Source organism: Corynebacterium sp. HMSC071B10, from assembly GCF_001814825.1.
Lineage (GTDB): Bacteria > Actinomycetota > Actinomycetes > Mycobacteriales > Mycobacteriaceae > Corynebacterium.
The window spans coordinates 85,762-140,675 of the sequence record NZ_KV817997.1 but is presented as its reverse complement, the minus strand read 5'-3'; the positions used below and the strand labels follow the sequence as shown (position 1 = coordinate 140,675).

Sequence of the window (54,914 nt, the reverse complement as noted above, 5' to 3'; positions counted from 1 at the left end):
CGCGGTCGAGGTGCTCCATGTGCTCGACCATCAGCTGCGAGGCGACCTCGCCCGCAGCGTGGCCGCCCATGCCATCAGCCAGCACGAGCAGGTGCGGGCCCGCGTACGCCGAGTCCTCGTTATTGCCGCGGACCAGGCCGCGGTCGGAGACGGCGACAAAGTTTAGGCGCAAACTCATGGCATCAACCTCACAATCGTGCGTCCCATCTTTATATCCGTGCCCACAGACACCCTTTCCGGCTGGTCAATGCGCATGCCGTTGACAAACGTGCCGTTGCGCGAATCCATGTCCTCGATGAACCATTCGCTGCCGCGGCGGAACAGCCGCGCGTGCGTCGAGGAGGCGAAATCATCGCCGAGCTGGAAATCATTGTCGCCGGCCCGACCAATAGTTAAGTCCTCCAAGCTGGCAATTTCCATGTGGGAGCCTTTGAGCGGGCCCTCAACTACCGCAAGCTCGCGTGCCTTCTCGCGACGCACCGGTGCCGCGCTGGTCGTCTGCCTGCGCACCGTGCCCGCCGCCTTGACCACGTCCTTGCGCTGCACCCACAACACCAGCAGGATGAACACCCACACCAGGGCAAGCAGGCCGAAGCGCGCGCTGAGAATGACAGCGGAATCCATGAGGCTCCTTTACGTGACTAGGCGGCTTAAGGCCGGAAGAACTCGGTGCGCGGGTGCGCGTCGATCTGCGCCTCTGCGACGTCCGCGGGCTGCGGGGCGGCTGCCTCTGCAGCCTGCGCCAGCGGCTCGACGATGCGGACTTCGATGTGGGAGTGGCCGAGGGTGATCACGTCGCCGTCGGCAAGCATCCAGTTCTCCACGGGCTCCTCATTGACGGTGGTGCCATTGGTGGACTGCAGATCCACCAGCACAGCCACCTCGCCGTCCCAGGTGATCTCCGCGTGCTGGCGGGACACGCCCGTGTCCGGCAGGCGGAAGTCCGCGTCATTGGAACGGCCCAAAATATTCGAACCCTCATGCACCAAGTAGGTGCGCGAAGACCCGTCCTGCAGCAGCAGGCTTACCGTGGGCGTGCCACCCGCCGGCTGTGCTGCGTTCGGCTCATTCATGTGATCCTCCTGATCCTTTCGATCCTTCGGCACCCGGGCCTGGCGGCGCTTCTTCGGCTCCGCCACAATCGCGTCGAAGCCACTGACCACGTCAGGCTCCTGGTCGATATACGACGACACGCGCAACTGGCCTGTCCGCAACCCGGATTCCTCAGCGATACGCACCACGGGCGGCCCATCCAGGAACCACCCCAGGTTGCGCACGTACCGCATGAGCTGCTCGGCGAGGTCCGCGGGCAAGTCACGATGCTGCGACAGGTTCTCCAAATCCTTCGAAGACACACCCACCGCAAACACGTTTGGCGAGACGTACTCATCCATATCAGTGACCACCACGGAGTCTTGCGCCTCCTGCTTCACCAACTCTTCAATCTCCGCCGGCACAACCTTGCCGCCGAACAGCGCCGCCATGGAATTATCCAGGCCACGCTGCATCGACGAGTCCAGCTTTGCCAGCCGATCCATCACGCCCATGCTGCCCGCACCTCCTTCCCAGCTGCTCAATTGCTTCTCACTGATGTCCTTTAACCAAGCAAGTATAAATGCGCCGGGGCCACGCGCCTAGTTCAAAACGCGAAAACGCGGGCTGACGTGGCGATTTGGTAGTTCGTTGGAGTGTGGTGTTATATTAATCAAGTCGCCCGCCCGGGTGGCGGAATTGGCAGACGCGCTGGCTTCAGGTGCCAGTGATCGCAAGATCGTGGGGGTTCAAGTCCCCCCCCGGGCACAAACCGGAAAGGCCCCGCGAGAGCGGGGCCTTTTTGCTTGTCGACGTCTGCGTGGGGCTAAGGGGCAAAAAAGGGGATGCGGACGTTTTGTGGGTGTTAGACAGGACCACTACCTGCTCAATGGCATCATCGGCAGCCCAGCTCCGCGGCGTGCGTTGTATTTATGGGCAATAGCATTGGGCGCCACAGGTGCGATGGGGAAAATCAACCTTTCGTCTAATTGTGATTAGGCAAGGCTTGCCTTACTCTTTTTGAAAATCTTTCATTTTCCAAGGAGTAGAAAAATGACAACCATGTTGCCGACCGCTGGTGAGCAGCTCTCCACCTCCCTTAAAAACCAGACCGCAGAGGCCCACACCAGCGCAGAAAATTCCCAATTCATGGCTGACCTCAGTCGCGGCAGGCTAGACCGCAACGCAGTGGCTCAACTGACCGCGCAATACTTCCACATCTATTCAGCCCTTGAAGCTGCTGTTCGTCGGGCTGGCGAGCACCCCGCCGTGGCGCTCATCGCAGACAAGCGCCTTGAGCGTGTAGAGGCGATCACGCAGGACCTCACCTCCATGCTGGGCAAGAGCTGGCACGAGGTGGAACCACTCGCCGCCACCGCCCACTACGTCGCAGAGCTAGAGGGGCTCGGCCCTGACAACGGCCCGGAGGTGGTTGCTCACCACTACGTTCGCTACCTTGGCGACATCGCCGGTGGCCAGGTGCTCGCGCGCGTGTTTCGCGAAGCGTACGAGCTACCAGGAGAGGCGCTCCACTTCTATGACTTCTCCGCCATTGGCAAGATTCCCCCATACCGCGCACAGTACAAGGCAGCTCTTGACGCAATGCAGCTCGGTGAAGAGGAGCGTGCGCGCCTCGTCAATACCGCGAAGCGCGCGTTCGACCTAAACCAGGCCGTGTTCCAGGACCTCGCCAAAGCGCGTCAGCTAGCGTAACTGGTGGGTCTGGCGGGGTGATCTACATACGCGATTGCCCCCCAGATGCACCCCGCGGACACCAGTGCCGTCACGATTCCGCTAGTAAGCGTGTAGTTTGCCGGCACCAAGAACAAAGTCAGGGCCGCCAGCAACGTGATGAGAGCCCACACCACACCAAGCACTAGTCCGGCTCGCCTTCCCGCTTGTGCCTCCGCGTAGCCGCGAGACGGAAGCGCCGCGAGCCCATACAGCACAGTGACCATGACTACGGCAGCTGGGAATGCCACCCATACATTGCCGGTCGCGCCACCGAATGCGATAACTCCAGTTATGAGCGCGAGCAGGGCCTTTTCCCAGCTCGCAAAGCGCGGCTGATGCTGACCCTTTCCCTCCGGCAAGGATTCATCTTGCACGACCGGAATGAAGTCCGTCGCAGGCTCGTACGTTGCTTCCACCAATAGACCCCTTCATTAGGTAACGCTATCCTTACTTAGCTAAGGTTAGCCTATCCAGTATCTACCTTGAACTAAACCTGCCGAGGTCATATGAACTTCCGAAACATTTGCGCCGCCGTAGTTGCCTCTAGCTTCTTCACCTTTTCCGCAGTCACCTGCAGCCCTGCCTTTCTGCCTCCTCCGCTGGCCCATGCTCAATCCGTTGCTACACACAGAACGGTTACCGCAGGCACAATGAATTGGGGTGTACGCGAATCATTCCGGAAATACGTTGAAACAGGCGTAGCAAAAGGTTCAATCTCTACTAGCGGCGGTGCGACGAACAGCGGCTCTGGGTTCACCTTCCCACTAGAGTCCGCAGCGATCAGCTCATCGGCTTCCGGGCAGATCAATTTCTCCGGTGAGGTGCACTTCTACGGACACAACGGTGCTCTTGACATGCGACTACGCAACCCCATCATTGTTGTCAACGGCACGCAGGCGGAGCTGCGCGTAGATTACGCCTCCCGCAAGTACGAGGGGATGGATAAAACCGGCGCGACCCGCGAAGGTAAGCAGGAAGTGCTGGCTGCCATCGCGCTGAGCCAAGCTCCCGACTTCGCCGCATCGCAAACCACCATCGCCGGAACGGTGTCGCTGACCTCGAGCGGAGCCGAAATCTTCGGCGGTTTCTACGAGGCTGGGGAGACACTCGACCCAATCAACATTGAGCTTTCGCTTGACAACGCCAACGGCACCGCCCCCGCCCCTCAATACTCTCTGGGCGCGCCCTCAGGCGGGCAGACTGGGACATCCGCTGGAGGTGGGACGGGTGCCACCCGCTCACAAGCGACCTCCGGCCCCGCGAGCTTGCTCGGCGACATCAACGACACGCTCATTGAGGTCAATGGCCTTCTAGTCAACACCGATAACGTCCTCAAAAATGGAGAGTCCCTATACGACCGAGTTAACCCGGCAGCACAAGCACTGCCAGCCCAGCAAGCGCCACAGACGGCTCCGTCACCACAGGCTCAGCAGGTGCCACAAGCTTCACAGTCTGGACAGGTGCAACAACAAGCTCAACAGGCTGGGCAGGCAAGCAAAACCGGACAGTCTGGGCAAGCTAAACAAGCATCGCAAACGCAACAGGCGGGACAGGCCGAGTTGGCAGCCGGGGGCGCATGTAGTGCGTCAACGTCAAAGGGAGTTATGAGCGCTGAGGCGACGTGGGGGGTGCGGCAGTCATTCCGTACCTACATCCGTGGCAACATTGCAAAAGGTGCTTGGGAGCTGACTGGGGTTGGGGACAACGGCACGGCCTTCACCTTCAATGGAAACGCGGGGGCGGTGGATCCGTCGACGCGCTCTGGCACCATCCTGCTCCCCGGCAGCATCCGCTTCACTGGCCACAATGGTGTACTGAACACGCGTTTTTCTAACCTAGAGATCCAGTTCAGCGGCAATACCGGACAGCTTATTGTGAATGCTTCCTCAAATAACACGGATGGTAAACGGAATGACTACGGCCGCATTGCCATTGCCAATCTCAATTTCACCGACCTGAATGTTTCTGAATCAGCGGCATCGGGTACAGCTACAGCAACCCTGACTGATGTCGGCGCAGAAGCCTTCGGCCAGTTCTACCCAGCAGGCGACCCACTGGACCCAGTGAGCTTCACGGCTCAACTCGGCGGCTCTAGCAACTGTGCTGAGGGCCAAGGGGACAGCAGCTCCGCAGCTGCAACCGGCAAGGGCGGCACCTCCAACAGTGCCGAAAAGCTCCGCGGTGGCGGCGGCACCACGGCCAACACTGCAGCTGGGGCTAGCGTGCTTGATGAGGTCGAAGATGCCGAAACCGCTGTCTCAGCCGAGCAACCGCAGGGCGGACAATTTCAAATCAAAAGCGGAGCTAGCGCAGGTGCTGGTAGCGACAACGGCTGGGATGATGCTGCGCTGGCCAAACTTCTCTTGCTTGCCGCTTCCGTGATCGGGGCTGGCGGAGCACTCACCAGGTTCGTCATCACCGTTTAGGAGCATGTTCATGAACTTCACTAAGAAATTCGCCGCACGAGCATTGGCCGCTGGGCTAGCTATCACATTGCCGCTAAGCGGTTGTGCTGCGTGGGACAACCCAGTGCAGATGGAAACGCAGCAACTCGTGAATTCCCTCGAAGCTGCCGGCGACCCACACGAGGCCCAAGGCGTTGCCATGGTGTCCGAGATTTCTGAAGTAGAGCCAGTAGACGCGCCTCGCCAGAATGCTCTTCCGGTGGAGCTAACAGACGCAGACGGCTACGACGTCTCCGTCATCGACACTTCCCGGATTCTGGCCCTAGATATTTACGGCACGTACACGAAGACGCTGCGCGGGGTTGGTCTTGGGGACAATATTGTGGGGAGGACCGTGAGTTCGGCGGAGGCGTCGTTAAGCCATCTGCCCGTGGTGACCGAAAATGGTCACTCCCTCAATGTTGAAGCAATCCTGAACTTGCGACCAACCCTGGTCATCGTGGATCATTCCGTTGGTCCGAGTGAGGCAATCGACCAGATTCGTGCGGCCGGGGTAACCACAGTCGTGATGGAGCCGAATCGGTCGATGGCGTCCATGAGCGAAGACATCATCAACGTCGCGACGGTAGTTGGTGAGCCTGAGGCTGGCCGCCTTTTGGCGGAGCGCAGCCAGCGTGAGGTCGACGAGGCCCTGTCCGCTATCGCTGCGGTGAAGCCGGATGTTCCGCTGCGTATGTCTTTCCTGTATGCCCGCGGAACAGGCGGGGTGTTTTACCTGCTTGGTGGCGAAGACGGCACCCAAGACTTGATTGAGGCCCTCGGCGGCGTGGATGTGAACACGGAGCACGGTATCGGCACCTCTTCCCCCGCTAGCCCTGAGGCTCTTGCAGAGGTCAACCCGGAGGTGTTCGTGATGATGAACAGCGGATTGCAATCCACCGGCGATGTCGAAGGCCTTCTCCAACGTCCGGGGGTTGCGCAGACAACAGCAGGCAAAAACAAGCGGGTACTTTCGCTACCTGATGGTGACTCGCTCGCCTTCGGCCCTCAGACCGGTGAAATGCTGCTGCGCGCCGCCCATGCCCTGTACGGGGAGGGCGAGTGAGTTCCAAGCTCTCGGCCTTCCAGGCCCGACGCCGTGGTCGCGTCATCCTCTTCATTGCCACTTCGACGCTATTGGTAGCCACCACAGTAGCCTCCATCTTGGTCGGCCAGTTCGAGCTCGCGCCAAGTGAGCTGTGGCCGATCATCACCGCGGGCCCGATGTCTGCCACCTCCCTCGATGCATCCGTGGTATGGCAGGTTCGCTTACCCCGCCTAGTGCTTGGCCTGTTTGTCGGCGCTGCCTTAGGCGTCGGCGGTGCACTCATGCAAGCGGTGTTCGCCAACCCGCTCGCCGAGCCAAGCGTGATTGGTGTCAGCTCTGGTGCAGGAGTCGGCGCGGCGGCAGCAATCGTGTTCAGCGCAAGCACTTTTGGCACGATGACAGTACCGATTTTCGCGTTTGTCTCTGGGACTTTGGCGACCGCGGTTGTATACCGACTCTCCCGCTCTGGAGGAAAGGTCCGCGTATTGAACCTGATCCTGGTCGGTATTGCTGCAAACGCCATCTGTGGAGCGACGATTGCACTGCTGACGTTCATGGCTCCGACGACTGCCCGCGAGCAAATCATCTTCTGGCAGATGGGCACTCTGGCTGGGGCAAGCTGGGCCCAAACCGGCACGGTTGTAGCAATAGTCGTCGCCACACTGATGCTGGCGGTCTTGCTTGGCCGCAAGCTGGATATCCTTGCACTTGGAGACCAAGCCGCGAGTCACGTGGGCATCAACGTTCCGCGACTGCGAATGACGGCGATTGTGCTGTCCACTCTGCTCACCGCCGCTGCAGTATCCTTTGCAGGTCTGATCGGGTTCGTCGGTCTTGTAGTTCCGCATATTGTGCGCACTGCCGTCGGCCCTTCGAATGCTGTGCTGTTACCTGCTTCTGCGCTCGGCGGCGCGCTGCTGATTGGCGCTGGAGATATCTTCGCCCGCACCGTCATCCCCTTCGCGGATCTGCCGATTGGCATCTTTACAGCACTTATCGGCGGGCCCACCTTCTTCTTCCTGCTTCGGCAGATGTTGCGAAAGAATCACGATCTATGAGTGTCCACGCGCACGGCGTGACCGTAATAAAACAGGGTCGCACCATTCTTAACGACGTATCCATGCATGCTCGGTCAGGCGAAGTCACAGGCCTAATCGGCCCGAACGGTGCCGGTAAGTCCACGCTTTTGGCAGCACTCTCCGGAGACATTTCCGTGGCCTCAGGGCGCGTGGAGGTGGGTGGCAACGACGTCGCAAGCACCCCGGCTCAAGAGTTGGCTCGTACCCGGGCAGTGATGCTGCAGGACGTTGGAGTGGCGTTTTCTTTCCTTGTCAGAGACATCGTCGAAATGGGGCGTCACCCCTGGGGAACCAGCGACAAGGATGCTGAGATTGTAGATGCCGCGCTGACAACCACCGGCATGACGCATCTCCAGGATCGAGAAGTCGTGACGCTTTCCGGTGGTGAGCGTGCGCGCGTAGCCTTCGCACGCGTGCTCGCACAGCAAACACCAGTGGTGTTTCTTGATGAGCCAACAGCGGCCATGGATGTGCGCTTCCAGGAACAGACGATGGGCATAGTCCGCGGTCTTGCAGCCCAAGGCGTCGCCGTCGTTGTGGTGCTGCACGACCTGCAGCTTGCAGCACGCTATTGCGACAGGGTGGTGTGCCTGAAGTCAGGTGAGGTAGCCGCTACAGGTCCTGTCGAGGAGGTCTACTCAAACGACGTACTCAGCGGCGTCTACGACTGGCCGATTTCGGTCTCGAGTATGGACGGACGCGTGTTTGTTACACCAGCCGAGGCCTCTAGCCCGGTGCCTCCCAGATAAGCGCAATACTCCCCTAATCACCCCCACAGCTTGCAAAGGGTAGCCTAACCTGATTAAGGTAAGGCAAACCTAATTGGTTGTCTTCGTTCTGAATTTCGAAAGGAATTAGGATGTCCCGTACCTCCTCTCTGGCGCTCGTCACCGCTGCCGCCGTCACCTCCACCGCACTTTTCGCCCCCGCCGCTTCCGCCGCCGAGACCCCGGAACTTCTGTCCGGCAACGTAACCTGGAACATCAAGGAATCCTTCCTGCGCTACGTACAGAATCCTTTTGTTGGAAGCACCATCACTGCTTCCGATGGAGCCGAGAAGGTCGAGGCAGAAGGCAAGGTTGTTGATTTCAAACTGCCGGTCAACGCAGCAGACTCTGCCTTCAACGACAAGGGTGAGGGCACCATCGATCTGGACGGTGCAATCCGCATCGAAGGCCACAAGGGTGCCATGGACATCCAAATGTCCGACTTCAAGATCGTGATCAATGGCAACAAGGGCCATTTGCAGGCAGACTACGTACGCAAGGGCGCTAAGCCGGATACCGATATGGATGATGCCAAGAATGACGACAAGCCGATCGTTGAGTTCGACGTCAAGGAGTCGCTTGTTCCCACGGCTGGGGGAAAGAAGGAGATTATCTTCACCCCAACCGCAATGACTGAGTCCGGCGTAGACATCTTCGGCTCGAGCTATAAGCTAGGTGTGCCGATGGAGGACAGCAAGGTCGGTGTCTCCCTTGACTTTAAGAACGCTGAAACGCCAGCTAACCCAAACCCCTCTGACCAGAACGGCTCCACCTCTCCGGCTGCTATCGGCGGCATTGTGGTGGCTGTCCTCGCCGTCCTCGGCGGCCTGGCGTTTGCAACGACCCTGCCCCAAATCCAGGCTATGCTTGGCCAGTTCCTTCCGCACTAATGCAACGCTTAATTGCAACTAGCGCCGCAATCTCCGTTGCACTGACGCTTGGCACTCCGGCATCGGCCACAGCCGAGAAACATCCCACGCCAGGGGCGAGCTCCATAGCTACCATGTCATCAACGGAGAAAGGTTCACCGGCAGCGAATGCAACTCACACGGTTGCGTTTGTGATTTCTACAATCGGCCTAGTACTGGCACTTGCAGCACTGACGCAAGGAGTGGCAAACATCCTCCGCCTTACAACGCCGCCAGCAAACCTGATTCAGCGCTGAGCCCCAATAAGCCGCCCGTCTCGGACGACACAGATTTTGCGGTCGCTCATCTGTCTACCGAGGCGGGAATCTTGATATACCTAAACGGGGGGTTGTGGGGCCAGCCCCGTGAAAAATTCCATGTATGACCATTTGGCGACCTGGGGGAACGTGGAAACGCCCTTCTTCCCGATGCGTACATTTTCACGGCCCGCGGCAACACGAGGGCCTCGTTGCTCGCGCGGTGCCGTTCTATTTGGAGGCACCCCGGTCACATCTCCGGCATCTCCCACGCAGTCACCACTTGCACCTGCCTGTTGGTTACCGCATCCGGCACGTGCTTGAGTATCCAGTTGCGTGCGGTGGCCATACGCTTGCCGCCGGTATGTAATGCCCGTCCGATCAGCCGCGACTGGCGAGCAACCTGTTGACTGCGGCGGTGCCGGTGCGTGTCGTAGGCAGAAAAGTCCGTGCTGCCTGCGCGCAGCAGCCGGGCGAGGACTGCGGCGTCTTCCAAACCCTGGCAAGCACCCTGTCCGAGGTTTGGCGTCATGGCGTGCGCCGCATCCCCGATCAGCACGACCTTCTCGTTGTAGTAGCTCGGGAGTGGTTTCGCGAGCTCGTGGATGGGCAGGTACTGGATTGACTCCTCCGGGGTAGCGCGCAGCAGTTCAGGGATTGGGTTGTGCCACTGCTCGAAGGTTGCGTGTAGTTGGTGCAGCGCCTGGGTGCCAGGTTGGGCTTCTGGGCCGGAGGTGACGGCGAACCAGTAGGTGTGGCCGTCGTGAAGCGGGACTGCCCCGAAGCGGGCGCGAGTGCCCCAGGTCTCGAACCCGGCGTCGAGCGGTACCCCTTCGGTGATCGCGCGCCACGTGTTGTAGCCGGCGTAGGTCATGCCGGGGTCGGCGAAGCAGCTGGCGCGCACTGCGCTGCGGATCCCGTCCGCGCCCACCACGACGTCGAAGCGCGCTTGCGTGCCGTCGGCGAAGGTGACCGCGCCGGTGCTGGCGTCGACGCCCACAGCCGCAGCGGAGGTGTGTACGCACGAGCTTGGGATGTCTGCGAGGAGGAGCGAGTGGAGCGTGGTGCGATCGAGCGCGAGCGAGGTGCCCGTGATCTCCGGGGAAATGCGGGTGAGCCAATCGCCACGTGGGCTGCGGATTCCGCCCTGAAACGGGGTTTGGCGTTGCTGCAGTGCGCGGAAGTTCGCACCTATTCCTAAGGCGTCGAGGGCGGCGAGCCCGTTCGGCGCGAGCGTGATGCCGGTGCCGCCGCTGCGGATTTGCGGGTGCTCTTCGTAAATCTGCACGTCCATGCCGCTGCGGTGCAGCGCTGCCCCCAGCGCGAGGCCGGAGATGCCAGCGCCGATGATGCCTATCCTCATAGGCTACGAGCCTAGTGGCGGTGGACGCGGAGTCTGCGGCCGCAGACTTTTCGCGCGGGAAGTGGGTTCTCATGGATGTTGGGCGCGGATGATCAGCACAGGCTCTCGATACGAAGAAGTACGCCTATCGTGGATGCAGATAATTACGTCTACAGCGAGGATGATTAGGAGACGTGAGCCTGTCGTGCCCGGCGTGTTCGTCAAATGTGCCGCGGTGGGCTCGGGCGAGAAAATTTGATTGTGCGTTCACGCCGTCTGCCAGGCTGTTTGTTGTGGTCTCTAGTGAGGTTGCCTATAGCTCATCCGAATACTTGGAATGATGGGTTTTCGTGTCTGAAGCCAGGAACCATCGTGTCAGTGAACAATTTCCTACTCTGTCTCCGGGCAGGGCAGGGAATCTCGATTCAAACGCACTCGTTTTGTCGCTCACCCCCCGAATAAGTGTGTTCCAGTTTGTGTCATGCGAAGAGTGGACCTTTGGAATACTCTGATCCTTGTCTTGAAAAGCTTGGAGTTTTTGCTGGAACCCCTTGCTGAGATTTCGATGGGATCGAGAGGACAAGTACATGAATACATCAGGAAATGAGCGCCGAGGCCTCCGGCGGAAACTGGTTGCCGCGCTGAGCACCGTGGCGCTTGCGGTAGCGGGGGGGGGGAGTTGCGCCTCACGCGCACGCCTACGTTGTGAAGGATGATTCCTTCCTCAACGGCAACCCCGACAATAAGAATCAAGAGCTACAGCCGAAGGTGTCGGTCAACGTTACTCCGACCGACAAAGAGGTGGAGCCTGGGGAAACGGTGGAGCTTGAGTTCACCGGTTCCTTCGAGGCTCCTTTCCCACCTAGTGGTAACCATCTGGGGCCGGGCGAGTCTGACGTCAAAGGGGCGACAATCGCCCTGCAGTTTTCTGACCAGCTTGAAGCGGAACCGCAGATTAACCCGTCGGCGTTTGTTTGGAAGAGCGGCGAGAAGCGGAACGCTGAGGTGAAGCCCGCAGGCGGAGGCTACATCGTAGACCTTGGTTACATCAGCGCGAATGACTCCTTCACTTACAAGGTGCCGGTCAAGGTTTCTGAAGACATTGAGCCAGGCACAGAGTTCTCTCCTGCGACGATTGAGGCTACGGCGCGTATCGCGCCCGAGAACCAATTCCCAGACCGGAATGATGCCCGTTTTATCGCCGACCCGAATGACCGCTGCACACTCATTTCGAAGTCCTCTTACGTGTCTCAGAACGGCAAATATGGTGGGTGGCTGAGCGACCTTTGGCTTGGGACTCGCTCCCCGAATGCGGAGCTCGGCGAGGCTGAGTTGAAATTCATCGTGGATGGCCAAGACGTTACTTCCCAGATTATGGAGCGCGCTCAGCTTCATACTCCGGACTCACCCGAGCACCAAGACATGCCGCAAATTGTTGAGGCGCGTGACGCGGGACTGCCGGGCCGCGACTGGCGTCAGGTGTACGACTGGGGTTTGAAACCAAGCGACGCCGTCGTTCCCAAGGATTGGCCCGGTGAGATCTTCCTGCCCAGCGGTACTATTGTCGAGGTCACCCAGCCGGTGAAGGATACTTCTCCGCAATGCGCGGCGGGTGCAGACCCGGTTGTTACTCACGACGTCTATATCGGCCAGGTAGTCACTGACCAGGTGGCTTTGGTCGAAAAAAGCAACACGCTTCGCGTGGTGGAGCCGGATGAAAAGCCGACCCCTCAGCCGGAACCGACAACGTCGACGTCGACGGAAACCACTACGGAGACCACCACCGAAACGACCACTACCACCGAGACTTCGACGACCACGGTGACTCCGACGGAGACTGCTTCCACGGTTACGACGACGCTGACAAAGACCGCCCCGGCGGTTACGACTACGCCGACTGAAACGGCTCCGGCGGTCACCACTACGTCGACGGAGACGGAGTCGGAAACGACCACGACCACCGCGACCTCCACTGAGACTGAAACCGCGACAGAAACCACGACCGCCACTGTCACCGAGACCGAGGGCTGCGATTGCGAGCCGACCACGGTGACGGAGACGACCACGGTCAAGGAGCCAGTTCCTACCACCGAGCAGGTCACCACCACGGAGAAGGCACCGAAGCGCGGCACCATTGGTGATCGCGTTTGGTTGGACGAGAACGGTGACGGCAAGGAGGATCCGGGCGAGAAGACCGGTGTCCCTGGCGTCACGGTGGTCATTACTGATAAGGACGGCAACGAGGTCACTCGTACTGTTTCGGACGAGGACGGCCACTGGAAGGTTGACGTTGATCCGGGTGAGTACACCGTCACTTACAAGCCGGGCAATCACGTTGCTAGCGACGAGCGCCTCATTGAGCGCACCGTGAAGATTGAGCCGGGCGAAGAGAACTTCGACATTGATCTCGGCGTGCTGCCGGGCGGTGCCATCGGCGACCGCGTCTGGAACGATGAGAACGGCGATGGCGTGCAGGACGAGGACGAGAAGGGCGTGCCAAACGTCATTGTTGAGGTCTCCCGCGAGGGCGAGCCGACCCGTACTACCTACACGGATGAGCAGGGTAACTGGCGTATCGACGGCCTGACCCCGGGCGTGGACTACGAGGTCCGCTTTATCAAGCCGGAGGGCTGGGAAGTCACCGGCAAGGTGCTGGGTGCGACTGACGGGGAGGGCCTGGTTGCAAAAGCAACCCTGAGGCCCAAGGAGTACAACGACACCTATGACCTGGGTCTGAAGACCGTGAAGCCGGATTGCGACTGCGAGCCGGAAACCCCGGGAACCATCGGCGACCGCGTGTGGCTCGATGTGAACGGTGACGGCAAGGAGGATCCGGGCGAGGAGACCGGCATCCCGGGCGTCACGGTGGTCATTACTGACAAGGATGGCAACGAGGTCACCCGCACCGTGACGGACGAGGACGGCAACTGGAAGGTCGACGTCACTCCGGGCGAGTACACCGTGGAGTACCTGCCGGGTGGGCACACCCCGTCGGATCCGAGCCAGGTCAAGCGCACCGTCACGATCGAGAAGGGCGAGAAGCGTCTCGACGTTGACCTGGGCGTGCTGCCGAAGGGCACCGTTGGCGATCGCGTCTGGAACGACAAGAACGGCGACGGCGTCCAGGACGAGGACGAGAAGGGTCTTTCCGACGTCACCGTGCAGGTCATTCGCGACGGCGAACCGACCCGCACCACCACGACTGATCAGGACGGCAACTGGTTCATCGAGGGGCTCGACCCGAACAAGGAGTACGAGGTCCGCTTTATCAAGCCGCAGGGCTGGGAAGTCACCGGCAAGGTGCCGGGCGCAACCGACGAGGAAGGCCTGATTTCCAAGGTCATCCTGAAGCCGGGCGAGCGCAACGATTCCTATGACCTTGGCCTGCGCAAGACGCGGACCATCGGCACGGATGACCCGACAGTGCCGCCGACCACTACGCCGGACTCGCCGGTCGCGCCGGGCGATGAGCCGGGCGATGTGCTGGGCCGCTGCGTGGCCAACGCAGTCGCCTCGCCGATCCTCTACCTGGTGCCGGTGGCGCTGCTCGCTGCGGTCGGCGGCCAGGTGGGCGCGCCGTACATGGACGTGATCAACCAGCAGGTTGCGCAGATCAACGCCGAGATCCAGGCGCAGTTCAGCCGCAACACCCCGGACTGGGGCACGGGCAACCGTGGCAACGACAATGACCAGTTCGGCGAGCTGCGCGCGCAGATCGACGCTGCAAACCGTCAGCTGCAGCAGCTTGCAGCCGACCCGAACGTTCGGCAGGTCGGCACCATCGCCGCCGCGATCCTGGGCGTGGCTGCCCTGGGTGGCGTGCTCTACGACTGGTGCTCGAACGAGAAGGGTGAGGCCTTTACTTCGCTGAAGGGCTCGTCTGCTGGCAAGCAGGACTAAACCCTTCCTCCCCAAACCGGCCCGGTGCGCAATGCACCGGGCCGATTTTGCGTGAAGCCGGTGCTTGCCCGGACCCGCCGCCTCGCCTAAGCTCACTTAAAGTCAGCATGACTATAAGTAAGGAGTGCCCATGTTCGGCTTGCAACGGCTCAACGTAGCCGAGCGCCAAAGGCTCGGGCCGATGGTGGCGGTGTCTACCGTCGCGTTTGCCCTGCACAACCCGACAACAGCGGCCACCGAACTCCACGCAGACAGCGGGCTGTGGATCCCGCTGGTCCGCCGCGTACGCGACCCCTTCCGTGGGGCGTGGGCGCTGCCCGGCGGGCCGACGCAGTGGAACCAGACGTTGGGCGAAACCGCGCGCGAGACGCTCGTTGCGGCTAGCGGTGCGACGCCGAACTATCTGGAGCAGCTCTACGCCTTCGGATCGGTGGAGCGCTCCGCAGACGCGCAGCGCATGGTCACCATCGCGTACTGGGCGCAGTTTCGGCCCCAGGACTTCGCAGGGGCCGAGCTTCCCGACGACCCCAACATCGCCTGGTGGAACACCCGCAAGCTGCCCGAGCTGGCCTTCGACCACGCGGAGATCATCCGCGCCGGGACCACGCGCCTGCAAAAGCGCGCGGAGCAAACCCTGATTGCCCACCGCTTCCTCGAGGAGTCCTTCACCCTCACGCAGTTGCGCCGGGTGCACGAGGCGATTGGGGGGAAGGGGCTGGATCCGGCGAATTTTCGTCGGCAAGCATTGGCGAGCGGAGAACTCGAGGCCACAGGCGCCACCGAAGCCGGCGCCAAACACCGGCCGGCGAAGTACTACAGATTCATGAGCGAGAAAGAGTAAGAACCATGCCTTCAGTTGCCGATTTGATCACGCGCAAGGCGGCCCAAGAGGCCACCTGCGACACGGAGCTGCCCGCCGAGCCGTGGCAGACCGCCCAGAACGCCTCCTACGGGCCGGGCGCTTCGCGCGACGACACGTTCTCGCCGCTACCCACCCCACAGGTGCCGCTGCCGGCGCGGTACACGCAGGCGAGCCCGGAGGAACTCGACGCGATGATCACCGCGGCGAAGGACGAGCTGGGTGACCGGGTGAAGATCCTGGGGCACTTTTACCAGCGCGATGAGATCGTGAAGTTCGCGGACTTTATCGGGGACTCCTTCAACCTCGCCCAGCAGGCGAAGGCGCACCCGGAGGCCGAGGCCTTCGTCTTCTGCGGGGTGCACTTCATGGCGGAGACCGCTGACATTCTCTCCGGCGCGGACCAGGCCGTGGTGCTGCCGAACCTCAACGCCGGGTGCTCGATGGCGGATATGGCGAACCTTACGCAGGTCGAGGCCTGTTTCGAGCAGCTGCGCGAGGCGCTGCCCGGCGAGGCGATCGTGCCGGTGACCTACATGAACTCGGCCGCCGACATCAAGGCGTTCTGCGGCCGTAACGACGGCGTGGTGTGTACGTCCTCGAACGCAGCGACGGTGCTCAAGGAGGCGTTCGAGCGCGCCGAGCGCGTCGTCTTCCTGCCGGACCAGCACCTAGGCCGCAACACGGCGCGCGCGATGGGCATTACGGATGCGCAAATGTGCATGTGGAACCCGAACGAGCCGCTTGGCGGCAACACCGCAGACGAGCTCGCGCAGGCGAAGGTGATCCTGTGGAACGGTTTCTGCTCCGTGCACCGCCGCTTCACCGTCGAGCAGATCGAGAAGGCGCGCGCGGAGTATCCGGGCGTGCACGTCGTGGTGCACCCGGAGTGCCCCGCGCCGGTTGTCGACGCCGCCGATTCCTCCGGTTCCACCGAAGTCATCCGCCGCGTGGTGGAGCAGTCCACGCCTGGCGACGTCATCGCCATCGGCACCGAGATCAACATGGTCAACCGGCTCGCGCAGCAGTACCCGGACCGCACGATCTTCTGCCTGGACCCGGTGGTGTGCCCGTGCTCGACGATGTACCGCATTCACCCGGCCTACCTGGCGTGGACGCTCGAGTCGCTGCTCGAGGGCCGGGTGGAAAACCAGATCGTGGTGCCGGAAGCCACCGCGGCCGACGCGCGCGTCGCGCTCGAGCGGATGCTGGCGGCGAAGCCATGCTGACCCCGGAGCTGATCACCACCGCCGTCCGCGCCGCCCTCAAAGAGGACATGCCGTGGGGTGATGCGACCGTCGAGGCCGCCATCCCAGCCGACGCCCGCCTACGCACCGCGCTCGTCGCTCGCGAGCCGGGCGTCTTCGCAGGCGGCGAGGTGGTGCGCGCGGCCTTCGCAATCACGGACCCGCGGATCACCGTCACCGAGCTCGCGCCCGAGGGTACGCACTTCGATGCCGGCCAGCGTCTCGCGCTCATCGAGGGCCCGGCCCGCGGCATCTTGAGCGCGGAGCGCGTCGCGCTGAACTTCGCGCAGCGGATGTCGGGCATCGCCACGCTGACCGCCCGCTACGTCGCCGCGGTCGAAGGCACCGGCGCCCGCATCGTGGATACGCGCAAAACCACCCCTGGCCTGCGCGCCTTTGAGAAGCACGCGGTACGCGCCGGCGGCGGCCACAACCACCGCTTCAGCCTCTCGGATGCGGTGATGGTCAAGGACAATCACCTCGCCGCGCTCGGCGCTTCTGATGCGCGCGGCATCACCGAGGCGCTGCGCACGATCCGCGCCCGCGTCAGCCACACCACGCACATCGAGGTCGAGGTCGACTCGCTCGCGCAGATCGAGCCGGTGCTCGCCGCGGGCGTCGACAGCATCATGCTGGATAATTTCTCGCCCGCCGAGCTGCGCGAGGCAGTCTCGCTTATCGACGCCCACGTGCCCACCGAAGCCAGCGGCAACGTCAACCTCGACACCGTCGCCGAAATCGCCGCCTGCGGGGTCGACGTGATCTCGGTGGGCAAGCTGACCCACAGCGCCCGCGCACTGGACCTGGGCCTCGACGAGGTAGCGGACTAGTGGACACCTACCTCGACGCCGCCGCCACCGCCCCGCTGCTGCCCGAAGCCCGCGCCGCGATGCTGCAGGTCTACGACACTGCCTGCGCCAACCCCTCGAGCGTGCACTCCGCCGGCGAGCGCGCCGCCGCAACGCTCGAGTCGGCCCGCGCCACGATCGCCGCGGCCTTCGGCGTACACCCGGCCGGCGTGGTGTTCACCTCCGGCGGCACCGAGGCCAACAACCTCGGCATCATCGGCCGCGCACTGGCCGCCCCGCGTGGTTGCCACATCATCACCTCAGCAATCGAGCACTCCTCGGTCCTGCAAAGCTGCGCCGCGCTTGAAAGGTTGCACGGGTTCGAGGTGGACTACGTGCCCGTCGATGCTTGCGGCAGGTTCACCCAAGCCGACCTGGATCGGCTCCTGCGCCCGGACACCACGCTCGTCGCGCTTGGCCTGGCCAACAGCGAGGTCGGCACCGTCGCAAACGTGCCCGAGGTCCCCGCGGAGGTCGCGCTGCACCTCGACGCCGTGCAAGCAGCCGCGAACCTGCCCGTCGACCTTGCCGCAGGCGGCTGGCCGGGCCCGCGCGCAACCTCCGTGGCGCTGGCGTCGCACAAGTTCGGCGGCCCGGCCGGGGTCGGCGCGCTGCTTTTGCCGCGCGACGTACCGCTCGAGCCCGTCATCTTTGGCGGCGGCCAAGAGGGCGGGCGCCGCGCCGGGACGCAGAATGTGGCGGGCATCGCCGGGTTCGCCGCGGCGGTGAAGGCGCAGCAGGCGCGCGCCGGGCAGCGTGCACTGGAGGTGATGGCGTCGCGGGATGCGTTGATCGTGGGCGTCGAAAAGCATGTGCCCGGCGCACGCCTGACAGGACACCGCACTGAGCGGCTGCCCAACCACGCGTCCTTCGTCGTCGAGGGCATCAGCGGCGAGGCACTGCTGGTCGCGCTCGACGTCGCGGGCTTCGCGGCAAGCTCCGGCTCGGCCTGCCGGGCAGGCGCTGCTGAACCCTCGCCCGTGCTCACCGCGCTCGGCTACTCGCCCGAACTCGCCCAGTCCGCGCTGCGCTTCAGCTTGCCCGCGCCACTTCCGCAAGCAACGATCGACGCGATCGTGCGGGTAATGTCGGAACAATGACTACTTACCCGCGACCTCTGCAAGCGGGCGACACCATCCGCGTGGTCGCCCCCTCCCGCTCCCTGGCCTATGTGGAGCAGGGCGAGGCCGGGCTTTATGTCAAGAGCCTCGCTAATCGACGCCTCGCCGACCTGGGCATCAGCGTCACCTTCGGCGAAAACGTGCGCGAGTCCGACATGTTCTGGTCCTCTTCGGCCGAGTCGCGCGCCGCAGACCTGCACGCGGCGTTTACGGACCCGGAGGTCGCGGGCATCATGAGTGTCATCGGCGGGTTTACCAGCAACGAGGTCCTGCCGCACCTCGACTTCGACCTGATTGCCGAGCACCCGAAGTTCATGTGCGGCAACTCCGACATCTCCGCGATCGCCAACGCGATTTACGCGCGCACCGGCATGGCCACCTACATCGGCCCGCACTGGTCCACGCTCGGCATGCGGGATCACTCCGAGCTCACCCGCGACTGCTTTGTCACCGCCGCGTTCGAGCAGGGGCCGATCGAGTGGCGGCCGGGCACCTGGTTTACCGACGACGACTGGTTCATCAACCAGGACGCCCGCGTCCGCGAGCCCGACGACGGCTGGTGGAGCATCCAGGAAGGCACCGCGCACGGCGTGGCGCTTGGCGCGAACCTGGGCACGCTCGGCCTGCTCGCCGGCACCGAGTTCATGCCCTCGCTCGAGCGCGCCATCCTATTCGCCGAGGTCACCGGCAAGTACAGCGTGATGGACTTCCGCCGCGAGCTGGTCTCCCTGCTGCAGATGCCCGACGGCGAGGGCATCGAGGGCGTAGTCATCGGCCGCTTCCAAACCGCCAGCCGGGTCAACCGCGCCATGTTGGAGGAGACGATCGCGTCGATCCCGGAGCTCGAGGGCAAACCCGTGGTGGCCAACGCCAGTTTCGGGCACACCAACCCGCTGCTGACCTTCCCAGTCGGCGGCGAGGTCGAGCTTTCCGTGCGCGACGAGGCTTCCATCCGCTTCCCCCGAGTTGAAAGTTAAACGGACGGTCATTACAGTTTCGGCGCGTGATGCACTCTGCAACCCAACGCTGGACCTTCTTTGCCGTAATCTCCTCCGGCCTGCTCATGATCGGGCTGGACAACTCGATCCTGTACACCGCCATGCCGGCGCTGAGCACCCAGCTGCACACGACGCCCGCGCAGTCGCTGTGGATCATTAACGCCTACCCGCTGGTGCTGTCGGGATTGCTGCTGGGCACCGGCACGCTTGGCGACAAACTCGGCCACCGCCTCATGTGGCTCGTCGGCCTGGTCATCTTCGGCGTGGCCTCGCTGGCCGCCGCCTTCGCGCCGGGTGCCTGGGAGCTGGTCGCCGCGCGCGGCCTGCTCGGCTTCGGCGCGGCGGTGATGATGCCCGCCACACTCGCACTCATCCGCCTGACCTTCCCCAACGAGCAGGAGCGCAACACGGCGATCGGCATCTGGGCGTCCGTCGCCGTTGTCGGTGCGGCGCTCGGTCCGCTAGTCGGCGGGGCGCTGCTCGAGCACTTCTGGTGGGGCTCGGTCTTCCTCATCAACGTGCCCGTCGTGGTGATCGCGCTGATCGCCACGCTGGTGCTTGCCCCGGAGAACGTGCCGAACCCGGCCAAGCGCTGGGACGTCATCTCCTCCGTCTACTCGCTGTTCGCGCTGTCTGGGCTGACCATGACGATCAAGGGCGTGGCGAATCCGGACGGCGCGCTCTGGGTACCGCTCGTCGCGGCTGCCGTGGCCGTTGCTGCGGGCTGGCTCTTCGTGCGCCGCCAGCACCGGCTTGACGACCCGCTGCTCACCTTCGACATCTTCCGCTCCCGCCTCTTTACCGGCGGCGTGATCGCCGCGGCCGGCGGCATGTTCGTGCTCGCGGGCGTGGAGCTGATGACGGCCCAGAAGCTGCAGCTGGTCAGCGGCTTCACGCCCCTGCACGCGGGCGCAGTCATTACCGCGATGGCCGTCGCGGCGATCCCTGCCTCCGTCCTCGGCGGCGCGAACCTGCACCGCATCGGCTTCCTCCCGCTCATCGCCGGAGGCTTCCTCGGCGCGACCGTCGGCACCGCGCTGCTGATTGCCGGCGACTCCGCCGAGGGGCTCGCCCTAGAGCTCCTCGCGCTGGTCATTCTCGGCTTCTCCGCCGGCTGCGTGATGAGCGTCAGCTCGATCGCGATTATCGGTGCCGCGCCCGCGCACCGCTCGGGCATGGCCGCGGGCGTCGAAGAGGTCTCCTACGAGTTCGGCACCCTGCTCACCGTCGCGATTACCGGCTCGCTGCTGCCGCTCTGGTTCGAGCGGTCTTTCCCGCGGGGCATGGAGGCGCTTTACGACGCCACGCCAGACCCCGCCGCCGCCACCGCCTACACCGACGCCTACCACGCCGTCCTACTCGTCCTCGCCGCCGCGGCGCTCGTCTTTTCCGCCACGACCGCGTTCTGCTTCCGCGACAACCCCAAGTCTGGAGAACTCCATGCCCCGCAAAAGTAAGCGCGACGACATCCTGCGCACCGCCTACGCCATCGTCGCCTCCGACCCGGGCGGCATCGAGGCCGTCACCTACGACCGGCTCGCCACTGAGACCGACCTGTCCAAGTCCGGCCTGCTCTACCACTTCCCGTCCCGCCACGCCCTGCTGGTCGGGCTGCACGAGTACACCGCGGCCGTGTGGGAGGACAAAGTCCGCGCCCACGCCGGCGGCAAGGACGCAGATGCGCTCACCCCGCGCGAGCGCTACCGGGCGATGCTGGTGACCATGAGCGAACACGAGCCGCTCGCCGAGCTCATGGTCACCCTCCACTCCCGCACGCACCCCGACTTCTCGCGCCCCTGGCTCGAGGTGGAGGACCGGTGGCTGCCGCGTTCCGACGACACGGCAACCGACCCGAACCTGCTCGCGGCCTCGGTGCTGGCCTCGGGGCTGTGGGTGCACGATCACATTTATGCGCGGCCGTTGGCGGAGGGGAACAGGGCGGTGGTCGTCGAGAAGCTGCTCGAGCTCATCGAATAAGCACGGGCTATATTGGGAATATGGCGAAGGATTGGAGCCCGCACAGCTGGCACAGGCGCGCGTCTAGGCCGGTGACCGTCTGGATGCTCGTGTTTATCGTGCTCGGGCTGACGCACGTTGTGTTCACCGAGCCCGGGTGGCTGCTCATCCACGTGTTCACGCTCGGGATTTTGACCAACTCGATCGTGGTGTGGTCGCAAAACCTCACCGAGCGTTTCCTGCAACAGCGGCTTCCCGACGCCGCCCGGCCCGCGCAGCTGCGCCGCACCTGGGCGCTCAACGCGGGCGTGGTGGCCGTGCTGGTCGGCCAGGTGCTCGTGACCTACTGGCTGACCTGGGTCGGCGCGACGCTCGTCGCGGGCGTCCTGGCCTGGCACGCGTGGCTGCTGTATGCGCAGGTGCGCCGCGCCGGGCGCGACAAGCGACACCGGGCCGTCGCGCTTGGCTACGTGGCGAGCGCGGCCTGCCTGCCCGTCGGCGCTGTCTTCGGCGCCGCCCTGTCCTACGGGCTGCCCGGCGAATGGCAGGAGCGCGTGCGGATGGCGCACCTGTTTGTCAACGTCGGCGGCTTCGTCGGCTTCGCCGCGCTCGCGTCGCTGACCGTGCTGTTCCCGGCGATGTGGCGCATCAACGGGATGCGAGACCGCGCGGGCACGTCGATCCCGCTCGCCGCCGCCGGTGTGATCGTGGCGAGCTGCGGCGCACTCGCGGGCGTGGACCTGCTCACCAGCGTCGGCGTGCTGGTGTACGTCGCCGCGTGGCTGTGGACGTTCCACGGCTTTCTGGTCAACGTCCTCGACGTGCTTCGCGACCCCCGCGACCGCGTCACCTACCCCGGCCTAAGCGCCTTCGCTGCGCTGATCTGGCTGCTTGTCGCGATGCTTTGGTACGCCGTGCGCCTCGCCATGCCGATCGACCTGCCGGACATCCCGACGCTCGCGCTCCTGCTCGGGTTCGCCGCCCAGCTACTGATCGGCACCATGAGCTACCTGCTGCCCACGACGATGGGCGGCGGCCCCCGCGCCGTGCGCGCCGGGCTGGCCGAACTCGCCCGCGGCTCGCTGTTTCGCGTGGTGCTTTTCAACGCCGCGCTCGTGGTCTGGATTGCCACCGAAAACTCCTGGCTGCGCGTGGCGATGAGCGCGTGCTGCTTCGGCGTCCTCGTTGCCTTCCTGCCGCTGATGGTGCGGGCCGTGCGCGCGCAAAAAGCCGAACTGCTCGCCGCAAAAGCCTAAACACTATTAGACGCAAAAACTCGCCCGCCGGTTCCGTGATCCGGGCAAAGTGGGAGACTTCTCACAAACCTCCATTTGCGCTGGTCAACCGGGTATTGTGGCGGGCATGAACGCACTCGCCTCACTTGCCCAGTTCGACCGGAGCGGTTTCGACTTTGTCGCCGCTGCGGCGGGCAAGTCTGCTCGCGAGGTGCAGGCCGAGGGCGTGCAGTACGACCGCGCGAAGCAGTTGGTCGCGGCGGCGCGGACGCTGTGCGCGGCGACTTCGCACTCGCGCTACCAGCAGCGCGCGCACGAGGGGGCGCGCGAAAACGGGCACCGGATCGAGACGCTGGCCTACATCGCGCGCACGGCGAACGCGATCGAGGACGCAACGAAGCGCTGGCACTACATCGACACGTTGTGCAACACGGCCGGGGACCTGTCGCGGATCCGGAAGCGGGCGGCGGCGCTGAAAGAGGAGTTGCAGCCGCCCGCCCCGCGCACCGCGTGCGCTCGCGTCAAGCACCATGGCGATGGCTTAGCGACGCTACGCGTCACCGGCCCCGCACTCGACGTCCAAGCCGCCTACGACGCGGCCAAAAACGACGTCACCACCTGGCTGACCCAGGACTGCCCGAAAGCCGACTACCTGGTCAAGCTCAGCGTGAACCTGGACCTGGGCGACTACGAGAAGATTCTCTCCGGCGAGGGCAAGGACGTCACGGTCCGCTTCGCCAACGGGGTCGTCATGTCCGGCGAAGAGTTCGTACGGATGAAGTTCTCGCAGTTCGGCCACATCATCCTGATCGGCGCGATGGACGGCCCCGTCAACGCCTACGACATGCGCCTGGCCACGGAGAAGCACCGCACGATGATGCTCGCCGACTCCGCCACCTGCACGTGGAAGGACTGCGACGTGCCGGCCTCGCGCTGCGATGCCCACCACATGACCGAGCACCGCCATGGCGGCGAAACGGTGGTGAGCAACCTCGGCTGGCTGTGCCGCTACCACAACTACCAGGCGGGGCGTGCCACCCGTGGGCGCACCGAGCGCCGCGGCGGGCAGATCGTCTACGTCTCGCCGTCGGGCCAGGTCACGCCCACTGGCGCCGACCACGTGGCCCGGGCTAGTTCGCGCGAACCAGGAACTGGCCGCGCTGGCCCTGCTCCGCCGCCGTCATCTGGTGGTTGACAAAGGTGTAGGTGCCCGGCTCGTCGAAGGTGAGCTCGACAAACCCGCCCTGTGCGGCGAACAGGTCGAGGGCTTGGGAGCCGGTGTCGTGGGCGTCGCGAAGCGAATAGGTGCCCTCTTTGTACACGGTGTCGAAGATTTCGCCGACGACGTGGAAGCTCAACGCGGTGTCGGGGCCTGCGTTCAGTAGCCAGACGCGGACAGTGTCGCCGACGCGCGCTTCGATGGGCCGCTCGATGTATTGCGCGGGGTGGTCGTTGAAGGCGGTTGCGGGCTCGGCACCGTAGATTTCGCGCGCGACGAGGAGGTATTCGCCGTCGACGGGCGAAAGCTCGGGCGGGTCGATGACGACGGCGCCGACCATGCCCATCCCGATGTGCTGGCTCATCGGCATGGTGCCGCAGTGGTACATCCAGATGCCGGAGCGCCGCGCGGTGAATTCGTAGGTGAGGTGCTCGCCCGGCTGGATGTCGCGCATGGGTTCGTCGGGACTGATTTCGCCTGCGTGGAAGTCGATGGAGTGGGTCATGTGCCCGCGGTTTTCGATGGTGATGCGGAAGCGGTCGCCGACCCGCCCGCGCAGCGTCGGCCCGGGCGCTTGGCCGTCGAAGGTCCAGGTGTCGCCGTCGTCTTCGATGGTCCAGGTGTGCTCGTGCAGCTCGCCGCTGGCTTCCGGCAGTGTCGCGTCGCGCCCTTCGCCGCTTATCGACGCCTCGTCGCCCCCACTCGTGACCACATCAAAAGTCATCCCCATCGCCTTGTGGCCGGCGATTGTGCACCAGCCCTGCGTGTCCTCGTCGAAGACGCCGAAGTCGTGGGTGACGGTTTCGCCGGGGTCGATGCGGCCGGTGTGGCCGTCGCCAAGCTTGAGGTCGTGCTGCTGGGTGTCGGAGTTGGTGATGGTGAGCACGACGTGGGTGCCGGGCGCGACGTTGATGGTGTCGGGGACGAACGACATGCCCTGGATGTCGATGTCGAAGACCGTGGCGTCCTCGCTGATCGGGGCCTGCGCGGTGTCGGTGGGGCTGAACGCGAGGGTGAGCCCCACCACGAGGGCGACGACGAGGGCGATCAGCCCCCAGGCGAGGGATTCGGTTCGGTTCATGGGAAAGCGACCTTTCTTGCGTGCAGGACCAGCCCGATCGCCAGTATGGCAAGGCCGATGGGCGGGTTGATCAGCGCGACGATGGCGCCGCCGTTGAGTACGCCGGCTTTGAAAAACCCTTGGTCGGGCTCGGTGGCGCGGCGCGTGAGGACTGGCAGGAGGTGGCCGAGCGCGCCCGCGACGATTTGCGCGAGCCCGGCGGCGAGGATGAAGACGAGGAGGTTTGTGGGGAAGCGCTCCGCGCCGAGGGCAAGCGTTGCAGCGTCGGCGTACATCGCGCCGAGCAGCCAGAGCACGCCGGCAGCGACGCTGAGCGCGGGCACCGACAGGTCCGTGTCAAACAGCGTGCCGGCCAGGACGGGTTGCAGCGCGTACGACCACGCAAGCGCGCACACTAGTAGCGCTGCCGTGGCAAGTGGCGTGCCGAGCAGCGCTGCCGCGGCTGGGAGGGCGACGCAGTGGGCGGCCAGCGCGTACGAGAGCCGCTTGCGGGCGATGGGGGAGGCGCGCCTTCTGGTCATGGTGGGCAGCAGGGTGATGACGGTGCCGGCGATGGTCGTCCACGCGAAGCCCCAGACAGCGAGGCGGGAGTGGGCGGCAATGTCGCGCTGGACGGCGGCGGCGACGGCGAGGGCAAAGAACGCGGCGGCGGCGACGTAGCAGTACGCGGTGGTGGCGAAGGGGCCGGGCAGGCTGCGGCGCAGCTTGCGGGCGATGGAGGCACCGTGCCAGAGCAGGGCGGAGGCGGCGGTGGCGGCGGCGAGGTTGGGGAGGGCGTCGAAAAGCAGCGCGACGAGTGCGAGGTTGACTGCGGCGAGGCGCGCGTAGACGGGCAAAGGGCGGGAGGCGGTGCGGGTGAGGGCGTCGGCGAAGTGGGTGGAGTAGGTGAGGATGGCGTTTGTGACGACGCCGAGCGTGAGGGGGTGGATGATGTTCCAGCGTGGGGCGTCGGCAAGCACGTTGATGAGGGCGGTGCTGGCCCAGAAGGCGATGCACCCGCCCGTCACACGACTCAGTTTTTCCACGATAATAATCGTACTAAAGTTGCATGTGGGCGGACAAGGGGATGCTCCAACTAGGAGTTTTACCGGTTCGCTTCCTATACTTAAGGCAAGCAGTTGTCCAAGAACTCCCAGCCGGAGGAGGGTGTGAAGAATGGTTCGCCGAAGAGCGCCACGCCCCGCTTCTCAGCTCACCGCTGCCGCCGCCGAATTGAGCGCGAAGCAGCGGGAAGTCTTTCACGCCCTGCAGGCGTTTCCCGACGGGGCGCAGGTCGCCGAGCTCTCACACAAGCTCGGCATGCACATCAACACCGTGCGCGGCCACTTGGATGAGCTGATCGCGCAGGAGCTGGTTTCGCGCAGGCAAGCGCACACGGTGGGGCGTGGCCGTCCCTCGCATATCTTCACCGCGCGGGTGCCGCGTGGCAGTGAGGTGGCGAGCGAGTACATCGAACTGGTCGAAATGCTCACCGGGATGCTTGCCGACGGGGACCTGGAGCAAGCCCGCGAGATCGGACAGCAGTGGGCAGCGAAATCCGCCGGGCGCGAGGCGGACGCGCCGGCGGATTTGGACGAGGGGACGGAAGCGCTCGTGCGCCTGTTGCGCGCGATGGGCTTCGACCCGCTCCCGCGCGAGGGCACCGCGGCTGATGGGGCCCGCGAGGTGGGCCTGCGCGCCTGCCCGTTCATCGGGCCGGACGGCACGCTCCCGGACCGGACGGTGTGCGCGCTCCACGCAGGCTACGTTGACGGGAAGGCGGGCGCACTCAAGGTCGAGCTCAAGCCCTTTGACCGGCTCAACGAGTGCGGGGCGCGCATCACCGACCCGCGCTAGTTGATCAGCCAGTCGTTCGGGCTGAACAGCTCGAAGTAGACGTTAGCGGGCGACTTTTCGGCCAGATCCTCGCGGATGGCCTGGAGGAAGTTTGCGCCGCCGCAGAGGTAGACATCAGCGCCGTCGACATCTGCCTCACTGATGGTGATGCGCTCGCCCTGACTGCGGAAGGCCGCGCGCACCTCGGCGTTGGGGAGTTTGTCCGCGAGCGTGCGGGTTTCCTCGCGCTGCGCCCAGGAGTCTGCGGACTCGTCGGCGTGCAGGTAGCACACCTTACGGTCCGAGTTGGTGCGGGCCAGGTGGCCCAAGATGCCCACCATCGGGGTGGAGCCGATGCCGCTGGAGATCAGCACGACCGGGTTGTCGCCGTCCTGGAGGACGAGGTCGCCGGCGGCGAGGGGGGCGTCGACGGTGTCGCCGACCTCGACGTGCTCGCGCAGGAAGGTGGAGACCTCGCCGTCGCTTTCCACGGCGATGCGGTAGGAGTTCGCGTCGCCTTCGATGATGGAGTACTGGCGGAGCTGGCGGGCGCCGTCGTCAAGCGTGACACCCACGGAGGTGTACTGACCGGGCCGCGGGGCGGTGAAATCGCCGGAAAGAGTGTAGGTGAACACCGTGTCGGTGAGCTGCTCCTTGGCGGTGACGGTCGCACGGCGGAAGACGTCGCCGTCGGTGACGCCGTCGGACTCATAGAGCTTGGCCTCATGCTTAATCAGCACGTCGGCCATGAGCCAGTAGACGGCGTCCCAGGCCTCGGCGACCTCGGGGGTGACCGCGTCGCCGAGGACCTCGGCGATCGCAGCCATGAGGTTGTCGTGCACGATCTGGTACTGGTCCTTGCGGATACCCAGCGAGACGTGCTTGTGCGCGATGCGGTCCAGCATCATGACCGGGTCCGGCGCTGACGGGTCCACCAGCTGAGTGGCGAAGGTAGCGACGGATGCGGCCAAGGCCTTCTGCTGCGCGCCCTGCTTCTGGTTGCCGCGGTTGAAGGTGTTGGCGATGAGTTCGGGGTGGGCGGCGAACATCTTGGAGTAGAACGTCTTCGTGATCGTCTCGATGTTTTCGCCCACCGGCGGAAGCGTTGCCTTGATGATTTCGGCGTGCTTGTCGCTTAAGTAGTTAAGTTTCGGGTTCGGCTTTTCTGCGAGGTACATCGGCATCCTTTCTCGTCGTGATCGGAATAATGCCGATTATAACCGTAGGTATTAATCTTCGAGGTCGGCGTTCAGGCGTGCCTCGTCGTCGCGGCGCTTGTGGCGCTGGAAGCGTGGGGCAAAGTACGCGGCGGCACCACCGCCGACGACCGCGCCGATGACCATGCCGATCGTGCCGCCCGGGTCACCGTCGAAGTCGTTAAAAGCGATGCCGGCGAAGGTGATCGCGAGGAAGATCCAGATGGGCAGGGTGGACAGGGTGAAAATCTTGGGCGGGCGGGGCCGCGGGGCGTAGTTCTGCATCCACAGCGCGCCGGCGGTCTGCGCGAGCGTGCCGGGCAGGAGCACCAGCAGCGAGTAGATGGCTGCGCCCTCGGGCAGGGCCCAGGCGAGGACCGCCATGATGAACGTGGTGGTGTACATCAGCGTCTCCGAGGTCACGGTGCTGGACTGATGCAAGATCTGCTGCTGGTATTCGTCGTCGGTGCCCTGGTTTGCCAGGGCGATCTTTTTGTCGCCGTACTGCTTCAGCATGGGGTTATCCTTCCTGTTCGTCGCCAAAGAGGGCTTCGACGGTTTTGCCGAGGGCGTGTGCGATGTCGAGTGCGAGGTGGACGGAGGGGGAGTAGTTGCCTTTTTCGATGTTGGCGATGGTCTGGCGGGACACTCCCACCTGGGCGGCGAGGTCGGCTTGGGAGAGTTCCTGCCACCGCCGCCATTTGCGGACCATGTTTTCGTGTGTGTCGGGCATCAGCGCTCCTTTCTGTTTTGTAAGCGCCTACGACAAACAATAAACTAAACACGCCACAATGTAAAGGAAAGTGGACAAAAAGGTAAGAGTGGGCGTCGCTAAGCACAAAGCTCTAGACTGGCGCGCATGCCTACGCCAGTACCCGAATACCTTGACCACCTGCTGGAACAAGTCCGCGACGACGACAGCGGCGAACTCGCCGACTACATCGACGAGCTGGCCGCCGCCGACCCCGACAAGCTCGGCGTGGCCCTGTGCACGACGTCGGGGAACCTCTACTCGGTGGGCGATGATGACTACGAGTTCACCATCCAGTCCATCTCCAAGCCTTTCGTCTACGCGCTCGCGCTGGAGGAGCTAGGCGCGGCGGAGGTGCACAAGTACGTGGGCGTGGAGCCTTCGGGCGAGGCCTTCAACGCGATTTCGCTGGAAGAGGGCACCCATCGGCCCGCGAATCCGATGATCAACGCGGGCGCGATCGCGGTGAACCAGCTGATCAACGGCGCGGAGTCCTCGGTAAAGGCGCGGGTGGAGAAGATCCGGGCCTTCTTTTCCAAACTTGCCGGCCGCGAACTGAGCATCGACGAGGCGCTGGTGGAATCGGAGATCAGTACCGCGCACCGCAACCTGGCGATCGCGCACCTTCTGCGCGAGTTCGGCATGGTGCAGGACCAGGCGCACGACGCGATCGAGTCCTACACGCAGCAGTGCGCGGTGCTGGTCACCGTGCGCGATCTGGCGACGATGGCGGCCACCCTGGCCAACGGCGGAGTCCAGCCGATCACTGGCGAGCGGGTGTGCTCTGCGGCTGCGGCGCGCATTACGCAGGCGGTGATGACTTCGGCGGGCATGTACGACGGGTCGGGGCGGTGGATGGTCAACGTGGGTATCCCCGCGAAGTCGGGCGTGGCCGGCGGGCTGATCGGCACAATGCCGGGGCAGCTGGGCTTGGCGTCGCTGAGTCCGCGGCTGAACGAGCAGGGCAACTCGGTGCGCGGGGTGAAGATCTTCCGCGAGATGTCCGCCTCGCTCGGGCTGAACCTGATGGGTGCGGATTACTACACGGCGCCGGGGATTCGGTCGGTGGAGCGCAGAGAAGATTGCACCGTGGTGGTGCTGCAGGGCATGATCAACTTCACCGCCGCGGAGAAGATCCTGCACGACCTGTCCGGCGAGCGCATCGTCGGCGGCACGCTGGTGCTCGACGTGTCGAACGTGACCAGCTTCAACAAGGCGGGGCGCCTGCTCATCAAGGAGGGGCTGCGTCAGCTTCGCGACGAGGGCTACGAGGTCAGCATCTACGACCCCGACTCCGCCATGCCGGACTACGAGTTTTCCGACGGCACCAAGGTCCGCGCCATCAAGGACTTCTCCACCACCTTCACCGTGCCTGCCTCGCGTACCGCGGTGTTCAAGGCGATCACCACGCCGAAGGACTGGTGGGACGACCACATCGAGGGCTCGGCGGCCGAGGCCGGCGGCGAGTTCCACTTCGACACGGACCAGCAATACGCCGAGTTCCGCGTCGAAGAGGCCGAAGAGGGCGACCGCCTGGTCTGGCACACCGAGACCACCGGCAAGGAGAAAGAGGACCGCGACTGGGACGACACCTCGCTCATCTTCGAGCTCAGCGACAGCGAGGAGGAGCAGGGCGAAACGCAGGTCACCTTCACCCACCGCGGCATGCACCCGCACGAGGTGGGCTACAAGGAGGCCGTCGAGGCGTGGCGCGAGCGTATCCAGGACCGCCTTGAGCCGCTGATTCGCCGGCGTGAGGAGGGCTAGAGGGCGGCTGTGAGGGCGGCGAGTGTGGCGTCGAGAAGCAGCTCGCGGCGTGAGGCGGGGCAGCCCTCGTCGACCCAATCCAGCGCGATGGCGTCGAGAAAGCCGAGCGTGCCGGAGACCGCGACGCGGGCGCGCTCGTCGCTGCGGCCGAGGAACTCGCACAGCGTGTGGACCGCGGCGTCGCGGTGCTCGATGCGCAGGTGGATCGCTTCGAGCGGTTCCTCGCCGCTGCGGCGGCCGGCCGCCCACACGAGGGGGCGCGCGGCGATGTGGTCGAGGTAGGCGCGCACGAGTTCGGCGGGTTCGCGGAAGCGGGTGAAGTCGAATGCGGTTTCCTGCAGAAACGCCGCGTACAGGCCCGCCTTGGAGCCGAAGTAGTGGAAGATGAGGCCTTCCGACACCCCGCAGCGCTGGGCGATAAGCTGGGCAGAGACATCGCCATAAGGCAGGGAAGCAAAGGTCGTGGTGGCGGCGTCGAGGATTTCGGCGCGGCGTTCCTCGACACTCAAGCGGCGCGTCATGCCCTTGAGCCTACATCCGCGTGGAAGGAGCCCACCTACATGAAACCGCAACTCGCCGACGTGATCTGGTGGCACGTCTACCCGCTCGGCGCCACCGGCGCGCCGATCCGCGACCGCGCAGGCGACGATTCCGGGCACCGCCTCGGCCAGCTGGAGGCCTGGCTGGACTACCTCATCGAGCTCGGCTGCAACGGGCTTCTGCTCGGCCCCATCTTCGAGTCGGTCAGCCACGGCTACGACACGCTCGATCACTACCGCATCGACGCCCGGCTTGGCGACGACGCTGACTTCGACCGCCTCATCGCAGCCTGCCATGAGCGCGGCATCCAGGTCATGCTCGACGGCGTGTTTAACCACGTCGCCCGCACCCACCCTTGGGTCGCCGAGGGCCTGGCCGGCGACACCGACTGGGAGGGCCACGCCGACCTGGCGACCCTGCACCACGAGGACCCGCGCATTGTCGACGCGGTGGTGGACATCATGTGCCACTGGCTGCGCCGCGGCATCCAGGGCTGGCGCCTGGACGTGGCCTACTCGGTGCCGCCCGAGTTCTGGCACACCGTGCTTGCGCGCGTGCGTGAGGAGTTCCCAGACGTGCTCATCCTCGGCGAGGTCATCCACGGCGACTACGCCGCGATCACCGAGGCGGGCACCCTGGATGCGGTCACGCAGTACGAGCTGTGGAAGGGACTCTGGTCCTCCATCAAGGACACGAACTTCTGGGAGCTCGACCACGCGATCGGCCGCCACGCCGAGATCGCCGCGCGCACCCTGCCCAACACCTTTATCGGCAACCACGACGTCGACCGCATCGCCTCCAAGGTGGGCCAGGATGGCGAGATCATCGCGCTCGCGCTGCTGATGAGCCTGCCTGGCATGCCGAGCATCTACTACGGCGACGAGCAGGGCTTCGAAGCGCTGCGCGGCGAGGGCTTCGCCGCCGACGATCCGGTACGCCCCCCGCTGCCCGCCACCCCTGCCGAGCTGTCCGAGCTGGGCAGCTGGGTACTCGACGAGCACAAGAAGCTCATCGGCGTGCGCCGCCGCAACCAGTGGCTCACCCACGCCGAGGTGGAGGTCCTGGACAAGCAAAACGCCACGATCTCCCTACGGAGTCGTGGTGAGGGCGGCGAGGAAATCCAGACCGACGCGTGGTTAGAGCCCACCTACGGGGTGCGCATCCGCGCCGGGGAAGAGGTCCTCTACGAGTGGCAGGCCTAGAAAGGCAGTGAGGAGCCCGGTGCGTACTGGGCGAGCAGCTGCTGCGCGATGACCGCCAGGTCCGGCAGGCGCACCGTGGCCACGTTGGCCACCGGGGCGTCAAAAGTCGGCACGCCCTGCGGCGCGAGCACGATCAGCGGCTTCCCAGGCTGGGCAGGTGCAGGTTTCGCGGGAGCAGGCTGAGCTTGCTGGGCCTGCTGTGCTGGAGCAGGTTTCGCCGGGGCCTGCTGGTTACCGCCCTGGTTGCCGCCGTTCGTGCCCTTCAGCCCGCAGCGGTTGGCCGCGCTCTCGACGCGCGCGAGCGCGTCGAGGATCTGCGGGCCGCGGCTGTCGAAGCGGGCGATGGTGCGCGCCTGGCGCACCTTGGCGTTGTAGTCGGCGTCGTTGGTCCAGTACTTCTCTGCCTGCTCGCAGGAGATTTCGCCGGCGGGAAGTTTCGCCAGGGCATCATCAATCGCGTCGGCGTGGGCGGGCTGGGCGGCAAAGAGGGTGCCCGCGGCAGCGGCGGACAGGGCAATAGCGCGAATCTTCATGCGGCCCAGTATGGCACGGATGTGACTGATGTGAAAGGGGTGCGAAAGGGGTTACGCCTTCACCATGCGCCGCACCAGGCTCCGGTACGCCTTGACGGTCAGCTCCACGTCCTCCACTTCCACGTACTCGTCGTGGCTGTGCAAAAGGTCGAGCACTTGGCCCAGGGTGCGCCCGCGCTGGTGCAGCGCAAAGCCGTAGCCGACCCCGCCCTTGCGGCGCGCAAAGCGCAGGTCCGAGCCGCCGGCGGCGAGCGTCGGCACCACGGCGGCGTCGGGGAAGAACTCGGCGAAGGTGTCCACGATCGCTTCGTACAGCGGGCCTTCGGTCGGGGAAACCGTGGCGTCCTCGGTGATCAGGTGGGTGATTTCCACCTCGTCGGCCATGTCACCGAGTGCCTCGCGCAACAGCTCGTCGATCTCCTCCTGGGTCTGACCCGGCAGCTGGCGGATGTCTAAATCCAGCGAGGCTTCCGAAGGCAGCACGTTGATGGCCCCGCCCGCACGCAGCACCGTCGGTGCCACGGTGAGGTGGCTCATCGCGTGCGAGTAGCGCTGGAGCTGACCGAAGGCCTCGTAGCCCTCGCCGGCAAGCAGCGCCGCCTCGGTCGCCTCGTCGAACTTCCACGCCCGCACGTAGCTGGGCCACGGCTCGTCCGAGGTCACCGGCGGATTGAGCGCGGCGATGCGCTCCGCCACCTTGCCGATCTTGGCGATGGTTAAGTCCCGCCCGTGCGGGGTGGAGCCGTGCCCGGCGTCCCCGTGCACCGTCAGGCGGCGCTGTGCCGCACCCTTCTCGCCAACGACGACCACCAGCGCGTCCGAGCCGTCCTGCACCGGAAGGTGCGAGCCGCCCTCCTCGGACAGGCAGTTCTTCCAGGAGAACGCGTCCGGGTGGTGCTCGGCGAGCCAGCCGACCCCGAGCCCGCCGCGGGCTTCTTCGTCCGCGCAGCCGACAAACGTCAGGGTGCCGGCGGGTTGGGTGCCGCTTAAGGCGACGTCGCGCACCACGGCGGCCATGGCGGCGGTGATGTAGAGCATGTCGGTGGCGCCGCGGCCGTAGATGCGCCCGTCGATAAGCTGGGCCCCAAAGGGCTCCTTTGTCCACTTCGCCGCATCAATCGGCACCACGTCGGTGTGGCCGAGCAGGGTCAGCGGCTCGGCCTCAGGGTCCGAACCCTCCAGCGTAAAGGCGATGGAGGTGCGCCCCGGATGGGACTCGAAGCGCTCGACGCGCACGTTGGGGCAATCCGCGAAGAAGCGTTCGAGCGCATCCGCGGCCTTGTGCTCCTGCCCGGAATCGGGGGTGAGATCGTTGACGCACGCGAGCTGAATTAACTCTTGCAGCAGCGCAACTGTGGTATCTGCGAGAGAAGAAGCAGTAGACACTGCATACCCACTTTCTTAAATTTGACTAATAGGGTAATTTACGGGTGTTGAAATGATGGAAGCGATCACCGTTTCCAAGAATAACGTGCATCCGGTAGATGGAGCGGAGGTTAAGGAGCGACTATGGCCCGCCGAGAGGGCAGCATGGACCCCCGCGCAGTACGGACGCGGGGGGCATTCCTGAATGCAACCAGGGAACTCCAGCTGGAAAATAAGACCGAGGACATTACGGTCTCTGCAATCGTGAAACGCGCCGGCATGAGCCGGCAGGTCTTCTACGAGCACTACGACGGCCGCGATGCCGTGGTCGGTGCGCTCGTCGAGCACACCTTCCGCCCCGTCATCGAGGCCTACATTAAGGAATACACCGAAGGCGGCGGCCCGCGCGCCGCTGTCGACGTGCTCGTCGGCGGCATGTACGCAGAGCGCGACCTGCTGCTCAACGTGGTCGGCGGCCCGGCCCTGCCCGCCGTGCTGGAGGTCTTTACCACCCCGGAGCAGCCGATGCTGCGCAGCGCGGTCTGCTCCCTGCAGGACCGCCTGGGCAAGGTCGAGCAGCAGGACCAGGAGGACCTCGGCGATCTGTTGCGTGCTGGTGCCTTCCGCTTGATGGTCAAGTCCGTACGGGAAGCAGGCAGCGCCGCCGAAGCCGCCGACCGCGTCGCTGAGGTGCTCGGTATCTTGCGCAAGGCACTATAAGGACACTTGAGAACGAACATGGCACGTAGACAGAGCAGCGTGGACCCGCGCGCGGTCCGCACACGTGAGGCGCTCGTGAGCGCCACCATTGACCTGCTCGCCACGAACCGGGTTGACCAGCTGTCGGTCTCCGGCATCGTGAAGGCGGCGCGGGTGAGCCGCCAGGTCTTCTACGAGCACTTCCAGGACCGCGACGGCGTGGTGCTCGCGGCCGGGGAGGCCGTGCTCGCGCCCGCCTACCGCGAGTTCGCTGCCAACTTCGTCGGCGATGAGAGTTACCCGGAGCAGGTGCGCCGCCTCGCCAACGCGCTCGAGCCGCACCGGCCGATGGTGTGCCACCTCATCGACTCCCCGGTGCACGCGAAGCTCAACCAGGTGCTGTGCGACCTGCTGTTTACGCCGATCCGCGACGGGCTCAGGGCGATGCTCGATGAGCAGGGTAAAAAGGCCTCGGGGCAGCTTCTCGACGATACGGCCATGTTCATGATCGCCGGCACCCAACACCTGTTCATCCGGGCCTATCGCGACCAGCTCGGGGCAGACCCGACCGCCGAGCGCATCGAGCAGGTGCGCCTCCTCCTCGGCGGCATCTAGACGGTGCCGAGCGCTGCGGCCAGCTTGTCGAGGGCGTCGGTGGTGTCGGAAAAGGACCCGATCTCGCTGGTTGCGGCCACGGCGATGCCGTAGCGCTTCTCACCCAGCGTGGCGTAGCCGAACTGGCGCGACTCCCACGTCCCCTCGGGGGTATCGCTCCAGCCGCCCTTGAAAGGGATGCCCAGGCTGCCCAGGCCCCAGGCCTGTGACTCGTCCACGTGCTCCATGAGGTCGAGCACGAAGGCGGCGTTTTCGTCCGGCTCCGAATCGGCAAGTTGCGCAAGGTAATGGGCGTACTTCGCCTGCGACTCGAGAGGCCACTCGGTCACGCCCCAGGTCGGGGAGGGTACCACGTCCGCCTCCGCCTTTGCGATCTCCTCGCCAACAAACTTCTCCGCCCCGCCGGAGGCCTCCAGGCACCACCAGAGCTGGTCGGTCGAGGCGTTGTCGGAGACCTCGATCATTGAGGTCATCAGCGCTTCGCGCGTCGCCTTATCGACGTCGCAGTGCTCCAGCGCGGCGAACGCCACCGGCACCTTGATGGTGGACCAGGAACGCAGCATGCTGGTGTCGCCGGCGCGGGTGGCGGAGAAGTCGTCGTCGATAAGCACGATGCCCAGCGCGGTGTCAGTTTCGCGCGAAATCTTTGACACCTCGTCTTCGAGCCACTGCGGGTCCACGCCGAGGCGTTCGTCCTGCTCGGTGAGCACGGGTGCCAGCTCCTCTGCCGGCGGCTCCTGGCAGGCGGAAAGCACGCCGATTGTGCAGAGCAGCGCGGCGAGAGTCCGTTTCACAGCTTCTTGAACTCCCTCGCCAAGTCGAAGCCGGTGTGCCCGTGGATCGCCTTGATCGTGCGGTAGTTGCCGGGCTGCGAAATGGTGGCGGTGGTGCCGTGGGCGAGCATGTGCTCGGAGCGGCTGAGCTCGCGGATCGCCACCAGGCGCACCCGGTCGGGGTGCTCCTGGACGAGGTCCGAGTAGAGCATGGGGTCGTGCTGGCCGTCGTCGCCAACCAGCGTCCAGCGGATGTTGGGGAAGTCGACGATGAGATTGCGCAGCGCGACCCGCTTGTGCTCCTGGCCGCTGCGGAACAGCCCGGTCGGGGTCGGGCCCCAGTCGGTGAGCAGCAGGGGGCCGGGCGGCAGCTGCTCGCGCGCGATGAAGTCCGTGAGCGTGTCGAAGGTGTTCCACGCGCCGGTGGAGACGTAGAACGTCGGCTCGCCGGGCGCGAGGAGTTCCGCGTACAGGTCGCGCATGCCGGGCACGGGCTGGCGCGTATTCGTTTTCTTCACCCAGGAGTTCCATGCGGCGAGCATGGCGCGCGGCAGCATGGTCACCATGATCGTGTCGTCCACGTCGGAGATCAGGCCGTGCGTGACGTCGTCGGCGATGATCTGCACCCGCGCCTCGGTGGCCTCGGCGCTCAAGGGGGTGCGCACGGTGGCGGTGTGCCAGCCGGGTGGAAGCCCGTGGTCCAGAATCAGTACTTCGAGGTAGCCGTTGCGGTCGGTCTGGGCGGTGACGCGCTGGTCGCCCAGCTCGACGGTGACCGCGATGTTGGGGACCTGGGTGGTGAAGAACTGGCGGTAGCCGCGCTCCACCTCGGTTTTCGGCTCGCGGTTCGGATCCGCCATGAGCACGCGGCCGAGGACGCGGGCGCGCTCGGCGTTGCCGTAGCCGGTAAAACCGCTGACCTGCGGTACCCAGCCGCGGCGCGATTTTGCCTTCACGTCGGCGCTGTTGATGCGGTGCTCCGCCCAGCGGACCACGTCTGAAAATCCCATAAGCCAGTAGTCTAGGCGCTATGGATGTTGTGGGAAGTGCGCACGTGGCCGTCGATACGCTCATTGAGCTCTATGAAGCGTCGTGCGAGCGTGCGCGCGACGCGATGAGCAGCGGGGACTACGCGCGCTACGAAGATGTCTACTACCCCAAGCTGTCCGTGACGATCGATAACTGGGTGCCGGTGGATCGTTCCGAGCCCTTCGGCTACGTCGACGAGGCCGGCGTCTACAGCGCCGAGCTGTCCCGCCCGGATCTGATGGCCCCGTACCTGCGCGCGCAGCTCGAGGCGCTCACCACCAACTATGAGTGCGTGATCCGCGTCGGCTACTCGGACACCCGCATCCCGCCCGAGTACATCCGGGGCACCGCCGCCCGCGTCGGCAATTCGCCGCACGTGCCGCGGCCCGCGCTTGACGACGTGCACGACGCGATTATCGACGGCCACTGGGACGCCTTCCACGGCACCGAAAAGCCCCTCTTCCACTTCGGCCCCCAGCGCTTCGACCTCGCGCTCGCCCGGCTCGAGCACTACACGGGCATCCAGGTCGAGTCGCTGCAGAAGTACATCCTGTTTACCAACTACGACATGCACGTCACCGAGTTCGTGAAATTCGGCGAGGCGGAGCTGGCGCGCGAAGGCTCCCGCTACACGCGCCTGGTCACACCGGAGGGCAACGCGAAGTACCAGATGCCGCGCTACGACCTGGTCACCGAGGACGGCGACGGCATCACCATGATCAACATCGGCGTGGGCCCCTCGAACGCGAAGACCATCACGGACTCGCTGGCGGTGCTGCGCCCGGAGGCGTGGATCATGATCGGGCACTGCGCGGGCATGGACGCGCGTATGCGCATCGGTGACCTCATCCTGGGCAACGCATACGAGCGCAAGGACACCGTGCTGGACGAGCACATCCGCCCCGACTCGCCCATCCCGGCCGTGCCCGAGATTCAGCGCACTCTGGAGAAGGCGGTCTCCAAGATCTACGGCGAGGACTCCGCGCTCATGCGCACCGGCACCGTGCTGTCCACCGGCGACCGCAACTGGGAGTGGAAGACCCCGCAGGATCTGTGGGAGTGGCTGCGCGGCTCGACGGCGGCCGCGGTGGACATGGAGTCCTGCACCATCGCCGCGAATGGGTATCGCTACCGCGTCCCCTACGGCGCGCTGCTGGCCGTGTCCGACCTGCCGCTGCACGCGGTGCCGAAACTGCCCGCCGCCGCGCAGGCCTTCTACTCCAACTCGAAGGAGGCCCACGTGATGTGTGCGGTGCGCGCGATGGAGAAGCTGGCGAAGAACCCGCAGCGGCTGCGCACCCGCAAGCTGCGCCGCACGATTGGAGAGCTCCCATTACGCTAAGTTCCTTCGACGACCCGGCCGTCCAGATGGCGCACGCGAGCGCGGTGCGCTCCATCGAGCGGGTCGTGCACGAAACCACCACGCCGACGGACCCGGAGCTTGCGATCCAGCGGGTAGTAGAGCAGCTGCGCGCTGGCCGCGTCCTGGTGATCACCGGCGCGGGCGTGTCCACCGACTCCGGCATCCCCGACTACCGCTCCGCAGGCGGCCGCCTGACCAAGGGTCGGCCGATGACGTACCAGGAGTTCGCGCACTCGCCGGAGCAGGTGCGCCGCTATTGGGCGCGTGCGTTCGTCGGTATGCAGTTCATGCGCGCAGCCTCACCGAACCGCACCCACTTCGCGCTGGTCGAGCTGGAGCGCGCCGGGCTGCTCACCGGGATTGTCACGCAAAACGTCGACGGGCTGCATGTGGCCGCCGGCTCGCGCAAGGTCATCGCGCTGCACGGGGATATGGAAGAAGTCGTCTGCCTCGATTGCGGCGCGCGCCATGCCCGCTCGCTTATCGACGCTCTGCTCACCCAAGCCAACCCCAACTATTTCGATTCCGTCGAGGTCACAGGAAGCATGATCAACCCCGACGGCGACGTGGAGCTGCGCGCAGAAGATGTGGAGCGCTTCCGCATGATCGACTGCCCGGCGTGCGGCGGGCAGCGGCTAAAGCCGTCGGTGGTTTACTTTGGGGAGAACGTGCCGAGGGGGCGTCGAGAAGCGGCGCGCGAATGGCTGGATGAGTCGAATTCTGTGCTCGCCCTGGGGACGTCGCTTGCGGTGATGAGCGGCTACCGCTTCGTCATCGACGCCCGCAAGCAGGGCAAACCCGTCTCGGTGGTCAACGGCGGGCCGGGCCGCGGCGACCCGAAGGCGACGACGCTGTGGCGCACCGGGGTCGCCGAGGCGATGGACGCGATCCTCGACGGGCTGGAGCTTTAGGAAGTTTTGGCCGAAAAGTTGTCCCAGACCTGCTTGTCCAGGATCTTTTCGCGCGTGGCCACCACGGCGGCGACGACGGCCTGGCCGGTGACGTTGACGGCGGTGCGCCCCATGTCGATGATCGGCTCGACAGCCAGCAGCAGGCCGACGCCGGACAGTGGCAGGCCCAGTGTGGACAGCGTCAGCGTGAGCATGACGGTCGCGCCGGTGGTGCCGGCGGTGGCGGCCGAGCCCAGCACGGACACGATCACGATGAGCAGGTAGTCGGTCGCGCCCAGGTCAATGCCGTAGAACTGCGCGACGAACAGGGCGGCGATGGCGGGGTAGATGGAGGCGCAGCCGTCCATCTTGGTGGTCGCGCCGAGCGGCATGGCGAATGAGGCGTACTCGGTGGGCACGCCCATCGACTGCTCGACGGTGCGCTGGTTCACCGGCATGACACCCATGGAGGAGCGGGTAACAAAGCCGAGCATGGTTACCGGCCAGACGCGGCGGGCGAACTCTACGACGTTGATCTTGTTCGCAGCGAGTACCAGCGGGTAGAGCACGAAGATGACCAGGGCGAGGCCGATGTAGATGGCCAGGACGAACTGGCCGAGGCTGCTCATAGCCGACCAGCCGTAGGTGGCGACCGCATTACCGATCAGTGCCGCGGTGCCGATCGGGGCGAGGCGGATGACCCACCACAGGACGACCTGGATGACGGAGAGCAGCGACTCGGAGAACTGGATAAACGGCTCGGCCGACTTGCCCGCCTTCACGGCGGCGATGCCGATGAGCAGGGAGACGACCAAGATCTGCAGGACGTTGAAGCTCACGGACTCGCCGTTCGTGCCAAGGCCTAGGAAGTTGGAGGGCACGACGGAGTCCAAAAAGCCCATCCAGGAGCCGGTGGTCGACGGTTCGGCGGCGTCGGCGGCATCGACGGTGGAGTTCGCGCCGGGCTTGAGGATCGCGCCGACGGCGATGCCGATCAGCACGGAGAAGAACGCGGTAATGGCGAACCAGATCAGGGTCTGGGCGGCGAGTCGGGCCGCGTTGGTCACCTCGCGGAGCTTGGCAATCGAGGTCACCACCGCGGTGAACACCAGCGGTGGGATGAGCAGCTTGAGCAGCTGGACGTAGGTGCCGCCGACCCACTCGAGGAGTCCGGCGAGCCAGTCGTCGGCAATGAGCCCGAGCACAAGGCCGATGATCAGGCCGTAGATGACTTGGGCCCCGAACCCGGTGGCCCACTTGGGGAGAGACATGTGCGCTCCAATGCGAAATAATGAACAGGTCAGTTTTTACTTGCCGAACACTAGCAGGTCGGAAAGAAATTACTAATCCGACACATCTAGACCGAGTAGTATGGAGCGGAACCTCTCACACGTGTAAGGAGCACACCATGGCAGGCATTTATGCATTCGAGGGCAAGGCCCCGCAGATCCACCCGAGCGCGTACATCGCGCCGGGTGCGACCGTGATTGGCGACGTCACCATCGGCGAAGACGTCAACATCTGGCCAGGCGCGGTCCTGCGCGGCGACGTGGGCGCGATCGTCATCGGCGCGCGCTGCAATGTACAGGACGGTGCCGTTATCCACGTCGAGACTGGGCACACGACGGTGCTGGAGGAGGATGTCACGGTCGGCCATCTCGCGCTGGTGCACGGCTGCCACGTGGAGTCGGCGTGCCTCATCGGGATGAGCTCGACCGTGCTCTCAGGCGCGCGCGTGGGCGAGGGCAGCATTGTCGGCGGCGGGGGAGTGGTCCTGGAGGGCCAGGAGATCCCGCCATTTTCCGTGGCTGCGGGCGTGCCGGCGAAGGTGCGCAAGTCCTTGGATCCAGCAACCCGCGAGCAGCGGGTGAAGCACGCGGCCGGCTACGTGGAGCTAGCCCGCCGCCACCGCGAGGGGCTCGCGGAGTACGAAGTCTAGGGCGACCGCGCGCGAGATGTCGCGCACGATCTCCTTGTGCGTGGGGATCATCCGTAGTGCGGGCGGGGTGGTGCTCTTCTTCCGGACGGTGCGGACGAACGGCGCGGTGGACCGCGGGTCTTCGTTAAAGGCGCTGCCGGCGACGACCACGGTGTCGGGCGAGTATTCGCCGCTCAGCTCCGCGACGAGGCTGCCCAGGCCGCGGGCGCGCTCGTCGAGTGCGGCGCGGGTTCCGGCGGAGCTGTCCTCGACGGCGTCGGCAAGCGAGCGGATTTTCGGCGAGCCGATGTTATCGATCAGGCCGCTGGTGGTCAGCTCGCGCCGTTGCACGCGGATCGGGTGCACCCCGTCGGCGGTGGAGATGGCGCAGCCGATCGAGTCGTCGGCGAACAGCGCCATGATGGAGGACGGGGTCAGGTCGCGGCTCGACTGCATCTCGGAGCCAATGATTGCCGCGCTAATCGACGTCACCGTCACCGGCACCGAGAACTGCTCCTGCATCTGCCCAGCGAGGTCCACCCCGTCCCAGCCGAGGTTGACCGCGATGACGGTGCCGTCCTCGGACACGGTGCCGGAGGCGGTTACGCCGACGGTGGCCAGCGGGCGGTTGAGGCCGGCGGTGAGCCGGTTGAGCCCCGCCATGAGGTGCTGCACCACGTCGTCCTGGCTTAGGTGCGCGACCGGCAGGTCGAGGTCGGCGCAGCGCAGCATGCGTCCGCGGATGTCGAAGACGGCGATGTAGGCGAATCCGGTACCCACCGCGATGCCGGCGTGGATGGGCTCGCGATCGTTGAGCTCGATCGGGATGGTCGGGCGGCCGCGGCCGTTGGCGCGGGCGAGGTCGGTGCGCTCGTTGACGAATCCAGCCTGGGTGAGCGCGGCGATGGCGCGCGTGACGGTGGGCTGGGAGAGTCCGGTGGCCTCGACGAGCTCGCTGCGGGAGGTTAGTTCCTGCAGGCGGATCAGGTGGAGGCACTTCGCCGCAGGTGTGCTCGGTCGGGTAAACGGCGCAGTTGAGGAACTCATGTGAATATATTTACTCACTGGCAGACCGCTTTGTCCAGTTGGGGGTCATTGAGGTGCCGAAAAATCGCTGTCACCACCTAAAACATCGTTTTAGACAGCTTGGTTTGTTTTTCGGTGTGTGGTCATCAAAAGCCCAGTTGGGATAGACTGGCCTGCCATGACCGAACCGCAGAAAGAGCGCGAGCCCTCGCTTCTCGACGCCACGTGTGAGGACTTCGTCTACGACTACGCCGAACTCACCCCCACCATGGGCACCCAGATCGGGCTCGATGGCTTCGACGCTGAGCTGGAGGACTTCAGTCCCGAGTACTGGAGTGCCGTGGCCGACCGCGTCCGCGACCTCATCGCTGACGTGGATGCGCTCAACGACTGCACCGACGCCTCGGACGACGAGGACGACTTCGACGACGTCGATAGGCTCACCGCCGCGATCCTGCGCGACCGGCTTGCCTTCCAGCTGGAGCTGCACCACCGGGGCGAGTTCCTGCGCCGCCTGAACAATATCGACTCCCCGGTCCAGACGATCCGCGACGCCTTCCTGCTCATGCCGAAGGTCACCGAGGAGGACTTCGAGCACATCACTGCGCGCATGGCGAAGGTCCCGGCGGCGCTGCGCGGGTACAAGGAGTCGCTCACGGAGGCGGCCAACAGCGGCGACGTCGCCTCGCACCGCCAGATCGACGCGGTGATTAACCAGTGCGAGAGCCTCGGCGAGTCCGGCTCCACCCTGGACTACCTGGGCATCCCCGCGGGTTCCAAGGTGGTCGAGGATGCGAAGGAGGCGTTCGCCGCGTTCGCCGACTGGCTGTCCACCGACCTCTCGCCGCAGGCGAAGCACGAGGACGGGGTGGGCCGCGACCGCTACGAGCTGTTCTCCGAATTCTTCCTCGGCCGCGATGTGGACTTGGATGAAGCGTACTGCTGGGCGCGGGAGGAGCTGGCGGAGACCGTCGAGAAGCAAGCGGCGCTGGCGAAGTCGCTGTACGACGCGGACACCACGGTGGCGGGCGCGTACCGGCGGCTCAACCGCGAGGAGCGCTACACGCTGCACGGCACTGACGCCCTGCTGGCCTGGATGGACGAGGTCAACGAGCGCGTCCAAGACAGCTTCCCGCTTCCCGACGGCCTGCCGCCGGTCGCAACCGCGATCGACCACGCCGGCTCCGGCGGCATCTTCTACACCCCGCCGAGCGACGACCTCATGCGGCCCGGCACCATGTGGTGGTCCGTGCCGGAGGGCCAGGAGACCTTCCACACCTGGCGGGAGCTGGCCACCGTCTTCCACGAGGGCATCCCCGGCCACCACCTGCAGCAGGGTAGCGCGCTGCTCAACCGCAGCGAGCTCAACCTGTGGCGCCGCTCCATGTGCTTCAACTCCGCGCACATGGAGGGCTGGGCGCTCTACGCCGAGCACCTCATGGAGCAGTACGGCTGGTTCGAGGAGCCCGGCTACCGCATGGGCCTTCTAGATTCCCGCCGCCTGCGCCTGGCGCGCGTGATGGTGGACATCGGTGTCCACCTGAAGAAGACCACGCCGGACGGCAGCGGCACCTGGGACGCCCAGTACGCCAAGGCCTTCCTGCGCGACAACTGCGCCATGCCCGAGTCCCACCTCACCTTCGAGCTGGACCGCTACATGGGCTGGCCGGGCCAGGCACCCTCCTACGCCATCGGCTACCGGGACTGGTGCAACCTGCGCGAGCAGGCGCTGGCCCAAGGTATGGAGGTGAGCGAGTTCCACCGCAAGGCGCTCTCACTCGGCTCCATGCCGATGGACATGCTCGCCCACGCGGTGCTCAGCCACTAAAGCTTCCGCAAAATCTTTGGTAGGTAGCCTGCGAAAATCAGGATGCAGATGAGCCGGATAATCTGCAGCGAGACCACCGCAGGCCCCGCACCACCTTCCGCCGAGAGTGCCAGCGCGGTTTCCAACGCGCCCGGGGTGGTGGCGAGGTAGCCCTCGTAGAAGCTAATGCCCAGCCACTTCGCCACCGCCCAGCCGGAAGCGGCACATGCACCCATAAGCAGCGCAATGTAGGCAAGCGTGGCGGGCAGGAGTGTGCTGAAGTGCCGCAGCGCTGGCACCGACAGCCCGCCCCCGCAGATCCAGCCGAGGCACAGGAAGGCCCCGATCATCAGTGGCTCCGGCGGCACGATCTCGAAGGGGACCACCGCGCCGCACGCGACCGTCGCAAGCATCGGGCCGAACACGCTGGAGTTTGGGAGCTTCAGGAGCTTCCCCACCGGTTGGCCCACAAGCACGAGCGCCGGGACAAGCAGCCACATCCACCAATAGGGCTCGAGTGCGCTCGGCGCGTGGGTCTGCGGCGCGTCCAAAAGCCCCGCGACCAAAGGCAGCGTCATCGAGACCACCAGCAGGCGCAGGTACTGGGTGAGCGCGACGTAGCGCACGTCCGCGCCCACTTCCTTTGCGATCGCCGGCATCACCGACGCCCCGCCCGCAAGCAACGAGAGCACACCCGTCTCCCGCGAGACCCCACGATCCGCCAGCAGGATGCCGCCGACGAAGGCGAGCATGATCACAAACGCCGCCGCGAGCAGACCCGGCACGATAAAGGGAAGCAAGTCCCGCGGCGGGATGCCTACCAGCGGCAGCGCCGCCATCACGCCGATCGCGCCGCGGGCGAGCTTAAACACCTGCTCGTTGACCCGCAGCTCTTCGCCAGTAGTCAACGCGCACGTGCCGGCGGCGAGAAGCGCGCCGAGGATCCATGCCGCGGGCACGTGCAGCGCGGAGAGTATCCAGCCCAACAGCACGGAGGCCGGGGCGACAAATATCCAACGCTGCATAGGCCCCGATAGTAGCGTGAGCGATATGTCTACTCTCGTGCTGCTCGCTGCCGCGTCTCTTGCCGCCGGGTGGATCGACGCGGTGATCGGCGGCGGGGGCCTCGTGCTCATCCCGGTGCTCATGTCCGCCACCGGGCTCCCCGCCGCGAGTGTCTTGGCCACGAACAAGGTCGCGGCGGTCACTGGTACCGCCTCGGCGGCGGTAACTTTTGTGCGAAAAGTTGGGGTGCCCAAGCTGACCTGGGGCTACGCGCTCGCCGCTGGATGTGCTTCCGCCGGGGGCGCGCTCGCGGTGGCGTTGATTAGCGACTCGGTTGTGCGCCCCATCATCATCGCACTGCTGCTCGCCGTCGGCATCTTCGTCACCTGCAAGCCGGAGTTTGGCACGAAAAACCAGCAGCTGTTTACCCGCCGCCGCGCGATCGCGGGGCTTGCGCTCGCCGGGGCAGTCGGGTTTTACGACGGTATCTTCGGGCCCGGCACCGGCATGTTTCTCATCATGGGCTTTACCGCTGTGTTCTCGCAAGCGTTTCTGCAGTCGGCGGCGATGGCGAAGGTGATCAACACCGCGACTAATCTCGGCGCGCTCGCCGTCTTCATCGCGGGCGGTTACGTGCAGTGGAAGCTCGCGCTCGTGCTCGCCGTGGCGAACGTGGTGGGTGCCCAATTGGGGGCAAGAACGGTGCTCAAGGGCGGCTCGAAACTCGTGCGTGTCGCACTACTTGTGCTGGTAGTCGTCCTTTGTGCTCGACTCGGGTGGCAGGAGTATCTGACTCGGGCGGGCTAGTATGCCAGAATACGTAGCTATGAGCCGTGTAGATAGTCAATCAAAAACATCTGGTGCGAAGAAGCCTACGACGGAGGAGCGCATCTACGACTCTGTGCTGCGCATTGCCCAGCAGGAGGGGTTCGGTGCCACGTCCATCGACGCCGTCGTGGCCGATTCCGGCGTGGCGAAGACGACCATCTACCGGCGCTACGCAGACCGGAAGGAAATGCTGGTCGACGCGCTGGACCACATTGCGATCTCCATCCCGAAGCCCGTCGACTATTGCGAGGCCGGAAAACCGCTGACCAGGGATGCGTTCCGCGACTACATTGCTGAGCTCGGTGCCTTCGTCGAGGACAATGTGGGCACGAGAGTGTTCGGCTCGCTCATCGCCACCGCCGATCCGCTCGTCGTGGCGTGGCGTGACCGCTTCGAGGAGTCCTTCTACGACCAGTTCATCGAGGACATCGAGGACGCGCAGAGCAACGGCACCCTGCGCGCAGGTGTCGATCCGGGCGTGGTGGGCGCGATGGTCGTCGGCGCGGTGATCCTGCGCTCGACCTTCAACGTGGGCAGCGCGAAGCTTTTGGCCAAGCGCATCACTGAGGTGCTGTGGCCGGTGATTGGCGTTAACTGAGGGTGAGGGTGCCGTCGAGAAGCTTGAGCACGGCGACGACGGCACCGAGCACCACAATGCCGACGACGACCCACTCGAAGGCGTTGAACAGGCGCTCCTTGTTGCTGATGCGCGTCCACACATACGGGATGATGCCCGGGACCACCGCGAGCGCGCCGAGCAGCACGTAGACCGGGTCCGCCGCGTAAATCAGCCACAGGGAGTACACGAACCCGACCGCGCCGATGAGCATGTGGCGCTGGTTCTCCGCGCGGGTGGTTTCCGGGCCCGAGTCGTCGAAGCGCGTGCCCGCGTGCGGGTGGCTCAAGCCCTTGCCACGCAAGCTGAGCAGCACGAGGTAGAGCGCCGAGAAGATGTACGGCAGCAGGTACATGATGGTGGCCAGCTGCACCATCGCGTTATACGACGCCTCGTTAGCGAAGAAGATGATCACGAACAGCTGGATGACCAGCGTGGACACCAGCTGCGCGCGGAACGGTGCACCAGAGTTGGTGGTCTTGCCCAGGGCCTTGGGCAGCAGGCCGTCGTTAGCCATGAGCACGATCGGCTCCGCGCACAGCATCTGCCAGGACACGTACGCGCCCAGCACCGACAGGCACAGGCCGATGGAGATGAACACGCCGCCCCACGGGCCGACCACTGCCTCAAGGACTGCGCCCATCGAGTTCTCCGGCAGCGCCGCCAGCTCCGGCTGGGTCAGCACGCCGTAGGAGAGCGTTGACACCGCGACCAGCAGAAGCAGGACGGAGAGGAAGCCGATGATGGTGGCGCGGCCGACGTCGTTACGCGTGCGTGCCTGCTTAGAGTAGACGGATGCGCCCTCGATGCCGATGAACACCCACACCGTGTAGAGCATGATGCCCTGCAGCTGCTGGGAAAACGGAATCGCCGAATTATCGCCCCAAAAGTCGAGCGTGAACTTGTCCCAGGAAAAGCCGAGGAACGCCACCAGCACGATGAAGCACAGGATCGGCACCAGCTTGGCGATCGTCGTGATCACATTCATCACCGCCGCCTGCTTCACCCCGCGCGTGAGCATGGCAAAGATCGTCCACGTCAGGATAGTGACCGCGCCCGCGAGCACCCACGTGTTCTTGAACGCGGGCACGTAGTAGCCGATGGTGGAGAAGAACAGGGTGGCGTAGCCCACCTGCGCCATCACCGAGCCGAGCCAGTAGCCGAGACCGCTGGTGAACCCGATGAAGTCGCCAAGACCCGCGCGCACATACGAATACACGCCGGAGTCCAGGTGCGGCTTCCGACGCGCCAAGATCTGGAACACGAACGCGATCGAGAGCATGCCCACGCCGGCAATCACCCAGCCGATGAGCATCGCCCCGGGGCTCGCCACGGAGCCGATATTCTGCGGCAGGGCGAAGATGCCGGAGCCGATTGTGGAACCGATGATCAGGGAGACCAACGTCCACATAGTCACTGTGTGGGCACGGGTAGTCATGACGGATAAGTTACCTGGCACACCCAGGAAACTGTTAGTTTTGACGCTTTTTAGTCAGCGCGGTCGGCGTGGCGGTCCACGGGTCCTCCGGCCAGGGGTGCTTGGGGTAGCGCCCGCGCATCTCTTTGCGGACGTCTTGGTACGGCCCGTCCCAGAAACTGCGCAGGTCGTCGGTCACCGCGAGCTCGCGCCCGGCAGGAGAAAGCAGGTGGAACAAAAGCTTGCGTCCCGCGATCACCGGCGAGTCTGCGAGTCCAAACGCGAGCTGCAGCTTCACCCGCACGATCGGGCGCCCGGTGGAGTAGTCGATCTTGCCGATCGGCAGCCTTTCCGGCGCGAGCTCGTCAAGCTGTGATGCCTCCGGCCAGGGCAGTTGCCTCAAGAGCGCGTTGCGCATGTTGAGCTGGCTTATCGACGCCCCGTTCGCCAACTCCATGGCTTCCACCGAATAGTCGCCTGTTGCAACGTCCGGCCACGGGTCGCCGAGCTGCTCGTGCAGGAAGTCGAGGCGCGCTTTGAGGCGCTGAGCTCCGTCGTCGAGCTGGAAGTCGCGGAGGGAAAGGTCCTTCAGGGCCCGCTGCGCCTCCTCCGGCGACAGCTGCACCGGCGTGGAGCTCAACTCGATCGCGCCGACGGCCCGGACCTTGCGCCCGCGGACCTTGCCACCTTGGAGGGTTGCGCGTATTTCTTCTGTAACCCGCTCCTCCGGCAGGTGGTAGGGCGCAGCCTCGCGGATGATCGCCCCGCGGGCGGTCCTTTGTACCTCGGCGGCGGCGATCCACTCATCTTTTCCGCCAAAAGTTGCCCGGGTGCCGCTGGCGAGCAGGTATTCGTCGCCGATGCGCTTCGCCACCCACTGCGGAAACGCGGTCGCGATCACGTCGCCGTCTGGGACCTTCGGAGTTGTTGGCACCAGGCGCGCGAGTCGTTTCGCGTCCATGTCGCCAAGCTTTGCGACGCACACCGCCGCCCCCGATCCGTACTTCAGCAACGCGGCACCAAGCCGGGGGTCCAGCGGCAGCGCAACAAGCTTTCGGCCAAAACTTGTGATCGCGTTGTTCTCGTCTAGGGCTCCGAGGTCGCGGAGGGTGGCGTGGGCGTCGGCAAGCGACTGCTCCGGCGGTGGGTCGAGCAGCGGCAGGTCGGGCGAGCCCCACGCCGCGATGGCGAGCGCCGCCGAGGTGAGGTCGCTGGTGGCAATTTCAGGAGAAATGTCGGGCGCGAACTTCTGGAACTCCTCGCGGGAAAACGCCCGGACAACTTCGCCCGGCCCGAGGCGACCCGCGCGGCCCGCCCGCTGCTCCGCGCTGGTGACCGCCTCTGAGACCGTGACCAGGCCCGTCATTCCGCGGTTGTCGCGCCGTGGGACTCGGGAAAGTCCCGCGTCCACGACCCGGCGCACGCCCGGCACGGTAATCGACGACTCAGCGACGCTGGTGGAAACAACCACCTGAGAGTCGCCATTGAGCGCCTCGTCCTGCTCGGCGGAGGAAAGGCGGCCGTGCAGGGGCTTTGCGTCTGTGCAGGTGCCGCACACCAGGTCAACCTCGCGCGCGCCGGGCACGAACACGAGGGTGCGGCGGTCACTATTTTCCGCCAGGCGTGCGACGTGCTGGTAGAACGCGCGGGTGCCTTGGATGCGCTCTGGATGGGGTGCGTATTCAATCTCCAGCGGATGGGTGATTGCCTCCGTCGACAGGATCTGCGCGCGCATGTGGGTGGCAAAGGTTTTCGCATCCAGCGTCGCGGACATCGCGGCAAGGTAGAGGTCCTCGCGCAGCACCGCCACCTCCATGCACACGGCGAGTAGCAGGTCGGTGTCCAGCTGGCGTTCGTGGACCTCGTCGAGGATGACCGCGTTGACGCCGTGAAGATCCGGGTCCTTGAGCAGGCGATTCAGTAAGACTCCCGGCGTCACGAACTCGACGAGCGAGCCGTCCTTGTGCTCGCCGCGGATCGAATACCCAACTTTTTGGCCCAAAGTTGAACCGTCGAGGTGCGCGAGCCTCCTCGCCGCAGACCGGACCGCCACGCGGCGCGGAGCGGTCACGATAGTTTTGCCGACCTTGTTCGCGATCGCCGGCGGCAGCAGCGTTGTCTTACCGGTGCCGGGCGGTGCCTGCACCACGAGCGGCCCGGAATCCGGCAGTTGGTCCAGGGAATTCGCCACGGGCAGGCCCTGTCCGATTTTCGCAAGGTCAAACATGAGTTTCCAGGGTAGCGTGAGGGGCATGAGACGTCTCTTCGCAGCGATCGTCCCACCAGATGAGGTCCGCGAGCACCTCGTCACCGCCTTGCGCCCAATCAGGGACTTCTCCGGCACTGAAACGCGCTGGACCGACCCCGACAACTGGCACATCACCTGCGCCTTCTACGGCAGCCAGCCCAACGACGCCGCCGCCGTGAGCGACCACCTCTCGCAGGCGACTGCGTTTACTCGGCCTCTTCGCCTCCACCTGCGCGGCGCGGGCTGCTTTGACCGCCGCACCCTGTGGATCGGCGTCGGCGGGGACAAAGCGCCGCTCAAAGACCTGATGGCGGACTGCCAACTCGACCCAGAGCAGTGGCACCGCCAGCGCGCCCACCTGACCGTCGCCCGCAAAGGCACCAGGACACGGGACATGCTGCTTCTCGACGACCACGCCCACGCCCTCTCCGTCTACTCCGGCCCCGACTTCACCGTGGATGAAGTCCACCTCATGGAGTCCCACCTCGGCCGGGGCCGCAGCGGCGGGCCGAAGTACGAGGTGGTGGACACGTTCTACCTGCGCTAGGCGGGGAGGAGCTCCGCGAGCGCTCGCTCGACGTAGCTGGAGGGGTCGTAGTCGGGGAGTACGTCTTTGGGCTGGAAGGTCATGCCGTACTCGTCTTCCAGCGCCGCGATGCGTGCCTTGGCCTCCGTGAGGTCCTGGTCGCGGTCGAAGTCGTCGAGGATGGCGTGGCCCTTGGCGTTGAACTCCGCCGTCCGTGCCCGGTTCGCGCGCACGCTGGCGAGGCTGGAGCGCCACCGGGGGTTGGTCGGGGTGACCTGTCGGCCAAGGAGCCCGTCCGGCTCGTTGATCTCGTAGGTGCCGTCGGAAAACAGCCAGATGATGTCGCCGGTGACCGGGTCGGGGACGTAGCTCGCCCGCTTATCCGTCTTCAGGTTGTGGTGGTGCTGGCACAGTGGGAACAGGTTGCCCGGGGTGGTCTCGCCGCCCTCGTCGAAGGGGATGCGGTGGTCTAGCTGGCACGAGTGTGCCGGCGCGGTACAGCCGGGGTAGACGCAGGTGCCGTCGCGAGCGGTGACGTAGTCGCGCATCTCGGCAGTCGGGCTGTAGCTGGGCGTGGAGGCGTTGGCAGCTTCGTCCATGTCCAGCACTTTCGCCCCGGTTTTGGCGATCCACTCATCGAGCGCTGCCGTTGCCTCAGGCCCCGTCCAGCCATGGCCGGGGAACTGCACTGGATCACCCGGCTCGCGGCCTTTCGGCGCGTAGCAGTGCAGGACTGGCGCATTCGTGGGGGTGACCTCGCCGGTGAGCAGCTTGATCATGGCTTCGGCCAGTGTCACCTTGTGCTCGCGCGCCGCCGCCATGATGCTCTTTCGGCACCGGGCGGCGCTGAGCTCGTTTGTGTTCAGCTGCATGATGGACTGCTCGACCCCGTCCAACAGGAAGGCATCGAAGCTGACCTGCTCCTGCGAGCGGGAGCGTTCGCGCTGTTTGCGCTGCTTCTGGTCGTAGGCGCGCTCCGGGTCGATCTGTCGGATCAGCTCCCGGATGCGGCGGGTCACCGTGTGGCGTTGGGGCATGTGCTGGTTGGTGCGGGTGGGGGTGAAGAGGGAGGTCAACGCATCGTCGATAAGCGAGAGCGCCTCGGGGTCGACCTTTTCCCCGAGCTCGGCGAGGACCCGCTCGATGGCGACGAGGTGCGACATGTCGAGCAGGCGGGAGGCGCGGTGGAGCGCTTGCAGGCGCGGGAGGAGGCCCAGCGTGGCGAAGGCGAGGATGCCGCGCTCGACGAAGCCTTTCGACCACGCGGTGGCCTGCTGGATTTGAGTCACACGCATGTCGAAGTCTTCGATTTCGGTGTCGATGTACGGGGAAAAGACGGCGAAGTGGGCGTCGCGGACGGCTTGGCCGGCGGAACTTATTGGGTCGTCGGGTCGTTGGGTACGGAAATGGGCTGGCGGGCTTTTGGTTGTAGTGGTCACGGTGTCACCCCTCGAAATGAACTTTCCTTCAAAGTAGCGCACGCATGTTCTATTCGCAAGGGTTATCGCAGAGGAGATTTGGAAATGGTGGCCTACCTGTGCTAATTCGCGTGCTTTGCGATGTTCCGTTTAACCACAGCGGGCACGCCTGCGGCGAGCGAGTCGTCGGGAAGGTCCTTCGTCACGACCGCCCCCGCAGCGATCACGCACCGGTCGCCGATGTGCACGCCCGGCATGACCATGGCGCCCGCGCCGAACCAGCAGTTTTCGCCGATCACGATGGGTTTCGCGCGCTCCCAGCCAGCGGCGCGATCGTCGGGGTCGAGCGGGTGCTCCACCGTAATGAGCTGGCAGCCGGGCCCGAAGAGGGTGCCCGCGCCGATGGCCACGTCCGCGATGTCGAGGATGGTGCAGTTGAAGTTCATGAAGCAGCCCGGCCCAAAGCGTGTGTTTGCCCCGTACTCCAGGTGGAGCGGCGCCCAGATCTCGGGGACCTCGCTCGATGGGAAGATTTCGGCCAAAAGTTCCCGGGCGCGTTGGGGGTCGGTGTTGTGGAGGGCGTTGAACTCGCGAAGCAGCGCCCAACCTGGCTGGTGGTCGGGCAAGGTCTCCGGCTTATACCAATCATTCGTCATGCGGTTAGGGTAAATGCATGTTTCTGCTTCTTGCCACGTGGATCGCGGCGATTGCGAGCCCGGGCCCGGACCTCTTCCAGCTCATCCGCGTGGGCACGAAGGATCGGCGCGCCGGGGTGTTGTGTGCGCTGGGGATCATGGTGGGCAACACGTGCTGGATTGTGGCGTCGATAGCTGGGCTGAGCGCGCTGGTGAATACGTTTCCGCAGGTCCTTGCGGTGCTGCAGCTGGTGGGCGGCGCGTACCTCGGCTGGATGGGGCTGAGCGCGATCCGCAACGCCAGTAACCCGGACGTGCCGGCGGCGTCGACGGTGCGCAAGCCCTTTCGCCTCGGCTTGGCCACGAACCTTTCCAACCCGAAGGCCATCCTCTTCTTCGGGGCGATCTTCGCGCAGTTTAATGCCGGGGTAATTGAAGCGCTGCTGCTGATCGTGACGGGCGTGGTCTGGTTCGTGGGGTTCGCACTTTTGGCCGCAAAGTTGGGCGGGGTCATCAAAACCTATGGTCACGTGGTGGACAAGGTCACCGGCGCGATCTTCGTGGCGCTCGCAGCGTGGATGATCTTCAGTGGGGCGCGCACAATTTTGTTACCCTAAACACATGACAGTACAAAAAGTAGCGGTAGTCACTGGCGGTTCTGCAGGTATTGGCGCGGCGGCAGCTCGTGCGTTGGCACAGGACGGCTGGCACGTTGTCGTCGCGGCGCGGCGTCTGGACAAGTGCGAGGCGATCGCCAAGGAGATTGGCGGGGTTGCGGCGGAGTTGGATGTGACGGATCAGGTGAGCGTCGATAAGCTTGCGGCCCAGCTCGAGCGGGTCGACCTGGTAGTCAACAACGCGGGCGGCGCGAAGGAACTCGACTTTCTGCGGGACGCGAACGATGCGGACTGGGAGTGGATGTTTGAGACGAATGTGATGGGTACGATGCGGGTCACCCGCGCGCTGTACCCGCAGCTCAAGGCGTCGGAGGGCCTGGTGATCAACGTCGGTTCGGTCGCGGGCACGGACGCGTACAAGGGCGGGTCCGGCTACAACGCGGCGAAGTACGGGCTGCGTGGTATCACCCGTGCATTTCGCCGCGAGGAGGCCGAGCAAAACATCCGCGTCACCGAGATCGACCCGGGCCGCGTGAAGACGGACTTCTCGCTCAACCGGTTCAAGGGCGACGAGGCGAAGGCGGCCGCCGTCTACGAGGGCAAGCTCAACCTCACCGCGGAAGACATCGCGGAGGCGATCCGCTGGGTGGCGAGCCTGCCACCACACGTGAACATCGACACCCTCAACATCATGCCGACTGACCAGGCCGAGCGTTAGCGACTATCGTTGGTCATATGATTCTGACTATGACCCCGAACGTCGAAGGCCGCCAGATCACCGAGTACATGCGCGTGATCGGCGGCGAAACCATCATCGGTCTCGCCATGTTCCGCGACTTCGCAGGTCGCGTCCAGTCGCAGGAGGGCGAGGTCATCCAGGCGCGCGACTCCGCACTCAACGAGCTGTGGAACCGCGCCCAGCAGATGGGCGCCGACGCCGTGGTCTCCGTCGACGTGCAGTACGACGCCCTCGGCGCGGACAACAGCCTGCTCATGGTTACCGCCACCGGCACGGCAGTGAAGTTGGCGTAAATGGACGTCGCAATTTCCGGAGACTCGATCCGGCTCGGCCAATTCCTCAAGCTCGCCAACCTCGTCGAGTCCGGCGGGCACGCGAAGGAAGTCATCGCGGCCGGCGAGGTGAAGGTCAACGGCGAGGTCGTCACCTCGCGGGGCTTTTCGCTTGTCGACGCCGACGTGGTCCACCTCGCCGGTGCCTCCGCCACCGTCGTCACCGGTG

53 protein-coding genes, 1 tRNA gene and 1 pseudogene (1 of these 55 running past the window's edge) are annotated in these 54,914 nt (G+C 65.1%); 34 read left to right on the top strand and 21 right to left on the bottom strand.

The features are described 5' to 3' along the window. The 3 genes in view from HMPREF2990_RS04310 to HMPREF2990_RS04300 are tightly spaced (at most 26 nt apart) and all read right to left on the bottom strand, a layout consistent with a single transcriptional unit that may run on beyond the window. Nucleotides 1-178: the 5' end (the start) of a protein phosphatase 2C domain-containing protein gene (locus HMPREF2990_RS04310; RefSeq protein ID WP_070762868.1), read on the bottom strand. Its footprint begins 1,166 nt before the window's first position; 178 of the gene's 1,344 nt are visible here — the first part of the coding sequence; its start codon is at nt 176-178; its stop codon lies off the left edge, out of view. After that, complete coding sequence (locus HMPREF2990_RS04305; protein ID WP_038587505.1) at nt 175-624, bottom strand: FHA domain-containing protein FhaB/FipA; 450 nt, start codon at nt 622-624, stop codon at nt 175-177. Before HMPREF2990_RS04305 ends, HMPREF2990_RS04310 begins: the two co-directional genes overlap by 4 nt. Before the next feature lie 26 nt (nt 625-650). Beyond that, nucleotides 651-1,547 (bottom strand): DUF3662 and FHA domain-containing protein, encoded by an 897-nt coding sequence (locus HMPREF2990_RS04300; protein WP_070762867.1) that lies wholly within the window; start codon nt 1,545-1,547, stop codon nt 651-653. A 169-nt stretch (nt 1,548-1,716) separates the two neighbouring features. On the opposite strand from HMPREF2990_RS04300, the gene HMPREF2990_RS04295 reads away from it, so the two are divergent. From HMPREF2990_RS04295 to HMPREF2990_RS04260, 7 genes are all read left to right on the top strand, one after another. Next, a tRNA-Leu gene (locus HMPREF2990_RS04295) sits at nt 1,717-1,800 on the top strand. Between the two features lie 285 nt (nt 1,801-2,085). After that, nucleotides 2,086-2,745, top strand: a complete 660-nt coding sequence (locus HMPREF2990_RS04290; protein WP_083317003.1) for a biliverdin-producing heme oxygenase — start codon at nt 2,086-2,088, stop codon at nt 2,743-2,745. Between the two features lie 671 nt (nt 2,746-3,416). Continuing rightward, nucleotides 3,417-5,192: an HtaA domain-containing protein gene (locus tag HMPREF2990_RS04280; RefSeq protein WP_168167122.1), complete on the top strand. Its 1,776-nt coding sequence runs from the start codon at nt 3,417-3,419 to the stop codon at nt 5,190-5,192. A 4-nt stretch (nt 5,193-5,196) separates the two neighbouring features. After that, entirely contained in the window at nt 5,197-6,276 is a 1,080-nt protein-coding gene (locus HMPREF2990_RS04275; protein ID WP_246817426.1) for a heme/hemin ABC transporter substrate-binding protein, read from the top strand. Beyond that, nucleotides 6,273-7,316: a FecCD family ABC transporter permease gene (locus tag HMPREF2990_RS04270; protein ID WP_070762864.1), complete on the top strand. Its 1,044-nt coding sequence runs from the start codon at nt 6,273-6,275 to the stop codon at nt 7,314-7,316. Before HMPREF2990_RS04275 ends, HMPREF2990_RS04270 begins: the two co-directional genes overlap by 4 nt. Then, on the top strand, nt 7,313-8,086 hold the full coding sequence (locus HMPREF2990_RS04265; RefSeq protein WP_070762863.1) for a heme ABC transporter ATP-binding protein: 774 nt from the start codon (nt 7,313-7,315) through the stop codon (nt 8,084-8,086). The genes HMPREF2990_RS04270 and HMPREF2990_RS04265 overlap by 4 nt, the downstream gene beginning before the upstream one ends. Nucleotides 8,087-8,196: 110 nt before the next feature. Beyond that, a complete protein-coding gene (locus HMPREF2990_RS04260; protein WP_070762862.1) occupies nt 8,197-8,994 on the top strand; it encodes an HtaA domain-containing protein in 798 nt (265 codons plus the stop codon). A 525-nt stretch (nt 8,995-9,519) separates the two neighbouring features. Here HMPREF2990_RS04260 and HMPREF2990_RS04255 read toward each other — a convergent pair. After that, the gene (locus HMPREF2990_RS04255) at nt 9,520-10,632 is read right to left on the bottom strand and encodes an FAD-dependent monooxygenase (RefSeq protein WP_070762861.1); all 1,113 of its coding nucleotides are present in this window, start codon (nt 10,630-10,632) and stop codon (nt 9,520-9,522) included. Nucleotides 10,633-11,316: 684 nt separating this feature from the next. Between HMPREF2990_RS04255 and HMPREF2990_RS04250 the strand changes: the two genes are divergently transcribed. From HMPREF2990_RS04250 to HMPREF2990_RS04205, 10 genes are all read left to right on the top strand, one after another. Next, complete coding sequence (locus tag HMPREF2990_RS04250; RefSeq protein WP_070762860.1) at nt 11,317-14,511, top strand: SdrD B-like domain-containing protein; 3,195 nt, start codon at nt 11,317-11,319, stop codon at nt 14,509-14,511. A 130-nt stretch (nt 14,512-14,641) separates the two neighbouring features. Next, nucleotides 14,642-15,352, top strand: a complete 711-nt coding sequence (locus tag HMPREF2990_RS04245) for an NUDIX hydrolase (RefSeq protein ID WP_070762859.1) — start codon at nt 14,642-14,644, stop codon at nt 15,350-15,352. Nucleotides 15,353-15,357: 5 nt separating this feature from the next. Then, nucleotides 15,358-16,599, top strand: coding sequence for a quinolinate synthase NadA (nadA, locus tag HMPREF2990_RS04240; RefSeq protein WP_070762858.1), 1,242 nt, complete (start codon nt 15,358-15,360; stop codon nt 16,597-16,599). After that, nucleotides 16,593-17,447, top strand: coding sequence for a carboxylating nicotinate-nucleotide diphosphorylase (gene nadC / locus HMPREF2990_RS04235; protein ID WP_070762857.1), 855 nt, complete (start codon nt 16,593-16,595; stop codon nt 17,445-17,447). Before nadA ends, nadC begins: the two co-directional genes overlap by 7 nt. After that, nucleotides 17,447-18,565, top strand: coding sequence for a cysteine desulfurase family protein (locus HMPREF2990_RS04230; RefSeq protein WP_083317001.1), 1,119 nt, complete (start codon nt 17,447-17,449; stop codon nt 18,563-18,565). The genes nadC and HMPREF2990_RS04230 overlap by 1 nt, the downstream gene beginning before the upstream one ends. Continuing rightward, the gene (locus tag HMPREF2990_RS04225; RefSeq protein WP_070762856.1) at nt 18,562-19,563 is read left to right on the top strand and encodes a S66 family peptidase; all 1,002 of its coding nucleotides are present in this window, start codon (nt 18,562-18,564) and stop codon (nt 19,561-19,563) included. The genes HMPREF2990_RS04230 and HMPREF2990_RS04225 overlap by 4 nt, the downstream gene beginning before the upstream one ends. A gap of 29 nt (nt 19,564-19,592) precedes the next feature. Continuing rightward, on the top strand, nt 19,593-21,041 hold the full coding sequence (locus tag HMPREF2990_RS04220) for an MFS transporter (protein WP_070762855.1): 1,449 nt from the start codon (nt 19,593-19,595) through the stop codon (nt 21,039-21,041). Further along, nucleotides 21,025-21,561 (top strand): TetR/AcrR family transcriptional regulator, encoded by a 537-nt coding sequence (locus HMPREF2990_RS04215; RefSeq protein ID WP_070762854.1) that lies wholly within the window; start codon nt 21,025-21,027, stop codon nt 21,559-21,561. Before HMPREF2990_RS04220 ends, HMPREF2990_RS04215 begins: the two co-directional genes overlap by 17 nt. A gap of 20 nt (nt 21,562-21,581) precedes the next feature. Beyond that, on the top strand, nt 21,582-22,796 hold the full coding sequence (locus HMPREF2990_RS04210; protein WP_141757797.1) for a copper oxidase: 1,215 nt from the start codon (nt 21,582-21,584) through the stop codon (nt 22,794-22,796). Between the two features lie 106 nt (nt 22,797-22,902). Further along, nucleotides 22,903-23,970 (top strand): HNH endonuclease signature motif containing protein, encoded by a 1,068-nt coding sequence (locus HMPREF2990_RS04205; protein ID WP_070762852.1) that lies wholly within the window; start codon nt 22,903-22,905, stop codon nt 23,968-23,970. On the opposite strand, the gene HMPREF2990_RS04200 is transcribed toward HMPREF2990_RS04205, so the two are convergent. Both HMPREF2990_RS04200 and HMPREF2990_RS04195 read right to left on the bottom strand, forming a co-directional pair. Next, complete coding sequence (locus tag HMPREF2990_RS04200) at nt 23,906-25,075, bottom strand: multicopper oxidase domain-containing protein (RefSeq protein ID WP_070762851.1); 1,170 nt, start codon at nt 25,073-25,075, stop codon at nt 23,906-23,908. The two genes, HMPREF2990_RS04205 and HMPREF2990_RS04200, sit on opposite strands and share 65 nt — an antisense overlap. Next, entirely contained in the window at nt 25,072-26,100 is a 1,029-nt protein-coding gene (locus tag HMPREF2990_RS04195) for a beta-carotene 15,15'-monooxygenase (protein ID WP_141757796.1), read from the bottom strand. The genes HMPREF2990_RS04200 and HMPREF2990_RS04195 overlap by 4 nt, the downstream gene beginning before the upstream one ends. 130 nt (nt 26,101-26,230) lie before the next feature. On the opposite strand from HMPREF2990_RS04195, the gene HMPREF2990_RS04190 reads away from it, so the two are divergent. Further along, entirely contained in the window at nt 26,231-26,911 is a 681-nt protein-coding gene (locus HMPREF2990_RS04190) for a helix-turn-helix transcriptional regulator (RefSeq protein ID WP_070762849.1), read from the top strand. Here HMPREF2990_RS04190 and HMPREF2990_RS04185 read toward each other — a convergent pair. Genes HMPREF2990_RS04185 through HMPREF2990_RS04175 form a run of 3 tightly spaced genes read right to left on the bottom strand, consistent with a single transcriptional unit; the run spans nt 26,908 to nt 28,819 of the window. After that, entirely contained in the window at nt 26,908-28,068 is a 1,161-nt protein-coding gene (locus HMPREF2990_RS04185; RefSeq protein ID WP_070762848.1) for a globin domain-containing protein, read from the bottom strand. The genes HMPREF2990_RS04190 and HMPREF2990_RS04185 overlap by 4 nt on opposite strands. A gap of 51 nt (nt 28,069-28,119) precedes the next feature. Beyond that, nucleotides 28,120-28,602 (bottom strand): hypothetical protein, encoded by a 483-nt coding sequence (locus HMPREF2990_RS04180; protein ID WP_070762847.1) that lies wholly within the window; start codon nt 28,600-28,602, stop codon nt 28,120-28,122. Nucleotides 28,603-28,606: 4 nt separating this feature from the next. Continuing rightward, nucleotides 28,607-28,819, bottom strand: a complete 213-nt coding sequence (locus tag HMPREF2990_RS04175) for a helix-turn-helix transcriptional regulator (protein WP_070762846.1) — start codon at nt 28,817-28,819, stop codon at nt 28,607-28,609. 126 nt (nt 28,820-28,945) lie between these two features. Here HMPREF2990_RS04175 and HMPREF2990_RS04170 point away from each other — a divergent pair. Then, a pseudogene (locus HMPREF2990_RS04170) lies at nt 28,946-30,187 on the top strand (glutaminase); the annotation flags it as partial. Nucleotides 30,188-30,205: 18 nt separating this feature from the next. Beyond that, a complete protein-coding gene (locus HMPREF2990_RS13195; protein WP_246817427.1) occupies nt 30,206-30,604 on the top strand; it encodes an SRPBCC domain-containing protein in 399 nt (132 codons plus the stop codon). Here the strand turns inward: HMPREF2990_RS13195 and HMPREF2990_RS04165 are convergent. Further along, nucleotides 30,601-31,125, bottom strand: a complete 525-nt coding sequence (locus tag HMPREF2990_RS04165; protein ID WP_070762844.1) for a TetR/AcrR family transcriptional regulator — start codon at nt 31,123-31,125, stop codon at nt 30,601-30,603. The two genes, HMPREF2990_RS13195 and HMPREF2990_RS04165, sit on opposite strands and share 4 nt — an antisense overlap. A gap of 39 nt (nt 31,126-31,164) precedes the next feature. Here HMPREF2990_RS04165 and HMPREF2990_RS04160 point away from each other — a divergent pair, with 39 nt between their 5' ends. After that, nucleotides 31,165-32,346 carry an alpha-amylase family protein gene (locus HMPREF2990_RS04160; RefSeq protein WP_070762843.1) on the top strand — a complete coding sequence of 394 codons (1,182 nt, stop codon included), beginning with the start codon at nt 31,165-31,167 and terminating at the stop codon, nt 32,344-32,346. Here HMPREF2990_RS04160 and HMPREF2990_RS04155 read toward each other — a convergent pair. Both HMPREF2990_RS04155 and HMPREF2990_RS04150 read right to left on the bottom strand, forming a co-directional pair. Further along, nucleotides 32,343-32,879 carry a hypothetical protein gene (locus HMPREF2990_RS04155; RefSeq protein ID WP_070762842.1) on the bottom strand — a complete coding sequence of 179 codons (537 nt, stop codon included), beginning with the start codon at nt 32,877-32,879 and terminating at the stop codon, nt 32,343-32,345. The two genes, HMPREF2990_RS04160 and HMPREF2990_RS04155, sit on opposite strands and share 4 nt — an antisense overlap. Before the next feature lie 51 nt (nt 32,880-32,930). Beyond that, complete coding sequence (locus HMPREF2990_RS04150; protein WP_070762841.1) at nt 32,931-34,265, bottom strand: M20/M25/M40 family metallo-hydrolase; 1,335 nt, start codon at nt 34,263-34,265, stop codon at nt 32,931-32,933. A gap of 123 nt (nt 34,266-34,388) precedes the next feature. Between HMPREF2990_RS04150 and HMPREF2990_RS04145 the strand changes: the two genes are divergently transcribed. Together HMPREF2990_RS04145 and HMPREF2990_RS04140 are read left to right on the top strand one after the other, a co-directional pair. Then, complete coding sequence (locus HMPREF2990_RS04145) at nt 34,389-34,964, top strand: TetR/AcrR family transcriptional regulator (RefSeq protein ID WP_070762840.1); 576 nt, start codon at nt 34,389-34,391, stop codon at nt 34,962-34,964. A gap of 18 nt (nt 34,965-34,982) precedes the next feature. Next, nucleotides 34,983-35,558 carry a TetR/AcrR family transcriptional regulator gene (locus HMPREF2990_RS04140; RefSeq protein WP_083317000.1) on the top strand — a complete coding sequence of 192 codons (576 nt, stop codon included), beginning with the start codon at nt 34,983-34,985 and terminating at the stop codon, nt 35,556-35,558. Here HMPREF2990_RS04140 and HMPREF2990_RS04135 read toward each other — a convergent pair. Together HMPREF2990_RS04135 and HMPREF2990_RS04130 are read right to left on the bottom strand one after the other, a co-directional pair. Further along, nucleotides 35,555-36,352 (bottom strand): hypothetical protein, encoded by a 798-nt coding sequence (locus HMPREF2990_RS04135; RefSeq protein WP_070762838.1) that lies wholly within the window; start codon nt 36,350-36,352, stop codon nt 35,555-35,557. The genes HMPREF2990_RS04140 and HMPREF2990_RS04135 overlap by 4 nt on opposite strands. Further along, a complete protein-coding gene (locus tag HMPREF2990_RS04130) occupies nt 36,349-37,341 on the bottom strand; it encodes an App1 family protein (RefSeq protein WP_070762837.1) in 993 nt (330 codons plus the stop codon). The genes HMPREF2990_RS04135 and HMPREF2990_RS04130 overlap by 4 nt, the downstream gene beginning before the upstream one ends. A gap of 20 nt (nt 37,342-37,361) precedes the next feature. Here HMPREF2990_RS04130 and amn point away from each other — a divergent pair, with 20 nt between their 5' ends. Together amn and HMPREF2990_RS04120 are read left to right on the top strand one after the other, a co-directional pair. Then, nucleotides 37,362-38,702 (top strand): AMP nucleosidase, encoded by a 1,341-nt coding sequence (gene amn / locus HMPREF2990_RS04125; protein WP_070762836.1) that lies wholly within the window; start codon nt 37,362-37,364, stop codon nt 38,700-38,702. Nucleotides 38,703-38,728: 26 nt separating this feature from the next. Beyond that, nucleotides 38,729-39,634, top strand: coding sequence for a Sir2 family NAD-dependent protein deacetylase (locus tag HMPREF2990_RS04120; RefSeq protein WP_070762835.1), 906 nt, complete (start codon nt 38,729-38,731; stop codon nt 39,632-39,634). Here the strand turns inward: HMPREF2990_RS04120 and HMPREF2990_RS04115 are convergent. After that, nucleotides 39,631-40,884, bottom strand: a complete 1,254-nt coding sequence (locus HMPREF2990_RS04115) for a dicarboxylate/amino acid:cation symporter (protein WP_070762834.1) — start codon at nt 40,882-40,884, stop codon at nt 39,631-39,633. The two genes, HMPREF2990_RS04120 and HMPREF2990_RS04115, sit on opposite strands and share 4 nt — an antisense overlap. A 137-nt stretch (nt 40,885-41,021) precedes the next feature. On the opposite strand from HMPREF2990_RS04115, the gene HMPREF2990_RS04110 reads away from it, so the two are divergent. Next, on the top strand, nt 41,022-41,552 hold the full coding sequence (locus HMPREF2990_RS04110; RefSeq protein WP_070762833.1) for a gamma carbonic anhydrase family protein: 531 nt from the start codon (nt 41,022-41,024) through the stop codon (nt 41,550-41,552). On the opposite strand, the gene HMPREF2990_RS04105 is transcribed toward HMPREF2990_RS04110, so the two are convergent. Beyond that, entirely contained in the window at nt 41,508-42,578 is a 1,071-nt protein-coding gene (locus HMPREF2990_RS04105) for an ROK family protein (protein ID WP_070762832.1), read from the bottom strand. The genes HMPREF2990_RS04110 and HMPREF2990_RS04105 overlap by 45 nt on opposite strands. 157 nt (nt 42,579-42,735) lie before the next feature. Here HMPREF2990_RS04105 and HMPREF2990_RS04100 point away from each other — a divergent pair, with 157 nt between their 5' ends. Next, nucleotides 42,736-44,385, top strand: coding sequence for a DUF885 domain-containing protein (locus tag HMPREF2990_RS04100; RefSeq protein WP_070762831.1), 1,650 nt, complete (start codon nt 42,736-42,738; stop codon nt 44,383-44,385). Here HMPREF2990_RS04100 and HMPREF2990_RS04095 read toward each other — a convergent pair. After that, the gene (locus HMPREF2990_RS04095; protein ID WP_070762830.1) at nt 44,382-45,389 is read right to left on the bottom strand and encodes an AbrB family transcriptional regulator; all 1,008 of its coding nucleotides are present in this window, start codon (nt 45,387-45,389) and stop codon (nt 44,382-44,384) included. The two genes, HMPREF2990_RS04100 and HMPREF2990_RS04095, sit on opposite strands and share 4 nt — an antisense overlap. A gap of 25 nt (nt 45,390-45,414) precedes the next feature. On the opposite strand from HMPREF2990_RS04095, the gene HMPREF2990_RS04090 reads away from it, so the two are divergent. Next, complete coding sequence (locus HMPREF2990_RS04090) at nt 45,415-46,176, top strand: TSUP family transporter (RefSeq protein ID WP_070762829.1); 762 nt, start codon at nt 45,415-45,417, stop codon at nt 46,174-46,176. Between the two features lie 19 nt (nt 46,177-46,195). Beyond that, nucleotides 46,196-46,795, top strand: a complete 600-nt coding sequence (locus HMPREF2990_RS04085) for a TetR/AcrR family transcriptional regulator (protein ID WP_070762828.1) — start codon at nt 46,196-46,198, stop codon at nt 46,793-46,795. Here the strand turns inward: HMPREF2990_RS04085 and HMPREF2990_RS04080 are convergent. After that, nucleotides 46,788-48,251 (bottom strand): basic amino acid/polyamine antiporter, encoded by a 1,464-nt coding sequence (locus HMPREF2990_RS04080; protein ID WP_070762827.1) that lies wholly within the window; start codon nt 48,249-48,251, stop codon nt 46,788-46,790. The genes HMPREF2990_RS04085 and HMPREF2990_RS04080 overlap by 8 nt on opposite strands. Before the next feature lie 34 nt (nt 48,252-48,285). Beyond that, entirely contained in the window at nt 48,286-50,457 is a 2,172-nt protein-coding gene (locus HMPREF2990_RS04075; RefSeq protein ID WP_070762826.1) for an ATP-dependent RNA helicase, read from the bottom strand. 25 nt (nt 50,458-50,482) lie between these two features. Here HMPREF2990_RS04075 and thpR point away from each other — a divergent pair, with 25 nt between their 5' ends. Further along, a complete protein-coding gene (gene thpR, locus HMPREF2990_RS04070; RefSeq protein ID WP_070762825.1) occupies nt 50,483-51,025 on the top strand; it encodes an RNA 2',3'-cyclic phosphodiesterase in 543 nt (180 codons plus the stop codon). Here the strand turns inward: thpR and HMPREF2990_RS04065 are convergent. Together HMPREF2990_RS04065 and HMPREF2990_RS04060 are read right to left on the bottom strand one after the other, a co-directional pair. After that, entirely contained in the window at nt 51,022-52,443 is a 1,422-nt protein-coding gene (locus tag HMPREF2990_RS04065) for an HNH endonuclease signature motif containing protein (protein ID WP_141757795.1), read from the bottom strand. The genes thpR and HMPREF2990_RS04065 overlap by 4 nt on opposite strands. Nucleotides 52,444-52,544: 101 nt before the next feature. Next, the gene (locus HMPREF2990_RS04060) at nt 52,545-53,078 is read right to left on the bottom strand and encodes a sugar O-acetyltransferase (RefSeq protein ID WP_070762823.1); all 534 of its coding nucleotides are present in this window, start codon (nt 53,076-53,078) and stop codon (nt 52,545-52,547) included. 17 nt (nt 53,079-53,095) lie between these two features. Between HMPREF2990_RS04060 and HMPREF2990_RS04055 the strand changes: the two genes are divergently transcribed. The 4 genes from HMPREF2990_RS04055 to HMPREF2990_RS04040 form a co-directional block, all read left to right on the top strand. Then, nucleotides 53,096-53,674, top strand: coding sequence for a LysE family translocator (locus HMPREF2990_RS04055; protein WP_070762822.1), 579 nt, complete (start codon nt 53,096-53,098; stop codon nt 53,672-53,674). A 4-nt stretch (nt 53,675-53,678) separates the two neighbouring features. Next, entirely contained in the window at nt 53,679-54,392 is a 714-nt protein-coding gene (locus HMPREF2990_RS04050; protein ID WP_070762821.1) for an SDR family oxidoreductase, read from the top strand. 17 nt (nt 54,393-54,409) lie between these two features. After that, nucleotides 54,410-54,706, top strand: coding sequence for a heavy metal-binding domain-containing protein (locus tag HMPREF2990_RS04045; RefSeq protein WP_070762820.1), 297 nt, complete (start codon nt 54,410-54,412; stop codon nt 54,704-54,706). Then, the coding region (locus HMPREF2990_RS04040) for an RNA-binding S4 domain-containing protein (RefSeq protein ID WP_070762819.1) at nt 54,707-54,914 on the top strand (208 nt) is incomplete at its 3' end.

What these genes read in the sequence shown, in the direction of transcription:
- HMPREF2990_RS04290 (WP_083317003.1), top strand. Translation starts at nt 2,086, where the DNA reads ATGACAACCATGTTGCCGACCGCTGGTGAGCAGCTCTCCACCTCCCTT.
- HMPREF2990_RS04100 (WP_070762831.1), top strand. Translation starts at nt 42,736, where the DNA reads ATGACCGAACCGCAGAAAGAGCGCGAGCCCTCGCTTCTCGACGCCACG.
- HMPREF2990_RS04110 (WP_070762833.1), top strand. Translation starts at nt 41,022, where the DNA reads ATGGCAGGCATTTATGCATTCGAGGGCAAGGCCCCGCAGATCCACCCG.
- nadC (WP_070762857.1), top strand. Translation starts at nt 16,593, where the DNA reads ATGCTGACCCCGGAGCTGATCACCACCGCCGTCCGCGCCGCCCTCAAA.
- amn (WP_070762836.1), top strand. Translation starts at nt 37,362, where the DNA reads ATGGATGTTGTGGGAAGTGCGCACGTGGCCGTCGATACGCTCATTGAG.
- HMPREF2990_RS04115 (WP_070762834.1), bottom strand. Translation starts at nt 40,884, where the DNA reads ATGTCTCTCCCCAAGTGGGCCACCGGGTTCGGGGCCCAAGTCATCTAC.
- HMPREF2990_RS04045 (WP_070762820.1), top strand. Translation starts at nt 54,410, where the DNA reads ATGATTCTGACTATGACCCCGAACGTCGAAGGCCGCCAGATCACCGAG.
- HMPREF2990_RS04155 (WP_070762842.1), bottom strand. Translation starts at nt 32,879, where the DNA reads ATGAAGATTCGCGCTATTGCCCTGTCCGCCGCTGCCGCGGGCACCCTC.
- HMPREF2990_RS04225 (WP_070762856.1), top strand. Translation starts at nt 18,562, where the DNA reads ATGACTACTTACCCGCGACCTCTGCAAGCGGGCGACACCATCCGCGTG.
- HMPREF2990_RS04090 (WP_070762829.1), top strand. Translation starts at nt 45,415, where the DNA reads ATGTCTACTCTCGTGCTGCTCGCTGCCGCGTCTCTTGCCGCCGGGTGG.
- HMPREF2990_RS04055 (WP_070762822.1), top strand. Translation starts at nt 53,096, where the DNA reads ATGTTTCTGCTTCTTGCCACGTGGATCGCGGCGATTGCGAGCCCGGGC.
- thpR (WP_070762825.1), top strand. Translation starts at nt 50,483, where the DNA reads ATGAGACGTCTCTTCGCAGCGATCGTCCCACCAGATGAGGTCCGCGAG.
- HMPREF2990_RS04275 (WP_246817426.1), top strand. Translation starts at nt 5,197, where the DNA reads ATGTTCATGAACTTCACTAAGAAATTCGCCGCACGAGCATTGGCCGCT.
- HMPREF2990_RS04130 (WP_070762837.1), bottom strand. Translation starts at nt 37,341, where the DNA reads ATGGGATTTTCAGACGTGGTCCGCTGGGCGGAGCACCGCATCAACAGC.
- HMPREF2990_RS04185 (WP_070762848.1), bottom strand. Translation starts at nt 28,068, where the DNA reads ATGTACCTCGCAGAAAAGCCGAACCCGAAACTTAACTACTTAAGCGAC.
- HMPREF2990_RS04255 (WP_070762861.1), bottom strand. Translation starts at nt 10,632, where the DNA reads ATGAGGATAGGCATCATCGGCGCTGGCATCTCCGGCCTCGCGCTGGGG.
- HMPREF2990_RS04300 (WP_070762867.1), bottom strand. Translation starts at nt 1,547, where the DNA reads ATGGGCGTGATGGATCGGCTGGCAAAGCTGGACTCGTCGATGCAGCGT.
- HMPREF2990_RS04180 (WP_070762847.1), bottom strand. Translation starts at nt 28,602, where the DNA reads ATGCTGAAGCAGTACGGCGACAAAAAGATCGCCCTGGCAAACCAGGGC.
- HMPREF2990_RS04265 (WP_070762863.1), top strand. Translation starts at nt 7,313, where the DNA reads ATGAGTGTCCACGCGCACGGCGTGACCGTAATAAAACAGGGTCGCACC.
- HMPREF2990_RS04075 (WP_070762826.1), bottom strand. Translation starts at nt 50,457, where the DNA reads ATGTTTGACCTTGCGAAAATCGGACAGGGCCTGCCCGTGGCGAATTCC.
- HMPREF2990_RS04085 (WP_070762828.1), top strand. Translation starts at nt 46,196, where the DNA reads ATGAGCCGTGTAGATAGTCAATCAAAAACATCTGGTGCGAAGAAGCCT.
- HMPREF2990_RS04280 (WP_168167122.1), top strand. Translation starts at nt 3,417, where the DNA reads ATGAATTGGGGTGTACGCGAATCATTCCGGAAATACGTTGAAACAGGC.
- HMPREF2990_RS04220 (WP_070762855.1), top strand. Translation starts at nt 19,593, where the DNA reads ATGCACTCTGCAACCCAACGCTGGACCTTCTTTGCCGTAATCTCCTCC.
- HMPREF2990_RS04095 (WP_070762830.1), bottom strand. Translation starts at nt 45,389, where the DNA reads ATGCAGCGTTGGATATTTGTCGCCCCGGCCTCCGTGCTGTTGGGCTGG.
- nadA (WP_070762858.1), top strand. Translation starts at nt 15,358, where the DNA reads ATGCCTTCAGTTGCCGATTTGATCACGCGCAAGGCGGCCCAAGAGGCC.
- HMPREF2990_RS04210 (WP_141757797.1), top strand. Translation starts at nt 21,582, where the DNA reads ATGGCGAAGGATTGGAGCCCGCACAGCTGGCACAGGCGCGCGTCTAGG.
- HMPREF2990_RS04165 (WP_070762844.1), bottom strand. Translation starts at nt 31,125, where the DNA reads ATGACGCGCCGCTTGAGTGTCGAGGAACGCCGCGCCGAAATCCTCGAC.
- HMPREF2990_RS04160 (WP_070762843.1), top strand. Translation starts at nt 31,165, where the DNA reads ATGAAACCGCAACTCGCCGACGTGATCTGGTGGCACGTCTACCCGCTC.
- HMPREF2990_RS04060 (WP_070762823.1), bottom strand. Translation starts at nt 53,078, where the DNA reads ATGACGAATGATTGGTATAAGCCGGAGACCTTGCCCGACCACCAGCCA.
- HMPREF2990_RS04140 (WP_083317000.1), top strand. Translation starts at nt 34,983, where the DNA reads ATGGCACGTAGACAGAGCAGCGTGGACCCGCGCGCGGTCCGCACACGT.
- HMPREF2990_RS04260 (WP_070762862.1), top strand. Translation starts at nt 8,197, where the DNA reads ATGTCCCGTACCTCCTCTCTGGCGCTCGTCACCGCTGCCGCCGTCACC.
- HMPREF2990_RS04245 (WP_070762859.1), top strand. Translation starts at nt 14,642, where the DNA reads ATGTTCGGCTTGCAACGGCTCAACGTAGCCGAGCGCCAAAGGCTCGGG.
- HMPREF2990_RS04215 (WP_070762854.1), top strand. Translation starts at nt 21,025, where the DNA reads ATGCCCCGCAAAAGTAAGCGCGACGACATCCTGCGCACCGCCTACGCC.
- HMPREF2990_RS04080 (WP_070762827.1), bottom strand. Translation starts at nt 48,251, where the DNA reads ATGACTACCCGTGCCCACACAGTGACTATGTGGACGTTGGTCTCCCTG.
- HMPREF2990_RS04145 (WP_070762840.1), top strand. Translation starts at nt 34,389, where the DNA reads ATGGCCCGCCGAGAGGGCAGCATGGACCCCCGCGCAGTACGGACGCGG.
- HMPREF2990_RS04175 (WP_070762846.1), bottom strand. Translation starts at nt 28,819, where the DNA reads ATGCCCGACACACACGAAAACATGGTCCGCAAATGGCGGCGGTGGCAG.
- HMPREF2990_RS04120 (WP_070762835.1), top strand. Translation starts at nt 38,729, where the DNA reads ATGGCGCACGCGAGCGCGGTGCGCTCCATCGAGCGGGTCGTGCACGAA.
- HMPREF2990_RS04305 (WP_038587505.1), bottom strand. Translation starts at nt 624, where the DNA reads ATGGATTCCGCTGTCATTCTCAGCGCGCGCTTCGGCCTGCTTGCCCTG.
- HMPREF2990_RS04205 (WP_070762852.1), top strand. Translation starts at nt 22,903, where the DNA reads ATGAACGCACTCGCCTCACTTGCCCAGTTCGACCGGAGCGGTTTCGAC.
- HMPREF2990_RS04190 (WP_070762849.1), top strand. Translation starts at nt 26,231, where the DNA reads ATGGTTCGCCGAAGAGCGCCACGCCCCGCTTCTCAGCTCACCGCTGCC.
- HMPREF2990_RS04200 (WP_070762851.1), bottom strand. Translation starts at nt 25,075, where the DNA reads ATGAACCGAACCGAATCCCTCGCCTGGGGGCTGATCGCCCTCGTCGTC.
- HMPREF2990_RS04105 (WP_070762832.1), bottom strand. Translation starts at nt 42,578, where the DNA reads ATGAGTTCCTCAACTGCGCCGTTTACCCGACCGAGCACACCTGCGGCG.
- HMPREF2990_RS04050 (WP_070762821.1), top strand. Translation starts at nt 53,679, where the DNA reads ATGACAGTACAAAAAGTAGCGGTAGTCACTGGCGGTTCTGCAGGTATT.